51 protein-coding genes are annotated in these 53,592 nt (G+C 31.5%); 32 read left to right on the top strand and 19 right to left on the bottom strand.

All coding sequences use genetic code 11. The features are described from left to right. Positions 1–289: 289 nt before the first annotated feature. The 19 genes from gcvH (at position 290) to tsaB (ending at position 18,537) form a co-directional block, all read left to right on the top strand. The gene (gene gcvH / locus EM932_RS17935) at positions 290–670 is read left to right on the top strand and encodes a glycine cleavage system protein GcvH (RefSeq protein ID WP_135878585.1); all 381 of its coding nucleotides are present in this window, start codon (positions 290–292) and stop codon (positions 668–670) included. Continuing rightward, positions 663–1,040: a VanZ family protein gene (locus EM932_RS17930; protein ID WP_135878584.1), complete on the top strand. Its 378-nt coding sequence runs from the start codon at positions 663–665 to the stop codon at positions 1,038–1,040. The genes gcvH and EM932_RS17930 overlap by 8 nt, the downstream gene beginning before the upstream one ends. Positions 1,041–1,100: 60 nt before the next feature. Further along, complete coding sequence (locus EM932_RS17925) at positions 1,101–1,823, top strand: energy transducer TonB (protein WP_135878583.1); 723 nt, start codon at positions 1,101–1,103, stop codon at positions 1,821–1,823. 171 nt (positions 1,824–1,994) lie between these two features. Continuing rightward, the gene (locus tag EM932_RS17920) at positions 1,995–2,783 is read left to right on the top strand and encodes an energy transducer TonB (RefSeq protein ID WP_135878582.1); all 789 of its coding nucleotides are present in this window, start codon (positions 1,995–1,997) and stop codon (positions 2,781–2,783) included. 297 nt (positions 2,784–3,080) lie between these two features. Next, positions 3,081–5,180 (top strand): gliding motility protein RemB, encoded by a 2,100-nt coding sequence (locus EM932_RS17915; protein ID WP_135878581.1) that lies wholly within the window; start codon positions 3,081–3,083, stop codon positions 5,178–5,180. A 409-nt stretch (positions 5,181–5,589) separates the two neighbouring features. Continuing rightward, positions 5,590–6,483: a heme o synthase gene (gene cyoE / locus EM932_RS17910; protein ID WP_135878580.1), complete on the top strand. Its 894-nt coding sequence runs from the start codon at positions 5,590–5,592 to the stop codon at positions 6,481–6,483. A 2-nt stretch (positions 6,484–6,485) separates the two neighbouring features. Beyond that, positions 6,486–7,067, top strand: coding sequence for a cytochrome c oxidase subunit 3 (locus EM932_RS17905; protein ID WP_135878579.1), 582 nt, complete (start codon positions 6,486–6,488; stop codon positions 7,065–7,067). 137 nt (positions 7,068–7,204) lie between these two features. Continuing rightward, positions 7,205–8,188, top strand: a complete 984-nt coding sequence (locus EM932_RS17900; protein ID WP_135878578.1) for a cytochrome c oxidase subunit 3 — start codon at positions 7,205–7,207, stop codon at positions 8,186–8,188. A 58-nt stretch (positions 8,189–8,246) separates the two neighbouring features. Further along, complete coding sequence (locus EM932_RS17895; RefSeq protein ID WP_135878577.1) at positions 8,247–8,627, top strand: cytochrome C oxidase subunit IV family protein; 381 nt, start codon at positions 8,247–8,249, stop codon at positions 8,625–8,627. 109 nt (positions 8,628–8,736) lie between these two features. After that, positions 8,737–9,456, top strand: a complete 720-nt coding sequence (locus EM932_RS17890) for a hypothetical protein (RefSeq protein WP_135878576.1) — start codon at positions 8,737–8,739, stop codon at positions 9,454–9,456. A 76-nt stretch (positions 9,457–9,532) separates the two neighbouring features. Then, positions 9,533–10,288 carry an SCO family protein gene (locus EM932_RS17885; protein ID WP_135878575.1) on the top strand — a complete coding sequence of 252 codons (756 nt, stop codon included), beginning with the start codon at positions 9,533–9,535 and terminating at the stop codon, positions 10,286–10,288. A gap of 321 nt (positions 10,289–10,609) precedes the next feature. After that, entirely contained in the window at positions 10,610–11,143 is a 534-nt protein-coding gene (locus tag EM932_RS17880) for a DUF420 domain-containing protein (RefSeq protein WP_135878574.1), read from the top strand. Positions 11,144–11,655: 512 nt separating this feature from the next. Next, positions 11,656–11,874 carry a hypothetical protein gene (locus EM932_RS17875; RefSeq protein WP_135878573.1) on the top strand — a complete coding sequence of 73 codons (219 nt, stop codon included), beginning with the start codon at positions 11,656–11,658 and terminating at the stop codon, positions 11,872–11,874. Between the two features lie 89 nt (positions 11,875–11,963). Next, positions 11,964–12,665: an ABC transporter ATP-binding protein gene (locus EM932_RS17870; protein WP_135878572.1), complete on the top strand. Its 702-nt coding sequence runs from the start codon at positions 11,964–11,966 to the stop codon at positions 12,663–12,665. After that, entirely contained in the window at positions 12,658–13,887 is a 1,230-nt protein-coding gene (locus tag EM932_RS17865) for an ABC transporter permease (protein WP_135878571.1), read from the top strand. Before EM932_RS17870 ends, EM932_RS17865 begins: the two co-directional genes overlap by 8 nt. A 1-nt stretch (position 13,888) precedes the next feature. Further along, positions 13,889–15,133 (top strand): ABC transporter permease, encoded by a 1,245-nt coding sequence (locus EM932_RS17860; RefSeq protein WP_135878570.1) that lies wholly within the window; start codon positions 13,889–13,891, stop codon positions 15,131–15,133. A gap of 12 nt (positions 15,134–15,145) precedes the next feature. Further along, entirely contained in the window at positions 15,146–16,270 is a 1,125-nt protein-coding gene (locus EM932_RS17855; RefSeq protein ID WP_135878569.1) for an efflux RND transporter periplasmic adaptor subunit, read from the top strand. Next, positions 16,248–17,672 (top strand): TolC family protein, encoded by a 1,425-nt coding sequence (locus EM932_RS17850; RefSeq protein ID WP_246041138.1) that lies wholly within the window; start codon positions 16,248–16,250, stop codon positions 17,670–17,672. Before EM932_RS17855 ends, EM932_RS17850 begins: the two co-directional genes overlap by 23 nt. 190 nt (positions 17,673–17,862) lie before the next feature. After that, entirely contained in the window at positions 17,863–18,537 is a 675-nt protein-coding gene (gene tsaB / locus EM932_RS17845) for a tRNA (adenosine(37)-N6)-threonylcarbamoyltransferase complex dimerization subunit type 1 TsaB (RefSeq protein WP_135878568.1), read from the top strand. Positions 18,538–18,601: 64 nt separating this feature from the next. On the opposite strand, the gene EM932_RS17840 is transcribed toward tsaB, so the two are convergent. The 5 genes from EM932_RS17840 to EM932_RS17820 all read right to left on the bottom strand — a co-directional run bounded on the left by EM932_RS17840 (position 18,602) and on the right by EM932_RS17820 (position 23,191). Beyond that, positions 18,602–19,417 carry a mechanosensitive ion channel family protein gene (locus EM932_RS17840; RefSeq protein WP_135878567.1) on the bottom strand — a complete coding sequence of 272 codons (816 nt, stop codon included), beginning with the start codon at positions 19,415–19,417 and terminating at the stop codon, positions 18,602–18,604. Positions 19,418–19,471: 54 nt separating this feature from the next. Beyond that, positions 19,472–19,828: a DUF1304 domain-containing protein gene (locus tag EM932_RS17835; RefSeq protein ID WP_135878566.1), complete on the bottom strand. Its 357-nt coding sequence runs from the start codon at positions 19,826–19,828 to the stop codon at positions 19,472–19,474. Then, the gene (locus tag EM932_RS17830; RefSeq protein WP_407925222.1) at positions 19,825–21,930 is read right to left on the bottom strand and encodes a thioredoxin domain-containing protein; all 2,106 of its coding nucleotides are present in this window, start codon (positions 21,928–21,930) and stop codon (positions 19,825–19,827) included. Before EM932_RS17830 ends, EM932_RS17835 begins: the two co-directional genes overlap by 4 nt. 76 nt (positions 21,931–22,006) lie before the next feature. Beyond that, the gene (locus EM932_RS17825) at positions 22,007–22,207 is read right to left on the bottom strand and encodes a dodecin family protein (protein WP_135878565.1); all 201 of its coding nucleotides are present in this window, start codon (positions 22,205–22,207) and stop codon (positions 22,007–22,009) included. Between the two features lie 81 nt (positions 22,208–22,288). Continuing rightward, the gene (locus EM932_RS17820; protein ID WP_135878564.1) at positions 22,289–23,191 is read right to left on the bottom strand and encodes a NifU family protein; all 903 of its coding nucleotides are present in this window, start codon (positions 23,189–23,191) and stop codon (positions 22,289–22,291) included. A gap of 158 nt (positions 23,192–23,349) precedes the next feature. Between EM932_RS17820 and EM932_RS17815 the strand changes: the two genes are divergently transcribed. Beyond that, positions 23,350–24,354, top strand: coding sequence for a PorP/SprF family type IX secretion system membrane protein (locus EM932_RS17815; RefSeq protein ID WP_135878563.1), 1,005 nt, complete (start codon positions 23,350–23,352; stop codon positions 24,352–24,354). A gap of 41 nt (positions 24,355–24,395) precedes the next feature. On the opposite strand, the gene EM932_RS17810 is transcribed toward EM932_RS17815, so the two are convergent. Further along, the gene (locus EM932_RS17810; RefSeq protein WP_135878562.1) at positions 24,396–25,553 is read right to left on the bottom strand and encodes a vWA domain-containing protein; all 1,158 of its coding nucleotides are present in this window, start codon (positions 25,551–25,553) and stop codon (positions 24,396–24,398) included. A gap of 14 nt (positions 25,554–25,567) precedes the next feature. Then, on the bottom strand, positions 25,568–26,287 hold the full coding sequence (locus EM932_RS17805; protein ID WP_135878561.1) for an SIMPL domain-containing protein: 720 nt from the start codon (positions 26,285–26,287) through the stop codon (positions 25,568–25,570). A gap of 210 nt (positions 26,288–26,497) precedes the next feature. On the opposite strand from EM932_RS17805, the gene EM932_RS17800 reads away from it, so the two are divergent. From EM932_RS17800 to EM932_RS17780, 5 genes are all read left to right on the top strand, one after another. Continuing rightward, a complete protein-coding gene (locus EM932_RS17800; protein ID WP_135878560.1) occupies positions 26,498–28,672 on the top strand; it encodes a histidine kinase in 2,175 nt (724 codons plus the stop codon). 169 nt (positions 28,673–28,841) lie between these two features. Then, positions 28,842–29,576: a LytR/AlgR family response regulator transcription factor gene (locus EM932_RS17795; protein ID WP_135878559.1), complete on the top strand. Its 735-nt coding sequence runs from the start codon at positions 28,842–28,844 to the stop codon at positions 29,574–29,576. 100 nt (positions 29,577–29,676) lie between these two features. After that, on the top strand, positions 29,677–30,192 hold the full coding sequence (locus EM932_RS17790) for a gamma carbonic anhydrase family protein (RefSeq protein ID WP_135878558.1): 516 nt from the start codon (positions 29,677–29,679) through the stop codon (positions 30,190–30,192). Positions 30,193–30,792: 600 nt separating this feature from the next. After that, positions 30,793–31,278, top strand: a complete 486-nt coding sequence (locus EM932_RS17785) for a hypothetical protein (RefSeq protein WP_135878557.1) — start codon at positions 30,793–30,795, stop codon at positions 31,276–31,278. A 46-nt stretch (positions 31,279–31,324) separates the two neighbouring features. After that, on the top strand, positions 31,325–32,227 hold the full coding sequence (locus EM932_RS17780; protein ID WP_135878556.1) for a TlpA family protein disulfide reductase: 903 nt from the start codon (positions 31,325–31,327) through the stop codon (positions 32,225–32,227). A 51-nt stretch (positions 32,228–32,278) separates the two neighbouring features. Here the strand turns inward: EM932_RS17780 and murI are convergent, their stop codons facing one another. The 8 genes from murI to EM932_RS17740 all read right to left on the bottom strand — a co-directional run bounded on the left by murI (position 32,279) and on the right by EM932_RS17740 (position 40,694). Beyond that, a complete protein-coding gene (gene murI, locus EM932_RS17775) occupies positions 32,279–33,058 on the bottom strand; it encodes a glutamate racemase (RefSeq protein ID WP_135878555.1) in 780 nt (259 codons plus the stop codon). A 182-nt stretch (positions 33,059–33,240) separates the two neighbouring features. Further along, a complete protein-coding gene (locus tag EM932_RS17770; RefSeq protein ID WP_135878554.1) occupies positions 33,241–33,741 on the bottom strand; it encodes an OmpH family outer membrane protein in 501 nt (166 codons plus the stop codon). Positions 33,742–33,786: 45 nt separating this feature from the next. After that, positions 33,787–34,755 (bottom strand): OmpH family outer membrane protein, encoded by a 969-nt coding sequence (locus tag EM932_RS17765; RefSeq protein WP_135878553.1) that lies wholly within the window; start codon positions 34,753–34,755, stop codon positions 33,787–33,789. Positions 34,756–34,931: 176 nt separating this feature from the next. Beyond that, complete coding sequence (gene bamA / locus EM932_RS17760; protein ID WP_135878552.1) at positions 34,932–37,589, bottom strand: outer membrane protein assembly factor BamA; 2,658 nt, start codon at positions 37,587–37,589, stop codon at positions 34,932–34,934. After that, a complete protein-coding gene (locus EM932_RS17755) occupies positions 37,522–38,262 on the bottom strand; it encodes an isoprenyl transferase (protein ID WP_135878551.1) in 741 nt (246 codons plus the stop codon). Before EM932_RS17755 ends, bamA begins: the two co-directional genes overlap by 68 nt. A gap of 1 nt (position 38,263) precedes the next feature. Then, positions 38,264–38,956: a type IX secretion system protein PorG gene (gene porG, locus EM932_RS17750; RefSeq protein WP_135878550.1), complete on the bottom strand. Its 693-nt coding sequence runs from the start codon at positions 38,954–38,956 to the stop codon at positions 38,264–38,266. A gap of 99 nt (positions 38,957–39,055) precedes the next feature. Then, positions 39,056–39,940: an NAD kinase gene (locus tag EM932_RS17745; protein WP_135878549.1), complete on the bottom strand. Its 885-nt coding sequence runs from the start codon at positions 39,938–39,940 to the stop codon at positions 39,056–39,058. A 94-nt stretch (positions 39,941–40,034) separates the two neighbouring features. Then, positions 40,035–40,694, bottom strand: coding sequence for a CBS domain-containing protein (locus EM932_RS17740; protein ID WP_135878548.1), 660 nt, complete (start codon positions 40,692–40,694; stop codon positions 40,035–40,037). 87 nt (positions 40,695–40,781) lie between these two features. On the opposite strand from EM932_RS17740, the gene EM932_RS17735 reads away from it, so the two are divergent. The 6 genes from EM932_RS17735 (at position 40,782) to clpX (ending at position 46,448) form a co-directional block, all read left to right on the top strand. Continuing rightward, positions 40,782–41,498, top strand: coding sequence for a pyridoxine 5'-phosphate synthase (locus EM932_RS17735; protein WP_135878547.1), 717 nt, complete (start codon positions 40,782–40,784; stop codon positions 41,496–41,498). A gap of 119 nt (positions 41,499–41,617) precedes the next feature. Further along, positions 41,618–42,382 carry an alpha/beta fold hydrolase gene (locus EM932_RS17730; protein WP_135878546.1) on the top strand — a complete coding sequence of 255 codons (765 nt, stop codon included), beginning with the start codon at positions 41,618–41,620 and terminating at the stop codon, positions 42,380–42,382. A gap of 124 nt (positions 42,383–42,506) precedes the next feature. After that, a complete protein-coding gene (locus EM932_RS17725; RefSeq protein WP_135878545.1) occupies positions 42,507–42,854 on the top strand; it encodes a phage holin family protein in 348 nt (115 codons plus the stop codon). Between the two features lie 140 nt (positions 42,855–42,994). Further along, positions 42,995–44,323: a trigger factor gene (gene tig, locus EM932_RS17720; protein WP_135878544.1), complete on the top strand. Its 1,329-nt coding sequence runs from the start codon at positions 42,995–42,997 to the stop codon at positions 44,321–44,323. A 141-nt stretch (positions 44,324–44,464) separates the two neighbouring features. Next, positions 44,465–45,139, top strand: coding sequence for an ATP-dependent Clp endopeptidase proteolytic subunit ClpP (gene clpP / locus EM932_RS17715; protein WP_135878543.1), 675 nt, complete (start codon positions 44,465–44,467; stop codon positions 45,137–45,139). Between the two features lie 76 nt (positions 45,140–45,215). Then, positions 45,216–46,448 (top strand): ATP-dependent Clp protease ATP-binding subunit ClpX, encoded by a 1,233-nt coding sequence (gene clpX / locus EM932_RS17710; protein ID WP_135878542.1) that lies wholly within the window; start codon positions 45,216–45,218, stop codon positions 46,446–46,448. Between the two features lie 247 nt (positions 46,449–46,695). Here clpX and EM932_RS17705 read toward each other — a convergent pair whose 3' ends face one another. The 3 genes from EM932_RS17705 to EM932_RS17695 all read right to left on the bottom strand — a co-directional run bounded on the left by EM932_RS17705 (position 46,696) and on the right by EM932_RS17695 (position 51,846). Then, positions 46,696–48,297: an OmpA family protein gene (locus tag EM932_RS17705; protein ID WP_170179842.1), complete on the bottom strand. Its 1,602-nt coding sequence runs from the start codon at positions 48,295–48,297 to the stop codon at positions 46,696–46,698. A 355-nt stretch (positions 48,298–48,652) separates the two neighbouring features. Continuing rightward, positions 48,653–50,203, bottom strand: a complete 1,551-nt coding sequence (locus EM932_RS17700; RefSeq protein ID WP_135878540.1) for an OmpA family protein — start codon at positions 50,201–50,203, stop codon at positions 48,653–48,655. Between the two features lie 119 nt (positions 50,204–50,322). Beyond that, the gene (locus tag EM932_RS17695; protein ID WP_135878539.1) at positions 50,323–51,846 is read right to left on the bottom strand and encodes a GH3 auxin-responsive promoter family protein; all 1,524 of its coding nucleotides are present in this window, start codon (positions 51,844–51,846) and stop codon (positions 50,323–50,325) included. Positions 51,847–51,888: 42 nt separating this feature from the next. On the opposite strand from EM932_RS17695, the gene EM932_RS17690 reads away from it, so the two are divergent. Continuing rightward, a complete protein-coding gene (locus EM932_RS17690; RefSeq protein WP_135878538.1) occupies positions 51,889–52,683 on the top strand; it encodes a DUF2797 domain-containing protein in 795 nt (264 codons plus the stop codon). Positions 52,684–52,762: 79 nt separating this feature from the next. Here EM932_RS17690 and EM932_RS17685 read toward each other — a convergent pair whose 3' ends face one another. Continuing rightward, complete coding sequence (locus EM932_RS17685; RefSeq protein ID WP_135878537.1) at positions 52,763–53,386, bottom strand: LysE family transporter; 624 nt, start codon at positions 53,384–53,386, stop codon at positions 52,763–52,765. Positions 53,387–53,592: the final 206 nt, after the last annotated feature.

The raw sequence follows: 53,592 nt of genomic DNA, 5'->3' as shown, positions 1-53,592 counted from the left end.
GAAAGATTACAGGAGAAAATTACAGAAATGGTTAACCAACTGAACCCAAAACTCATAAAATCTATCGCAGCTAATTCTTTATTCTCTAAAATGTTTTTTGAGTATTTTTAAATCAGAAATGGTATTACTTAAAAACAGATCTATTAAACAAGTAATTTCTAACGAAAAATATTTATACGTCACTTTTCATTTAAATAAGTGAAATCACCATGTTTTTTATTAGATAATCTATTTGAATTTAAGATTTGAATAAATACATTTGTTGAATAAACGAATTTAAATTAATACTATGAATATTCCATCAGAATTAAAATACACCAAAGATCACGAATGGATCAAAATCGAAGGTGATGTTGCAACTATTGGTATTACAGATTTTGCACAAAGTGAATTAGGAGATATTGTATATGTAGAAGTAGAGACTGTTGATGAAACATTGGATGCAGAAGAAATTTTTGGAACAGTTGAAGCAGTTAAAACGGTATCAGACTTGTTTTTACCATTATCTGGTGAAATTATAGAATTTAATGAGTCTTTAGAAGATGAACCAGAAAAAGTAAATAGTGATCCTTACGGTGATGGTTGGATGATAAAAGTAAAATGTTCAGATATTTCCCAAGTAGAAGGACTTATGTCTGATGATGATTACAAAGCATTGATAGGTGCTTAAAAAGTTAACACCTATAATAACCATAATATATTCGTTAGCTTTAATTACAGTTAGTTTAATTAAGCTTAATAACGTTCCAGATATAGGTATTTCCTTTGGTGATAAGATATTTCACTTTTTTGCCTATTTTGTTTTAACGATTTTATGGTTTTATACGTTTTTGTACGCGTTTAAATTAAAAAGTAAAAAGGCCATAGTTTTTGCTGTTGTCCTTTCTGTTTTTTTTGGTATAATTATTGAGGTATTACAGGGAAGTATTACAGTTTCAAGAAGCTTGGATGTTTATGATGCTGTAGCGAATACCCTTGGTGCTTTATTAGCATCAGTTGTAATGTGGTTTAAAAGTAATTTGAGCGTTAAAAACGCATAAACACTTGCTTTTTTTATAAATAAATAGTTATTTTAGCAATCTTGATAAATGATATAAATTATGGAATCTAAAAAAAATCCCAAAGCTAATGTTGGACGTAATAGTTCACTTTACTTCGCTATTGGTTTAGCATTAATGTTATTTTTAACAAACTATGCTATTAATTATAAAACATATGATAAGTCTGATACAGATATAGGAATGGTCGATATGGATGAAGAATTGGAAGAAGAAATTCCAATTACTGAACAAATACAAACACCTCCTCCTCCTCCTCCTCCTCCAGCTGCACCAGAAGTAATTGAGATTGTTGAAGATGAAGTTGAAATAGAGGAAACAGTTATAGAATCTACAGAAGTTGATCAAGAAACTGAGATTGTTGAGGTAGAGGAAGTAGAAGTTGAAGAAGTAGAGGAAGATATAGATGTACCATTTTCAGTAATTGAAAATGTACCTGTTTTTCCAGGATGTGAGAAAGAGAAAAACAATACTAAGAAAAGAGATTGTATGTCTAAAAAAATAGCACAATTTGTTAATAGAAAATTCAACACAGAATTAGCTAGTGACTTAGGGTTATCAGGAAGACAGCGTATCAATGTAATTTTTAAAATAGATAAAACAGGTAATATTACTGGTATTCGTGCAAGAGCACCACACCCAGGTTTAGAGAAAGAAGCAACTCGTGTTATTGGTCTATTGCCAAAAATGAAACCAGGAAAACAACGTGGAAAACCTGTAAACGTTCCATATTCATTACCAATAATTTTCCAGGTACAAGATTAATTGGAAATAATTCCTTGATGATGTTTCATCAAGGTTTCCGTTGAAATTGTCATTCCCACGAAAGTGGGAAACCAAATATAAAATCCCGTTACAAAATTTGTAACGGGATTTCTTTTTTTGGTATGCTTATTGTGTTTTTATCATAATATTAACATTTATACTATAATTATTATGAGTAATCAAAAGAAAACTCACGAACTCATTCGGCAAAATGAGCAACTCGTGAAAAAATCACAAAAGCATGATGCAAATTTACAAAAAAACACAACCCTTTACTTTCAAATAGGGTTAATTGTATGTCTACTGGCAGTCTTTGGCTTGTTAGAGATGAAGTTTGAAACTACTATTCCAACTTATGGTGGAGATCCTCCGTTAGATGAGCCTTATAGTATCGATATTCCAATAGTAAAACCTGAACCTCCAACTATTAAAGAACCTATTGAGCAAAAACAGAAAAAGCAATCGAATACTTATGTAGAAGTACCAAACGATATTCCTATAGACCCTTTGATAGATAAACCATTAGATCCAATTGTAAACACAAATCCACCAATAGACCCAGACGACATAAATTTAGTAGATAAGCCGCCAGTAGAGGTATTTATACCTGTTAACCTAGTTCAAGTAGTACCAATCTATCCTGGTTGTGAAAAGAAAAAATCGAACGATGAAAGACGAAAGTGTATGTCGAAAAAAATAGACAAACTCATCCAAAGAAAATTTGATACAGATTTGGGAAGTGAATTTGGGCTTTCTGGAAGGCAAGTTATACGTACTTTATTTAAAATAGATAAAAACGGTAAGATTACCGATATTAGAATTAGAGCCCCACATCCTGGTTTAGAAAAAGAAGCTAAACGGATTATTAACATTATCCCAGAAATGACACCAGCGAAACAACAAAACAAAAATGTAGGGGTAACTTATACATTACCAATAGTATTTGATGTACATAACTAGTAATACATAATTTAATAGTCTTAGAACCGTTATCATTTTATAGATAGCGGTTTTTTCTTGACCTGAAATTGTTTCAGGGTCATTCTGGTTTACAGAAAAGAAAATTCGTTTGTATTTCTGTTTATCAGTTAATTATTTATCAAGTCTTTGTTCTCGTTTCTAATACTGAAGCGGTCTTAATGTCTTATTCGAACATTAATGATGTAAGTATTTAGAAATAGATTAGAACTTTTTTGTGAATTAGCAATCTAAAAAAATATAGTATCTTTCTGCACAAATAAATATTAACCTATTTTCATGAAGAGATTCATTCTACTGTTTCTACTTTTAGTTCAATATAACAGTTATTCACAAGATACCTTTTTAGCCGAAAAACCGCCTGTTTTTCCAAATTGTGAAAATGTTGCCATTGATTCTTTACAGCAATGTTTTGATAGAAATGTATTTGAACATATTTATAAGAATTTTAAGGAGCCTCAAAGAGTACATGACGAAAAATATAAAGGAGAAGTTGTTGTTCTTTTTGAAGTAGATACCACAGGACAATTTAGGGTTATTTACATTGATGCTATTTACAAGGAATTAAAGGAAGAAACCAAACGCGTATTTTCAACCTTACCAAAAATAAAACCAGCTACTTATAATAGTAGAAAAACGTATAAACAATATTCGTTGCCTATAAAGATTCCTATAGTTAATCAAGCAATTAAAACACAGGACTTAGCAAAAGAAAATGACATATCTAAACTAGAACAGCAATCGAAAGCAGAATTTGATAATGTTAATGCCGATTTAAAAGCTTTTGAAGATAAAGCCTATAACAGCCAATTAAACATCCAGTTTACACATAGCGACTATTCAAGATTTGATAGAAGTATTAATCTTGTGGGAACTAATAGTCATACGGCTTCAAAACCATTTATGTACGATGAAGTTTCTAAATACTACGATTTTAAGGCCGAAAAAGAAAAATTAAAAAAAGAAACAGATACTTGGGCAGGAAGAAAACTTTGGAATGAACATTTAGTACAATTACAAGGTAAAGATTATTGGTTTACAGTCGATCCAATATTCGATTTACAAGTGGGTAAAGATACCGATGCTGATTTTAGTTCCACATACAATAATACAAGAGGTATTCTAATTCAAGGAGGTTTAGGGAAAAAGTTTAATTTTTATACGTCAGTATTTGAAAGTCAAGGTAGATTTGCTCAATATGTAAATCAATATGCAGAAAGCTTAAAAGCCTTTGGTCCAGATCCAGCCATTATTCCAGGTCGTGGTATTGCCAAGCGCTTTAAAACAGATTCTTACGATTATCCAGTAGCAGAAGCTTATTTGTCCTATTCACCGGCAAAATTTATAAATGTTCAATTTGGACATGGTAAAAATTTTATAGGTGATGGGTATCGGTCATTGTTACTTAGCGATGTAACAAGTCCACATCCATTTTTAAAATTAAACACCAAGTTTTGGAAAATAAAATATACCAGCACTTGGATGTGGTTAAAAGATGTAAGACCCGAAGTTGTAGCCGATAAAGCATTTTTAACTAAGTATATTGCAAACCATTATTTAAGTTGGAATGTATCCAAACGATTAAATGTTGGATTATTTGAATCGGTACTTTGGACAAACTCTAATGATAGAGGTTTCGATATAAATTATATAAATCCTATTATCTTTTATAGAGCCATAGAGTTTGAAACAGGACAGGGAGCAGGGAACGCACTTCTTGGTGCATCGGCCAAATATAAATGGAATGATAACATAAATATATATGGTCAATTCATTTTAGATGAGTTTTCACTTAGTGATGTTAAAGCAGGTGAAAAAAGTTGGAAAAATAAGTTTGGTTACCAATTGGGGGTTAAATATTTTAATGCATTTAAGGTTGATAATTTATTATTACAATTTGAATACAACAGGATAAGACCCTATACGTATTCACATAACACCATAGTACTAAATTATGCTCATAATAATCAATCGATGGCGCATTTATGGGGTGCAAATTTCAGTGAAGCTATTTTAATTGGACGTTACCGTTACAAACGTTGGTTTGCCGATGCAAAACTTATTTATGGCATACGCGGATTAGATTTTAACGATGGAACAGATAATTTTAGTTACGGAGGGGATATCTATAGAGATTATAATGATAGACCTTTTGATACTGGTGTTGAAGTAGGGCAAGGTATAAAAACCAAAACTTTTAACGGTAATTTACAAGCAGGTTATCTTATTAATCCAGCATCCAACTTAAAGGTGTTTGCAGATATTAGTTTTAGAGATTTTAATCCAGAGGCAGAAACTACAGCAACCTTTAAAAGCAACACGGTTTGGTTTAATTTTGGAATCAGAACCGATCTGTTTAATTGGTATTTTGATTTCTAGTTCCTGCGAAGGCAGGAATCTTATAAATTAAACTTAAAAGTTTGGTATTACTTTGAGTTTGATGCTTCTTTATTTTAAACATTGCTTCATTGAATGTTTACCCCTTTCTTCTCTCCGAGCTGCTAATCCTTCTTAGGAAAGTTTTTATCCTTCTCGAATAAATTTTTCATGTACTTTTATATTGCTGATATATAGTTGTTCATGTAGATTTTGAAAATCTATATGCTATCTCAAATCACTTAATACAATCTTGAAAAAAATAATACCAATAATTTTAATAGCTACATAAAATTGAATTAAAAATGAGGTTGTTGGATAAAAGATATTAAAAATACGCTTACCATTGCTCAAAATGCTTTTATAGAGTATATTTGCACTCGCAATTAAAAACCATAGAGCAAATATAATATTGAGCAATTCAAAATCTTCATTAGCAGCACCTTCTGTCATTTCAGATTTTAAAGAGATCACTAAAATGCGGTTAGCATTAAGTGTGGTTTTTTCATCATTGGCAGGTTATTTATTAGGGGTTGATACTGTCGATTTTAAAACGTTAATACTATTAGCCTTTGGAGGCTATTTTATGGTAGGAGCATCGAATGCTTTTAATCAAATTATTGAAAAAGACCTGGACACCTTAATGAAGCGTACTCAGAATAGGCCTATTCCAGCTGGGAGGATGTCTGTAACCACGGCATTCATTATAGCTTCTCTTTTTACTTTATTAGGTGTTATTATTCTATACACCATCAACAAGCAAACGGCCATGTTTGGTGCTATTTCAATATTTTTATATACCTGTGTATACACCCCTTTAAAAACTAAAACACCGCTGGCTGTTTTCGTGGGCGCTATTCCGGGAGCCATTCCTTTTATGTTAGGATGGGTGGCCGCTACAGACGATTTTGGGATAGAACCAGGCACCTTATTCGCTTTACAGTTTTTTTGGCAATTCCCTCACTTTTGGGCAATTGGTTGGTTTTTGTTTGATGATTATAAAAAAGGAGGGTTCTTTATGCTGCCAACAGGAAAGCAAGATAAAGGAACGGCGGTACAAACTGTTATGTATACCATTTGGACATTACTAGTGTCTATTATACCAGTATTTGGATTTACAGGAAAATTACAGCTATCAATTGTTGCAGCCATATTAGTTTTTAGTTTAGGATTAGGCATGTTGTATTATGCCATTCGGTTATTTAAAGAAATGACTGAAAAAGCAGCAAAACAACTCATGCTTGCTAGTGTTTCCTATATAACACTTGTACAAATAGTGTATGTAATAGATAAATTTATAAGATAACCATGGATTTAACTCAAGGAACGCAAGAAGAGAAAAATAACAGAGCAAAAAAAATGATGCTTTGGTTTGGTATCATTTCACTAATTATGTCTTTTATGGGATGGACAAGTGCTTTTATTGTAAGTAGCTCCAGACCAGATTGGTTAAAAGATTTTGTATTGCCTAATGCTTTTTTAATAAGTACCGTGGTGATAGTTATTAGTAGTATATCTTTCATTTTAGCTAAAAAAGCTTTAAAAAGTGGAAATAGAAGTATGACGACACTTTGGTTATTTGTAACACTTATTTTAGGAGTTATTTTTATTTTTAATCAATTTTCAGGCTTTCAACAAATTATAGATTTAGGTTATAATTTTACTGGACCGACCAGTAACGTAACGATGTCTTACATTTATTTAATAGCCATTGTGCATATTTTGCACGTGGTTGTTGGGTTAATTTGTTTGTTGGTAGTAATTTATAATCATTTTAAACAAAAGTATGATGCAACGAAAATGCTTGGCTTAGAACTCGCAGCAACCTTTTGGCATTTTATAGATATACTATGGGTTTATCTCTTTTTGTTTTTATATTTCATTCGATGATTTTTATCGATTTCTAATGGTCTCATGTAACATCCAAAGTAGCTTTTTTTTGAAGTATGTATAATTTAGTGTTGGATGTTTTATTAGATGAATAAATTGATTATTTTTGTGCAACTTTTAAAAAACAACCATTATATATGAGTACTACAGTTGTAAATACTGGAACAGAAGGTAAAACTTGGGGAGGAGCAACAAAGCCTCTAAATGCAAGTTATGGTAAAATGATGATGTGGTTTTTCATCGTTTCGGATGCTTTAACATTCTCTGGGTTTTTAGCAGCCTATGGGTTTTCAAGATTTAAATTTATTGATTCATGGCCAATAGCCGATGAAGTGTTTACGCACTTCCCTTTTTTACATGGTGTAAATGCACCAATGTATTATGTGGCTTTTATGACGTTTATTCTTATTATGTCATCTGTAACGATGGTACTAGCGGTAGATGCTGGCCATCATTTAAATAAAGCAAAAGTTACTATTTATATGTTTTTAACCATTATTGGTGGTTTAATATTCGTAGGCTCTCAAGCTTGGGAATGGGGAACATTTATTAAAGGGGATTATGGAGCTGTACAAACTAAAGGAGGTAATATTTTACAGTTTGTAGATACAGAAGGACATAGAGTCGCATTAAGAGATTTTGTTGTAGCCGAACCACATGCAGACAGAACACAACATGAGCGTAAAAGTGGTTTATGGTTTGTTTCTGAAGGAACTTTGCCAACATATACTGTTGAGGAAGTTATGCATGGTTTAGAAGCTCACGATAATGTTTTAGTAAGAACGCAGATAATTAATGAAGCAGGTGAAAAAACTATTTTGTCTAGAGCCGAGTCGTTAAAACAGATAAAGAACAACGGAAAAGTTGTTGTTGAAGGTGCTAATTTACATGTTAATGAATACGGTTCACCTTTATTTGCAGACTTCTTTTTCTTTATAACTGGTTTTCACGGTTTCCACGTATTTTCTGGAGTTATTATAAACATCATTATTTTCTTTAATGTGATTTTAGGAACTTACGAGAGACGTAAAAACTATGAAATGGTAGAAAAAGTGGGGTTATACTGGCACTTTGTAGATTTAGTTTGGGTATTTGTATTTACATTCTTTTACCTGGTTTAATTATAGAAAATTATATTTTTCATTTCCTTGAAAAGGAAATCTAAAAAAGCATTAAAAAATGGCACACGAACATAAATTAGCAATATTTAGAGGTTTAGTTAAGTTTAAATCAAATACTCAGAAAATTTGGGGTGTTTTGATCTTTCTTACTATTGTAACAGCCGTAGAGGTTGTATTAGGTATTTTGAAACCAGAAAGTTTAATGGGACAAGTTTTAGGAATGAAAGCCCTAAACTGGATATTCATTATTTTAACGATTGTAAAAGCATATTATATTACTTGGGATTTCATGCATATGCGTGACGAATTAAAATCTTTAAGACGTATGGTTGTCTGGACTGCGATATTCTTAATTCTATATCTAATATTTATTTTATTACAAGAAGGCGGTTACGTGTTCGACGTATATAAGGATGGATTTATAAAAAGAGATTTTTAATTAATTTGTTTGAGCTTGTATTGAGCGCAGACCAAGTGTTAAAATAGAGATATAAAGACGGTTTTAAACCGTCTTTTTTTATTTTTGCAAACATTATATTTTTTATTTAATGGATTATAAAAAAGTAAGTCGGTATGTGGTTTTAGGGATTTTGTTTTTTCTTCCCGTAACATTTTTATTGTTCTTATATCCTGCGACTCATAACTATACACCATTAGATATAGTGAACGAATCGGTTTTAGATTTACAACAATTTTCTTCAGATTCAGAAGAACAAATACTTTTAAAAGATCACATTACAGTTTTAGGCTTTTTTGGCAATAACCCTTTAAATAAAGCCACGACTGCATCTAATTTAAAAGAGCTGGTCTATGACAAGTTTAAAGGTTTTAAACGATTTCAAATAGTCATAGTCATGCCAAAAGGAACAGAAGATGCTGTTCAAAAACTTAAAGCAGAGATTAGCGTGTATGAAGATTTAAGGTTTTGGCATTTTATCTTTGGAGAATCTAGTAACATTCAGAAGCTGTTTTTTAGTTTAAAAAGTAAAGTAGATCTTTCTGAAAGTTTAGACACAGATCATGTGTTTATTGTTGATAAAGATTTAAATCAACGTGGGCGCATTGACGATAGAACAGATAATGAACTAGAAAAGAAAAGGTCTGTTTATGGTTTAAATTCTTATGATTGTATTGAAGTAGCAGAAATAAAAAATAAAATGAGCGAGGACATGCGTATTTTATTTACTGAATATAGACAAAAAAGAAAAGGAGAGTTCAATTCTGATACAAGAAGGGCAAGCGATTTAAAAGAAACAGCTACTAATTAAATTAAAAAACTGTTAGGTTGAGCGTGCCACACTGAGCGCAGTCGAAGTGCAAAACCTAATCTGTAAAATATAAAAGATGAGTAAAAAAACGAATTATTCATATATAGGAATTGCATTTATCATCTTGGTTTTTGGTATTATTTTCATCCCCAAAATTGTAGACAGAATTTCTAATAAAGACATTATTAGAAATGAAAGCAGAAGTGATTTTGCAAATGATAAAAAGTCAAGCACATCAGATTTAGCTTTTATCGAAATAAATGGTGAACCCAAAAAAGTACCAGCTTTTTCTTTTACAAATCAATATGGAAAAACGATAACTAATAAAGATTATGAAGGCAAGGTTTATATTGTAGAATTCTTTTTTACAACATGCCCGACTATTTGTCCTAGAATGAATGAGAACCTAATTCAAATTCAAAATACCTTTAAAGATTTTAATGATTTTGGTGTCGCATCATTCACTATAAACCCAGACTATGATACACCAGAAATTCTTAAAGTCTATGCCGATAAATATGGTGTTACAAATCCTAATTGGCATTTAATGACAGGAGATAAAGAAACCATTTATGAACTATCAAATAAAGGATTCAATTTATACACTGCCGAAGAAGAAGATGTATTAGGTGGTTTTGAGCATTCAGGTAATTTCGCTTTAATTGATAAAAACGGATTCATTCGATCGAGGAAAGATAATTTTGGTAACCCTATTATTTATTATAGAGGTATTGTTTCCGAGGCTGAACAAGTTGATGATGAGGGTGTAAAAGAAGAAATTAGTGCATTAAAAGAAGATATCAAAAAGTTGCTTAATGAATTGAATAATTGATGTCATTCATTCAGAGCGCAGCGAAGAATCTTTCTGTTTCATGTTACTTAGATTCTTCAGTCGTGCCTCCTTCTGAATGACATAGCAGTTTCTTTTGTTTAAGGAGCAGTGTTATTTAAAATGGCTTGTAATGAGTACAGCGGAAACGTGAGAATCTTTTAAATTGAAACAAAAAGATATTGTTTAGTTTTTATTTAGCAGATTGTTACGTCCTTTCGTCCTCACAATGGCATATGTTTGAAAAACCATTATTCTGAATGGCTTGTGATGAGTGTAGTTGAAACAAGTCGAAGTGTCAGAATCATATAAATCAAAAATACAATGAGTAGAGAAAAAGAAATTATAGACGATAAAAAATATAATAAATTAATAGTAGTATTATCCGTATTAATACCAATTGTTGTAGCTATTTTATTTGGGGTGAAAATTCCAAATGTTGAACCACTAACATTTTTACCACCAATTTATGCATCAATAAATGGAGTAACGGCATTGGTTTTAATGTTTGCTGTATTTCAAATTAAAAAAGGAAATAGAGCCACACATGAAAAATTAATGAAGTTTGCCATCATGCTTTCAGTATCATTCTTAGCGATGTATGTAGCCTATCATATGACTAGTGATTCTACTAAGTTTGGAGGCGAAGGCGCTATTAAATATATCTACTATTTTATATTGCTAACACACATTTTATTGTCGATCATTGTTATTCCATTTGTACTAATTACCTATGTGAGAGCAATTACGAATAATATCGAGAAACATAAAAAAATAGCAAAAATAACATTTCCGTTATGGTTATACGTAGCCATAACTGGAGTGATAGTTTATATAATGATTTCACCGTATTATTAATGAAACCCTACTTCAAGAAGCAGGTACTGCGAACTTGAAGTAGCTAGTTGAATTAATCCCGCTTAAAGGCGGGATCTGTAAATCAATGAATTGAAACCCTACTTCAAGAAGCAGGTACTGCGAACTTGAAGTAGCTAGTTGAATTAATCCCGCTTAAAGGCGGGATCTGTAAATCAATGAATTGAAACCCTACTTCAAGAAGCAGGTACTGCGAACTTGAAGTAGCTGGTTGAATTAATCCCGCTTAAAGGCGGGATCTGTAAATCAATGAATTGAAACCCTACTTCAAGAAGCAGGTACTGCGAACTTGAAGTAGCTGGTTGAATTAATCCCGCTTAAAGGCGGGATCTGTAAATCAATGAATTGAAACCCTACTTCAAGAAGCAGGTACTGCGAACTTAAAGTAGCTGGTTGAATTAATCCCGCTTTTTAGTGGGATCTGTAAAACTTTACTTTAGTGTTGTCCTTAGCGACTTGTACTTAAGAGATGTAATAAGTTATAAATGTAAAATATGAAACAAAAAATTCTTTTTTTTCTTTTCTGGTTTCTCTTGTTTCTTGAAACAAATGCCCAATGTGCTATGTGTCGTGCTGTTTTAGAAAGTGAAGAAGGACAAACAGCAGCAGAAGGTATTAATGATGGTATCGTATATTTAATGGCAATTCCATACATCCTTATGGGAGGATTAGGGTACTTTATTTATAAGAAATACAATACGTTAAAAAAATAATAAAAACTTTTCGGAACAATTTTTGTAACATTTCTTTGTCTTTGAAGTCTAACTGTAAAGCTTAATAGCTTACTCTAATCAATCAAGAAATGTTAAAAATTAATCAGCTGCACAAATCCTATCCAATAGGAGATTCTAGTTTACATGTTTTAAAAGGTATAGACCTTCAAGTTGAAGAAGGAGAAATGGTAGCAATCATGGGGTCTTCGGGTTCAGGTAAATCTACATTACTTAATATTATAGGTATGTTAGACGAAGCCGATTCTGGCGATTATATTCTAGATGGTTTACCAATAAAAGATCTTACCGAAAAAAAAGCAGCTGTATATAGAAACAAATTTTTAGGATTCATTTTTCAGTCTTTCAATCTTATCAATTATAAGAATGCTCTGGAAAATGTAGCACTACCTCTATACTATCAAGGAATGAAACGTAAAGAACGTCAGGAAAGAGCCATGTTTCATTTAGAAAAGGTGGGCTTAGCCGATTGGGCAAATCATTTACCAAAAGAACTTTCTGGAGGTCAAAATCAGCGTGTAGCTATAGCCAGGGCCTTAGCAGCAAACCCCAAGTTGTTATTAGCAGATGAACCAACTGGAGCATTGGATACAAAAACATCTTATGAAATCATGGCGTTTATCCAAAAGTTAAACGACGAAGGTAAAACTATTTTAATGGTAACACACGAAGAGGACATAGCTAATATGTGTAAACGTATAGTTCGTTTGCGAGATGGTATTATAATGGAAGACAAAAAGATAGAACAGGTAAGGGCAGAACAGTATGTTTGATTTAGACCTTTGGCGGGAAATATTTCAAAGTATTAATATGAACAGAACCAGAAGTTTACTGTCTGGTTTTACGGTAACATTTGCGATATTATTGTTCGCCATTCTTTTTGGTATTTCAAATGGTCTACAAAATACATTTGCCGAGGCCTTTAAAGATGACGCTACAAATTCAATTTTTATAAACTCAGGTAGAACAACCAAAGCTCACAAAGGTTTACAAGCAGGTAGGGCTATTAAGTTTAGAAATAAAGATTTTGATTATGTAAAAGAGGAATTTGGAAATAAAGTAGAGTTTATTACTGCTCGTCTTTATAGAAATGCTCAAGCATCATATCGAAATGAACAAAATAACTATAATTTAAGAGCGGTCCATCCAGATCATCAGTTTTTGGAAAAAACTATGATAAAAGAAGGGAGGTACATCAATCAGAATGATTTAAAAAATAGAACCAAAGTTGTTGTTATAGGTAGATTAGTAGAAGAAGATCTATTCTTAAAAACAACAGCCTTAGGTAAGTATATTAACCTTAGTGGAATTCAATACAAGGTTGTTGGTGTTTTTACAGATGACGGTGGTGATAATGAAGAACGTTTAATTTATATGCCAATTTCTACAGCACAGCATATTTATGGTAATAACGATTATATAAACCAAATAAATCTAACCTATAACCCGGAAATGAATTATGATCAGGCATTGGCTTTTGGAAACCAGATTAAGAAAAAAATGAAGGAGCGTTTTTCGGTAGCGAAAAATGATCAGCGGGCAATAAGAGTTCGAAATATGGCTGAAGCTTCTAAAAATGTTCAACAATTCAGTTTTATTCTTGGGATTATTATTTTCATAATAGGTTCTGGAACACTTATAGCAGGTATTGTGGGAATCAGCAATATTATGATCTTTATCGTAAAAGAACGTACTAAGGAAATTGGGATTCGTAAGGCATTAGGAGCATCTCCGAGGTCTATTGTTTCGATTATTTTAATAGAATGCATTATCATAACTGCAATTGCAGGATACATAGGTCTATTGATTGGAATGGGTGTACTGGAATGGATTGGGCCTAGCCTAAAAACATATTTTATAAAAGACCCTTCAGTGAGTACTAGTTTAGTAGTTGGGGCAACTATTACCTTAATAATTGCAGGAGCCTTTGCAGGCTACTTTCCTGCGAAACGAGCATCAAGAATAAAACCCATTGTAGCATTAAGAAACGATTAATATGTTTAAGTTTTTATTTGATAGAGATACATGGCAAGAAGTTTTCGACAGCTTTAATAAAAACAAACTAAGGTCTGTTTTAACAATGGTAGGAGTTTGGTGGGGAATATTACTATTAATCGTTCTATTAGGTTCTGCAAGAGGTTTAGAAAATAGTTTTAATCGTTTGTTTGGTGATTTTGCAACCAATAGTGTTTTTGTTTGGGGGCAAAGTACAAGTAAACCATTTAAGGGATTTCAAGAAGGTCGAAAAGTTAGACTATCATTAACAGACGCAAAAAAAGTAGAGAAAAACGTTGAAGGAATCGAGTTTGTTGTACCAAGAAACCAGAATCAGGCAACAGTAGTTCGAAAATTTCTTTCAGGCAGTTTTCAAATGGCAGGCGATTATCCTTTGCTAGATCAAGTACAAAAGAAAAAACTGATTCACGGAAGGTTTATCAATCAAAATGATATTGATTTTGATAAAAAAGTGGTGCTATTATCTGAAGATACATACAAACAATTATTTGAAAAAGATGAAAATGCTATTGGAGAGTATGTGCAAATTAATGGCATGAGTTTTAAGGTTATTGGCATATTTAAGAATGGTAATGTAAATATGGGACCATCAACAGACATGCATATTCCATTTACTACGTTTCAACAAATATATAATCAAGGTGATGAGATAGGTTGGATGATGATAACAGGAAAGCCAGAATATGATATTAAACAAATAGAAGCCGATGCCAAATTATTACTCAAGAATTTGAATAGAATTCACCCTAAAGATAATCGTGCTTTTGGTAGTTTTAATTTAGGTAAGGAGTTTGCGAAAATAACGGGGTTTTTAACAGGGATGCAATTTTTAACTTGGTTTGTTGGTATCGCTACATTAATAGCAGGTGTATTTGCTATAGGTAATATTTTGCTTATAACTATTAAAGAACGAACTAAAGAAATTGGGGTAAGAAGAGCCTTAGGAGCAACACCTTTTGAAATTAAAAGACAAATAGTGGTTGAAGCGGTTTTCTTAACATTAATGGCAGGAGTTATAGGAATCATATCAGGAGGGTGGATTTTAATTTTAATAGATACACTTTATGGCCAGGGTGCAGAGGCGTCTCTTGTAAATGCATCCGTATCAATAGCTGTTGTATTTGTAGCATTAATAATATTAGTGATTTTAGGAACTTTAATCGGGTTAATTCCTGCATTTAAAGCAACTAGTATAAAACCAATAGAAGCATTAAGAGAAGAATAAACAATCAAAAAAATGAACAAGACAGTAAAAATTATTTTAATAATAGTAGCCATTATACTATTAGCATGGGTATTAAAATACTTTAAAGATGCGAACTCTAAAGATGTTGTGGACTATAAGGTTGAAGAACCATTTTATACATCTATTAATACAAAGGCAGTAGCAACAGGTAAATTAAATCCTGAAGAAGAGGTTGAATTAAAACCACAAATTTCAGGAATTGTAGATAAAATACTAGTTGAAGAGGGAGACATTGTAAAAAAAGGAGATTTAATAGCTAAAATTAGAGTCGTGCCTAATGAACAAAGTCTAGTAAGTGCAAAAAGTAGAATAGCATCTGCAAGATTATCTTTTGATAACACCAAAGTATTATACAATAGAAATAAAGCATTATTTGATAAAGGGGTTATTTCTACCCAGGATTTCGAAAACAGCGAACTATCATACAATCAAGCAAAGGAATCACTTGCGCAATCACAAAACGATTATCAAATTATTAAGAGAGGATCTATTTCTGGAGGTAATTCTGCCAATACAAATATTATAGCACAAATAGCAGGAACTATTTTAGAAATTCCTGTTCGAGAAGGCGATCAGGTTATCCAGAGTAATAATTTTAATGCGGGGACAACCATTGCAACCATTGCAGACATGAGTCTTATGATTTTTGAAGGTAAAGTTGATGAAGCAGAAGTAGGTAAGCTAGAAGAAGGTAAAGAAATAAAGGTGGTTCTTGGAGCCATTAATGATAAAGAATTTCCAGCAAAACTAACATTTGTAGCACCTAAAGGAAAGGAAGAAAATGGAGCTGTTCAATTTACAATTAAAGCAAATGTAACCATAGATTCAATTACAAATGTAAGAGCTGGCTATAGTGCAAATGCAGAAATAGATATTGAAAGCAAGGATAGTGTTTTAGCCATTAGAGAAGCATTACTTCAATATAACAGAATTACAGAGAAGCCTTTTGTCGAAATATTAAATGGCGATAATAAGTTTAAAAAAGAGAATGTTAAGCTTGGTCTTTCTGATGGTATTAATGTTGAAATTACCGAAGGTGTAAAAGAAGGAGACAAAGTTAAAGTATGGAACAAAGCGTCAAAAGATAACGAAGATGAAGAAGAAGATAATGATTAATTTTAAGAAAGCTAAAATGAAAAGTTATTTTTTAATTTCAGTATTCATGGTGATGTGCTTATCTATTTCAGCACAAGACAAAAAATGGTCACTACGAGAATGTGTGAATTATGCTATAGAGAATAATCTTTCCATTAAGCAAGCAAAATTTGATGCAGAAACGGCTGAGCAAGATATTATTGATGCAAGAGGAAATTTTCTTCCTACTGTTAGTGGATCTGCATCGCAAAGTTATAATTTCGGGTCTTTTATAGATCAAAATGGAGGACGTATCTCTAGGGACAGTAGAGGGAATAGTTTTAGTATGGGGACTGGTGTTACAATATTTAATGGGTTTAGAAATACGAATATATATAAACAGTCTAAACTCGGTTTAAAATCTAGTCAAATACAATTGTCTATATTAATTGATAATATCTCTCTTAATATTGCTAATGCTTATTTAAATATTTTACTAAACAAGGAGAATTTAAAGGTCGCTATAGAACAGATAGAGATTACGCAAAAACAGATAAATCAAGCAAGAGCTTTTGTTGATTCAGGAGTTAGAGCAAGGTCAACAATATTAGAAGTAGAGGCGCAATTGGCGACAGATAATGAACGATTAGTAAATGCTCAAAATAGTGTAAACTTATCTTTATTAAATTTAGCGCAGTTATTACAGATTGCGCATAAAGGGTTTGATGTTGAAGATATTATTTTAGAAGTGTCATCATTAGCTATAGCATACGATAATTCGGATGATATTTATAACATCGCGGAAACTAAACGTCCTGAAATAAAAAGGGCTAATTTAGATATAGATAATTCAGATTTGTCAATCGAAATTTCTAAAAGTGCTTTTTTACCATCTTTAAGTTTTAGTGCAGGGTTGGGAACTTCTTATCAGCATAGTCAAGGACAAGAAGATGTAAGACCTGAAGTTCAAATAAACGATCCTAATGATCCTAATGATGATGCTTTAATATTTGTTCCAAACGGATTTGGTCAACAGTTGGAAGATAATTTAGGTTATAATTTTGGGTTTAGTCTCAGTGTTCCAATTTTTAGTGGATTTAAAAATAAATCAAATGTTAGTAAAGCCAGAATAAATAAAGAGAAGAGTCAACTTAGATTAGAGGAAGAAAAGCAAACACTTAGGTCTAATATTGAACAAGCTTTTGCAGATGCTAAGGCGGCTTTAAATCAGTATTTAGCTTCAGAATCATCGGTTAAACTACAACAAGATGCTTTATTAAATGCACAAGAGCGATATAGTTTAGGAGTTATAAATTCTTTCGATTTTGAACAAATTAGAAACCGGTTAATAAATGCTCAAGCATCTTTAATTAATGCTAAGTATAATTTTGTTTTTAAGACAAAAGTTTTAGACTTTTACACAGGAAAATCTTTAACTGATTAGTTGAAAATAGTTGAGGTATAAAAAGTTCACTTGGATGTCATTGCGAAGGAGGAACGACTGTGGCAATCTGTTAAACTTAATTGAAATAAAATACAAACAGATTCTCACGTCGCACTCGGGTGCTCCTCAGAATGACATCCAAGTGAACTTTTTAGAAGCCCTAAGTAACTTTTTGACCTAAAAAATAAAAATGAGCACATATATTCTCAATATAGAAACAGCAACAACCAACTGTTCGGTATCACTTTCAAAAGAAGGAAAAACAGTCGTTTTAAAAGAAGATTACGATAAAAATTATTCGCATGCCGAAAGACTTCATATTTATATTGATGAGGTATTAAAGGAAGCCAAAGTTCCATCAGAAGATGTAGAAGCTATTGCGGTAAGCAAAGGTCCAGGATCTTATACTGGGTTAAGAATTGGAGTTTCGGCAGCAAAAGGGCTTTGTTTTGCTTTAGATAAGCCTTTAATTTCTGTTTCAACTTTAGAGGCTTTAGCACATCAGGTTAAATGCGATGATGGTGTTATTGTTGCTATGCTAGATGCTAGAAGAATGGAAGTATATTCTGCTGTCTTTGATGCTGATTATAATCAAATAAGAGAAACAGAAGCGCAAATTTTGGATGAAAGTTCTTTTGAAGATTATTTAGACAAAGGAAACGTTTCCTTTATTGGAAATGGTGTTGAAAAAGCAAAAACATTAATCAAGCACCCAAACGCTGTTTTTATTGATGGTAAATTACCATCAGCAAATGAAATGAGTCATTTAGCTTATAATAAATACAAAATAAGTGACATAGAAGATGTCGCTTATTTTGAACCTTATTATTTAAAAGATTTTGTGGCTTTAAAATCACAGAAATAAGAAAGACCTGTCAGGTTTTTAAAACCTGACAGGTCTAGTCTGTGTTTTCGCATAATCAGGTTTATTATCCTTTTTTCTGTATTTCAACTTGATGAGGGTATGGAATTTCTATACCAGCTGCATCAAGAGCTTCTTTAACTTGTTCTGTAATGTCAAAATAAACATCCCAATAATATTCAGTTTTACACCAAGGTCTTACAGCAAAATTTACCGAACTATCAGCTAATTCAAGTACTGTTACAGCAGGTGCTGGATCTTTTAAGACTTTTGAATGAGCAGTCAAAACTCCCATTAAAACATCTTTAGTTTTCTTGATATCGGAGTCATAACCCACACCAAAAACCAAATCAACACGACGGGTTCCTTCAGTCGTGTAGTTTATAATATTTCCATTAGATAGGGAGCCGTTAGGAATTATAATTTCTCTATTAGATAGTCCTGTTAATTTAGTTGTAAAAATTTCAATTTCTTTAACTACTCCTAATTCACCCTGAGCTTCAATTAAGTCACCAATTTTAAAAGGTTTAAAAATCATAATTAAAACACCACCAGCAAAATTACCCAAAGAACCTTGTAGTGCCATACCTATTGCCAAACCAGCAGCAGCTAAAATAGCTGCAAATGATGTGGTTTCTACACCAACAGTCCCGAGAACAACAATAATCAAAATGATTTTTAAAATCCAACCTAATAGATTTAATAAAAACTTTTGAAGGCTTTCCTCATAATTTTGTTTTAACATGACTTTTTTAGTGCCTTTCATAAGTTTTTTGATTACCCATGAGCCAACAATCCATATAACAATAGCACCTAAAATATTAAGCCCATATTCTAAAGCCAGGTCAAGCCATTTTTCTACTTCAATATTTTCTAAATTCATAATTTTTTAAAAAGTTAGTCATTATTTAAAATTATAAAATTCTTTTATAAACTCCTATTGAAAAAATAAACTCACTAAGGCAAGTAAAGCTGGAATAGCCTGGATATAAAATAGTTTTATTTTCTTTGTTGAGTAAGACCCATAGATGCCTGCTATAGTCACACAAATAAGAAAAAAAACAGCAAGTGATATGTCTTTCTGAACGATGGAAAAAATGAGTCCAGCTGCCAAAAAACCATTATACAAACCTTGATTTGCAGCTAAAACTCTGGTTTCTTCAGCGAATTCTTTAGATTTTAATCCAAAAGCTTTTATGCCTTTTGGTTTCGTCCACAAAAACATTTCTAAAACAAGAAAATAAACATGCTCAAAAACAACTATCGCAATTAATAAGATGGTTAAAAATGTCATTCTTTTAATAGTGTTACGGCTTTATCAACTTCAGAAACAGGGAGTTTGCAAGCCTTATTTACACAAACGTAGATTAGCGTGTTATTTGGACTATATCTATTTTCTAATAAAGGTAAATTATTATCAGAAGTGCTCCCAGCAATAAGTTTATTAGGAATATACGTTTCGTTTAATTCAGCAATTTTCTTTTTTGCGTCTTTTCCAACGATGGCAACCTCATAGTACGGATTTGTATAGTTTAACATTAAATCCAACCAGTTTGAATAACCCGATGGGTATGCTTGCATTTCAGGTTTTACATTGTTTAACATACTTATAGCTGTTTTACTATAATGTGTGTTGTCAAAATAATGAGATAGTTTAAAAAGGTTTTTGGCCATAATAGAATTACTCGCAGGAATAACATTATCTCGATATTCAATGCTTCTGGAAACTAAAGATGCATCTTCATCAGACGTGAAATAAAACATTATACTTTCATTATTAAAAAAATGATCGAAAGTATAATTAGCTAAATCTCTTGCAGTAGTAAGCCATGTTTCATTTAGTGTGTTTTCATAAAGTGCTAAAAAGGCATCAATAGTTGTGGCATAATCTTCTAAATAACCATTAATATTACTTTTTCCATTTTTGTAATTATGGTCTAAACCACCATCTTCTCGCAATTGGTTGTTAATTATAAAATCGGCGTTTTTTTCAGCGGAAGCTAAATAAGAAGCATCACCAAAAACTCTGTAAGCATCAATATATCCTTTAAGCATCAAAGCATTCCAGGAGGTGAGTGTTTTATCATCTAAACGTGGTTTAGAACGTTTATCACGAATAGTTGTTAAAATTTGTTTCCAATGTTTTTTCTTTTCGGCTAAAAGCTCTTTTGTTAAATTATGTTTCTTAATAATTTTTTCATCATCATCCTTTCTAATTAAAACATAATTATAGTGTTCCCAAAGACCATAACTATTAACATTATAATAATCTGAAAACAGTTCATAATCATTTTTTAAAATAGTTTTTAAACTGTCTTTTTGCCAAACATAAAAAGCACCTTCTTCTAATTCGCCTTCTGGAGTATTACTATCTGCATCAAGTGATGAGTAAAACGCCCCATTTTCGGTAGTCATCTCCTGTTTTATATAATCTAAAGTTTCTGTGACAATATCTTTATACAATTCATTTTTAGTAATGAGGTAAGCATCAGAATATAAGCTGACTAATTGCCCATTATCATAAAGCATTTTTTCGAAATGAGGGACATGCCATTTTGCATCTACGGAATACCTTGAGAAACCGCCACCAATTTGATCAAAAACACCGCCATAGGCCATCTTTTTGAGTGTTAAATTAACATAGTCTTGTAGTTTTTTATCTTCAGTTTGATAAGCATACCTTAATAAAAAATGATAATTATTAGGCATCATGAATTTTGGAGCTCTATTCATACCACCTTGGCTATTGTCAAACTGTTCAGACCATGTTTTAATAGCATTAGTTATATAATCGTTCTCAAAAACGGGTTCGTCTGTATTTAAAGTGACGATATCCAAAGTTTTTAATCCCTGCTCAAGTTTATCTGCATATTCGTAAAGCTTTTCGGGTTTTTCAACATATAATTTCGAGATTTGTTCCAAGGCACTCATCCATTGCTTTTTAGGAACATAAGTTTCTCCCCAAATAGGTCTGCCATCTGGTAATGCTATAGCATTTAAAGGCCAACCACCTCTTCCAGTCATAAGCTGAACAGCATTCATATATACTTGATCGACATCTGGACGTTCTTCTCTATCAACTTTAACATTAATAAAGTTTTTATTCATTACCTGAGCGACTAAACTATCTTCAAAACTTTCATGCTCCATAACATGGCACCAATGGCAGGCAGCATAACCAACACTAATTAATAATAATTTATTTTCAGCTTTAGCTTTGGCTAATGTATTTTCATTCCAAGCATTCCAATTTACAGGATTGTGAGCATGTTGTAATAGGTATGGACTTGTTTCATGTATCAGGTCGTTGGTATATTTGTGTTCCATAGATTTTGTGTTCTGACCTTTGCAGCTTATTATTAAAATAATGAATAAGAATAATTGTAAATGCTTCATTCATCAAAGTTAGCGAAATTTAAGCATAAAAAAAGCGCTCCTTCCAGAACGCTTATGTTTTAAAATAAAAGGAAACTTAATTTACTTCAAATGTGATTTTAAGATTCACTCTAAACTCTGTAACTTCACCATCTTTTACACTGGCGCTTTGGTCTTGAATATATACAGAACGAATATTTTTCACACTTTTAGATGCGTGTTTTACGGCTTTTTTTGTGGCATCTTCCCAGCTTTTATCTGAGTTTGATAAAACTTCAATGACTTTTAATACTGACATGTTTTAATTTTTAAGTTAAAATAACACTCTTTAAGAGTTTCTGTTTATTTTGACACATGTCGATTAAAAAAGTCACCTAATTTACCCATTTATAGCTTCTACCATTTCAACTTTACCTGGTAGCATTTCTTTTAGCATATTTTCGATCCCACTTTTTAAGGTATATGTAGATGACGGACAACCGCTACAAGCACCTTGTAGCATGACGCTTACGTTTTTAGTGTTTTGATCGTAAGATATAAATTGGATATTACCACCATCACTGGCTACAGCAGGTTTTACATACTCTTCAAGAATATTTATTATTTCTTTTGAAGTATCATCTAATGTTTCAAAATGATCATCTATTTGTGTTGTCGTTTTTTTTAGAGTTTCTGCAGCATTTGGTAATACGACTTCTTTACCGTTTTCTATATAGTTTTTTATAAACTCGCGAACTTGTATTGTAATATCTTGCCATTCAGCAATGTCATACTTAGTAATCGACACATAATTCTCATCTATAAAGACACTTTTCACAAAAGGAAAATGAAATAACTCGGTTGCCAACGGTGATAACTTTGCTTCATCAATAGATGTGAATTCAAAAAGAGCTGTTACTATTTTTTTGTTAGTAACAAACTTCATAACGGCAGGGTTTGGCGTGCTTTCGGCATAGACAGTTACTGGTACTTTTTTTGTAACTGCAGAATCCTCTATAACGATACCTCCATCATTTAAATACCCTTCAATTTGTTCAGCAACTTCATCCTGAACATCATTCCATTCAACTATGTTATAACGTTCTACAGCAACAAAATTTCCAGAAATGTAAACCTTTTTTACAAATGGCAAATAAAACAACTGTTGTGCTAAAGGAGAAGCTTTTGCTTCATCTATATTATTAAATTCAAAGCTTTGATGCTTTGTTATAAATTGATTTAATTCAAATTTAATGATAGTATTATTGGATGTTTCTTGCACAGAAACCTTGAAAGTATTCATTTTAGCTAATTTTTTACAAAAATACTAAAAGAAAACGTAGTTATCTATATATTTGAGTTATGTGATTTATAGTTTAAGGCAAAAGGTGAAATTTTAACTTTAAATTTTAGAGAATAAAAATATTAATTTAAACCAAAAACCTACTTGGGGTGAAATTTATGAAATTGAAAAATGTTTTAGCAGTGGTCCTAGGAGTATTTTTTACTCATATTGCGATTTCTCAAGAAGGGCTGCCAATATATACCGATTACCTTACAGATAATTATTACTTGATTCATCCGTCTATGGCTGGTGCTGCTAATTGTGCTAAAATTAGATTAACAGGAAGGCAACAATGGTTTGGGCAAGATGATGCACCAAAGCTGCTAACATTAAGTTTAAATGGAAGAATAGGGGATTCGCAATCTGCAGTTGGAGGTATTCTATATACCGATAAGAACGGATACCATTCTCAAACAGGTGCTTATGTGACGTATGCACATCATTTAATGTTTTCTAGGAGTGAGGTTGATTTAAACATGTTGTCTTTTGGTTTAAGTGCAGGTGTTATTCAATATAAATTAGATGAAACGTCATTTTTGTTTGATGGTCCAGACCCCATAATTAATGGGACAGTACGAAATGAAGGCAACTTTAATATGGATTTTGGATTTTCTTACCATTATCTGGATTTTTATGCACATGGTACTGTGAAGAATATGTTGAAAAATTCTGGTATTAATAATGATATTGAGATAACAAGTAATTTAAGACGATATTTGATTTCTGCAGGCTATGTTTATAACAGATACGGAAGCGAATGGAGTTTTGAGCCTTCAATAATGTTTCAACATAAAGATGGAACAAAAGAGTCTTCGATTGATGCTAATGCGAAAGCTTATAAAGACATGGAGTTTGGCAAAATTTGGGGAGGCTTATCATATAGAACAAGTTTAGATGGCGCTGAATTTTTAACAAGTTCTGGAAGTGTAAGAAGCCAAAAACTACAACAAATTACACCTATAATAGGTGTTAATTATAACCAGTTTATGTTTGCGTATACTTATACGTATCAAACAAACTCAGTGGTGTTTACTAATGGTGGTTTTCATCAATTTACATTAGGATATAACTTTAATTGTAAACGGAAACGTTATGAGTGTAATTGCCCTGCGGTAAATTAATAAAAAAAGAAGCGGCTCGTTTTTACGAGCCGCTTCTTTTTTTAGTTCCAACTATATTTTTTCCTTTTTGCTTGTTCTTTTATGGCTTTAGTCATGGCGTTTTCTAACCCATTATCAGTTCCTTTTTTCTGCTTCGCAATGTATGCTTTACGTTTTGCATTAAGCTCTTGAATCTTTTTTTGAATAGCATCTCGTTCTTTGCTTTTCTGTGCGACATAAGTTTTAATTTCGTCTTTAGTTTTTCCTTTTAATTCCTTAGGTAAAGCATCATCTTTTAATTCTTCAACTGAGACTTCTTCTAATTCAACAGCATCAACCAAATCCCAAGTTTTGTTTTTATATAAATGAGAACTTTTACTTACGGTTCTACTTACTGCATTCGCTTTACTATAATTCCCTGCATTAGAATCTTGTTGCATTTGAATTTCCTTTTTTTGCCTTCCTTTTTGTCCATAAACTACATACGTTTTGTTTAGCTTCTGGTTTAATATTAAAATGGCATCATCATAAGGCGATGCAATATGTACGGTCGTTTTATTTTGGTTTATAGCCATATAATCACCATTAGTTAATTGAGCCCCATCTTTCCAGGAAGAAGAAATCCCTTGATTATAATCACCACAAAAGATGGTATTTATGGTAATATCTTTTTCTTTAGCATTGGTCGATGCATCTTTATAATTTATTTTTCCTTGAGTAAATGGCTCGTTGCCTGCAATAAAAATAAGTTTTAAATCGTCTGGATTTTTACCCCAGCTTAATTGATTTAATGAGGTTTGTATAACTTGTCCACAATATTCTTCACCACCATTAGTAGTTAAGGAGAATAACTCTTTAGAAATTTCATCTAAATCGTCACTAAAAGCTAATACTTGTCTTATATAACCTTCGTTTCCATTTAATCTATCGTTTCCATATTCATATAAAGCAATTTCTAAATTAGGTTTATGAGTGCCACATTTAGCATAAGATAATTCGTTTACAATATCCCAAAGTTGTGCTTTGGCTTGATCTATAAGACCGTCCATACTATTGCTGGTATCTAACAAAAGAGCGACTTTGATAAATTGTTTACTAGGATCGTGATGTACTTCTTTTGTTGAAGTATATACTAAGTCTTGTTTTTTATTGTTTGCGTTGCATGCTGTAAATCCAATTAAGGCCATACAGAACAAGAATGTTTTAAATTGTGTTTTCATGATATTTACGTTTTTTAATTTAAGATGAATTTTACTAATACAGTTTCAGAAACTGTTATCGTTTTAAGGTTTAGGTCTTGAATTTTATTAAATTTAGATTCAGCTAGATAGTTTGAATTAAGGCCTCTTATGCTTATTCCGTTTGCGTTTCCAATCATACCATTTAAAGCACCGAAGCTTTGTTCTTTAATAAATAAAGCCTTTCCAATATTTTGATTAATAACTTCGGCGTAAGCATTAGCCTTTTCTTTAGCGACTTTTAAAGCTTTTAATTTGGTGTCTCTTCTTATTTTTTCGATATCCGAATGACTGGTTTTTATAATTGAAATATTTGAAACATCTATTCGATCTAAAGCTTGATATACTTTTCCTAGTGTTTCACCGTCATTAATAATAAGCTGATAGCGTTTTGTTTTAGTGACTTTGTCATCTGCTAAAAACTTTCTTTTGTAGTAGCCATTAAAATCAAGAATTGAAAAGTTTTTCTCTAAATCAATAGAAAGCGATTTCAAGGTTGAGATCATTTGATTTTCTTGCTTTTCAATACTTACTTTACCCTTTTTATCATTTTCGTTGAGTATAATATTGAGATAAATTTCATTAGGAATGATTTCGGTTTCAACTTGTCCAGTAACTTCAATATAAGGTTGATCAATAAAATTTTTTTCTCCATTTTGAGCAAATGTGATGGTAGAAAAAAGGATAATAAATAAGAGGCATTTTGTGATTTTCATATGATTATTGTTTTTTGATTAACACTGTAAATCTATGTGCAACTTATTTCTTAAAAAAAGTAGAATGAGTGAAGATGAGGTTTGATTGAGTAAACGACCCTTTTGAATATGTAACAATATCTTTTTGGTATTGAAAAAACGTGAATTTGTAAAATCATCATTTTATTATACCAAGGAAAGTGCGTAAGTTTATCTATTCTAAGACAGAACATGCGAGTAGTTATTAAATATATATGGTTTATAGGGATTATGCTAAGCACAACATTTATGTGTGCTCAAGTGAATAGTGCTTCTATAGATCAGGAACGAAGATTTACTGTAAGAGGTTCTGTGATTGAAAGTGATACACGAGATCCTATACCAAATGTAAATGTTGAAGTTAATGGTGGCGCTTATACGACCACCGATTTTTCAGGTGAGTTTAGAATTCAAGCTAAAAAAGGAGATGAGCTGATTGTAAGGCATAAAGATTTTGAAACGGTTTATTATACCATTCTAAGCAATGAACGTATAACAGTTAAGGTAGAACCTAATGAAGAAGAAGCTAAATATAAACAGAAAAAATTTTCGAGATCAAATCCCAATGAATTTAAATCTTTAATAGACTCTGCAGAAACCTATTTAAAAAAGGACGCAAAACGTAGTATTCAGTTTATTGAATCGGCTCTTGTTAAAAGTAATTCTGCAAAAGAGAATGCTGAAAGTTATGAGGTTTTAGGAGATATTTATATGTTTTGGAAACAATATGATTTAGCTGTTTCTAATTATAGAATCAGTAATCAAAACATGGAGACCAATAGTGTTAAATTAAAACTTGCAGCTGCCTATAAACAAAATAATAACTATCAGGAAAGTATAGAAACATATAAAGGAATTAATAAAAGAAAATTATCTAATTGGCAATTGGTTCAACTATATGAAGGTCTTGGAGACGTTTATCTTTTAACCCAAAATCATCAACTATCAATCGATAATTATCAAAAAGGACTAGCTCATGCTCAAAAACATTTAATAACTCCTAAAATCACGGATTTAAATTCGAAAATAGCACAGGTTTATAACGCAAAAGGGGAGTCCCAAAAAGCGGAAGGATATTTTAACAAATCCATGAAGCTTGCGAATACACAAAATAAAAAACGAGCTATTGAAGAGAAAATTAAGGTGGCTGATTTTCAAAGTGCCAATAATAATTATTCTAGTGAGATTGCATTAAGAAAAGAAGCTTTAGAAGAAATAAGTGATTTTGAGAACGATTCTATTATAGGTAACGAAAGCCCTTTAACACCTCAAAAACAAAACTATAAAATTGGTAATGCTTATGCGCAACAACGTGATTTTGGCAATGCCATTACATTTTTAGAAGAAAGTATTGAGGAAGCTAATGATAAAGCCGATTTAATAGTTCAAAAAGATGCTACCAGAAAATTATACGAAGTTTACAAAACAACTGGGGACTATACAAAATCCCTTTCGGCATTTGAAAATTATGTAAGTGTTATAGATGAGCTCTATCGTAAAAAAGAACAGGAGATATCACAAGCTACAAGGTTTAGTAAAGATTTGGTAACTAAACAAAATAGAATTTTAAGTTTAGAGGGCGACAGAGCGTTATCCGAAAGTAAATATCAACTAACCATCGAGCAAGCTAAACGACAAAAATTAATTATTTATTCGCTTATAGGTGGTGTTTTATTGTTATTAGTTGGAACGCTTTTAATGTTTAAGTATATCAAGCAACAACGGTTAGCTAATAATTTATTAGCACTGAAAAGTTTGCGAAGTCAAATGAATCCACATTTTATATTCAATGCATTAAATTCTGTAAATAGTTTTATTGCTTCAAATGATGAGCGTACTGCTAATAAATACCTCACCGATTTCTCATTATTGATGCGTGCTGTTTTAGAAAATAGTGAAGAAGATTTTATTCCACTGGAAAAAGAAATAGAACTATTAGAATTATATACCAAATTAGAACATTTTAGATTTCAGGATAAATTTAATTATAGTATCAATATTGATGAAAATATTAATGTTCAAGATTTTATAATTCCTCCTATGTTATTACAGCCCTATATTGAAAATGCTGTCTGGCATGGGTTACGTTATAAAAAATCAAAAGGGCATTTAGAGATTGAAATTACTCAAACGAAATTGGATGAAATAAATATTACCATTACAGATGACGGTATTGGAAGACAAAAATCAAAAGCTTTAAAAACAGAGCATCAACAAAAACAAAAATCAAAAGGGATGGGTAATATTAAAAAGCGTGTTTCTATTTTAAACGAGATGTATAAAGATAAGGTAGATGTATTTGTTGATGATTTTAAAGATGAAGAAGACACTGGAACTAAAGTTGTTGTAACACTAAAAAAAGATTAACGATATACGATTGTAGATTTTTGATTTACGAATTTGAATAAATAAAAACGAAAAAATAATTTATAAATGTTCTGTCATGCTGAGCTTGTCGAAGCATCTATTAAATAATTAATTAAAAAGATTCCTGTAGTAGTTTATCTTGAGCGTAGACGAAAGGCAGGAAATAGTTATGAAATTAAATTCTATTATAGTCGAAGACGAAGAAACAAGCAGGGAAATTTTAAAGAATTACCTCGAAAAATATTGTCCTAATGTAACGATTCTAGGAGAAGCTGCTAATGTAGAAGAAGCCTTGGTGCTCATTCGTAATAATGATTTAGATTTAGTGTTTTTAGACGTAGAAATGCCTTATGGCAATGCGTTCGATCTATTAGACAAGGTTGGTGATATTAATTTTGAAACTGTTTTTGTAACTGCTTATAACCACTATGCTATAGATGCTTTAAATGCGCATGCGTCTTATTACTTGATGAAACCTATTTCTATCGATGCCCTTATAAAAGCAGTTGATTATGTTACTGAAATTAAAACGAAAGAAGAAGCGCTTCAAGATCAGGTACTCATTCCTAAAACAAATGGAGTGGATGGGAAAATTACCATTCCTCAGTTAGATGGTTTTGAGGTTATAAATATGTCTGATATTTTATACTGTAAAGCAGATGACAATTACACTGAAATCTATCTCAACACGAATAAAAAGAAGTTAGTAAGTAAAACACTCAAGTACTTTGAAGAAGCTTTAAACAATGCTAGTTTTGCAAGAGTACACAAGTCGTATTTAGTTAATGTCAATGAAGTTGTAAAATATGTAAAGGGAAAAGGAGGTCGTGTTGTTTTAAGCAATGGAAAAGAAATTATGGTGTCGGCGTCTAAAAAATCGGATTTATTGTCGTATTTCAAGTAACCTTTTTTGCCATTCCCGTGAAGACGGGAATCTCATTGTTCAATTCAGAATTTTAAACGAAAGATTTCTGCCTTCGCGGAAATGAAAAACAAATACAGTTATGCCAGTTATATTACCAGTAAAAGGAAAATCACCACAAATACCAGACGATTGTTTTATTGCAGAAAATGCCACGGTTGTTGGCGAAGTCACCATGGGTAATCAATGTAGCGTTTGGTTTAGTGCTGTTGTTAGGGGTGATGTAAATTACATTAAAATGGGTAATAAAGTAAACGTGCAAGACGGGGCTGTCATACACGGTACCTATAAAACGGCGCCAACAACCATTGGCAATAATGTGTCTATTGGTCATAATGCACTAGTACATGGTTGCACTATTCAGGATAATGTTTTGGTTGGCATGGGAGCCATTATTATGGATGGTTGTATAGTAGAAAGTAATAGTATTATAGCTGCAGGAGCTGTAGTTACTAAAAACACTCGGGTAGAGACCGGTAGCATTTATGCAGGAGTTCCTGCGAAAAAAGTAAAAGATGTTAGCGAAGAACTCATTTCTGGCGAAATAAATAGAATTGCCAATAATTATATAGAATATTCAAGCTGGTTTAAAGAGTAGCTTTTTGTCGTTCTGAACTCCTGTACAGATCGTAGTCGAGGTGTATTTTAGAATCTGATCTCATTTTTAACTATATTTTTAAAAGATCGTTGCAAAGCTTAAAGGGGAGACAAATAGAATATGTTTACGTTTATTTGGTGTAACTATTTGATTATACTTAGGTTGTAATCGTTACTTTCTATAACTTAAATAACATCAAAAAAACAAATGCATTTGGCATGGTACCTTTTTTAAATAAGTTTGAATCCTTTTGATAAATTTTAAACATATTTAAAGTCGTATAGCTTTATTATTAATTGAGTTAGGGAGTATTATTCTTCATAAAACCTGATGTCATTACTAGCGCATCATCTACATTTTACACTATTTCTTGTAGTTTTTTTGAAATTATTGATTCTAATAGTTGATGTGTAATATTGCTACTATGGTTTGATGTAAATTCGTGCAAAATTACTTTTTATAAAATAGTTATCTTTAATAAAAACTTCACATATGATCTGTTTTAAAATACTAAAAATAGAGTTACTAATCTTTATTGTATCTATATGTGTTCTTTTTACTGGTTGTAGGCAGAAACAAGATCTAAATCAAGATTCATTGGTGACAAAGAATAAAGAGGAAATAAATTCTTTTAAGAGAGTTGTAATAAATGGAGTAACTGATGACCCCAAGGCTTTTAAGTATTTTAACTGGTTAGATGAATCATCGTTGTTTGGAGGTGCACATAGAGGAGAAACTAAAAAGATAAGTAGAGATAGTCTTTACATGTCTTTAGATTCGTTAAGTCAGCCTAATGTTATGGAGGTTATTGCTTTTGGGGATTCTTTAAATTATGTGCATAGGGTTTTTGTTACTCCAGGAGATAGTATTTTATTTAAAATAGAAAATAAGAAGGTCAGATTCATCGGAAAGAATGCTTCGCACTATAATTTTTTTATTGAAATGGATTCGTTAGGTTTTAAGGATCCTTATTATAACGGAGATATAAATGACTATAAAAAAGAATGTAAAACTATTTTTATTAAGCAAAAAGAATTTTATGATCAATATTTAAAAAAGCATTCAAAATGTTTCGAAGGATTTTAAGGCTAAGGTGGAAGCTGAAATAAAATTCAGATATTTTTCTAGTTTAATGTTTTTAAAACAAAAGAAAAATAATAGACCAAAATCTATTTTAGAGATCTTGAAAAATAGAGAATATAATGATAAAGAGGGGCTTATTGATTTTAATAACTATTTTGATGGAATTATTATAAATGACTTTAAAAGACCAGATCTAATAAATAACAATTTTTTTAAAACATGCCTAGAAAATTATATTCGTTATTATTTTGTTGATAATAATCTAGATGATTTTTCAAGTGATAAATTTATAGCTGAAAAAGAATTTATAATTAAAAATTTTAATGGAGAATTAGAACATTTAGCCATAGCAAGACTCATTGCTAGCTATAATGTTTTTGCAAGAGAAGAAAATGTTTATAATTTAAAAACATTGATCAAAGAATATCGACATAATTTTACTAGATCATCTTATATAGAAAAAATTAAGGAAGTAGAAGAAGATCTCAAATTTGTAAATGGCATAATGAGTGACGCCGTACTAAATTCAAAGCTGATCAATTTAAAAGGTGATACTATACAGGTTAAAGATTTGGTTATAAAAGATAATAACAAAATTAAAGTTATTGACTTTTGGGCTAGTTGGTGTAATCCTTGTATTAACGAAGTTATGATAGGGATGGAATCAAGAATTGAATTGAATAAAAATTATGATATAGAATGGCTTTATTTTTCAATAGATAAAGTTGAAAATAAGTGGAAAAAAAAATCTAATGAACTTAGGGAGTATGGTCTTACAAAAAACCAATATTTGGTATTAACACCCGAAACGTCAGAATTAATTAGTTTTTTAAATGTCAAGACCATTCCAAGATATGTTATTATAGGTAAAAATGGATTAATTGCAACAGGAGATGCAGTTCGACCATCTTACAAAGAATTATTTGAAAAAATGCTTAATAATATAAACTAAAAACAGTCTAAGGCTTAATTGAAAAAAAACTTCCCATAATACAAGGATTGATTAAAAGTCCAAATACTCAACTAGAAATTTAGAATTCAAAAGTGATTGCATAATTCTTGGATCCCCATTCGTATAAAAGTGGTTTTTGCTATTTGAAGTTTCAGTATTTAGTAAATCGTTTTTTTCCAAGATAGCTTTTGTTTGCCTCGCAACAGCCTCACCAGAGTCTATAATTTTAACATGACTAGGAAGTAATTTAGTTAATAAAGATATTAAATAGGGATAGTGTGTACAGCCTAAAACTAAATAATCTATATGGGCATCAATCATCGATTTTAGGTAAGTTTTTAAAAGGGTTTTCATTTCCTCAGATTGTAATTTACCATTTTCTATAAGCTCTACAATACCCTCTCCAACCTGTTCAATAACATTTATATTACTGGCAAACATTCCAGATGTTTTAGAAAATAATGCGCTGCTTAAAGTACCTTTTGTTGCCAAAATACCAATAGCATTGCTTTTAGTTTGCAATGCAGCAGGTTTTATAGCGGGTTCTATGCCAATAAATGGAACGTTATAAGTATTTCTAAGGAGATCTATAGCATTAGTGGTTGCTGTATTACAGGCTACAACGATTAGCTTACAACCTTTGTTAATTAAGTACTCCGTGTTTTTAATACTTAAATTAATAATAGTTTCCTTTCCTTTTTGCCCGTAAGGAGCATTAAAACTATCTGCTAAATAGATGGTGTTCTCATTGGGTAAAAGTGTATGGATCTCTTTCCATATAGAGGTGCCACCAACACCCGAATCAAAAATACCAATAGGTTGTTTGCTCATATAATTATAATTGTCATAAAAGTAAATAATTCAATTGAAATAATTTATCAGATTCTTTTTTTTAGCTAGGTTAACTCAACTAGTACGCAAAATATTTTAGCGAATTTTAATGTAAGTTCCGCTAATAAAAAAAGCTGCCTTATAAAGGACAGCTTTTAATAAATTTAGTCAGAGTATATTTTTTATATACCTAATTCTTTTTTTACATCAGCTAAAATATCTTTACCATCAGCTACAATTAACGTTGTTCTTTCTAAAACATATTCATATCCTAGAGCTTTAGAAACTTTGTTTATTGCTGCAAATGCTTTTTCTTGAATAGGTTTAAACAATTCAGCTTCTTTTTTTGCTAAATCTTGTTGTGCATCGACTCTAAATTGTTGAATACGTTGTTGTTTTTCTTGTAATTCTAAGCCTCTCTTTTGATTTTCTTCATCAGTTTTTGTGCTAACTTCTGCTTCGTATTGCTTAGCTGTATTTTGGTACTCAGTAGCCATAGCTTGCATATCTGTTTGATATGTTTTTCCTAAGGCTTCAAGTTCAGCCTTTGCAGCTTTAGCTGCTGGCATAGCATCAATTAATTCTTGAGTACTTATATGGGCAACTTTGCTTTGGGCTTGGGTGAAACTTATAGTTCCAATGCATAATGCAGTTGCTAATAAAAGAGTTTTTAATTGTTTCATTTGTTAATAGTATTTATAGTGTTATAGATTATTAATTATTGTAGTTTATATACTGTCTTTTGCTTTTTGACGGTCTTCTAAGGCTTTTTTTCTATCGGCCCTTTCCTTTAGTTTTTTTTGTCTATTTTCTTCAATAAGCTGTGCTTTGGTTTTTGTTTCTCCCTCAGTAGTTTTAGTATCTGATTTTATTGATGTTTCAGTTTCTTTAGCATCATTAGTATTAGCTGATTTACTTCTAGCATCTAACTTTGCTTGTTTTGCTTTTTCGCGCTCTTCCAATATTTTTTGACGCTTGGCTTCTGCCTCTTTTTTCTTTGCTTCACGAGCGGCCAAAATTTCTTGTCTTCTTTTTTCAACAGCACTTTCTCGTTGTGCTTTTTTCTCTTCTAAAGCTTTTTGACGTTCTTCCAATTCGTAATTAATCTCTGGGACTAATTCCTCTTCTTTGGCGGCTCTACGCTCTGCTTTAGATTTTGCTTGTTTACGTTTTGATGTTCTAGTTATACTTCTTAGTATTTGATCACTTAAATCGAATCGGTTTGCAGAGAATAACATGACAGCATCAGATGATTTGTCAAAAATAAAATCATATTTTCTGCTTTGAGCTATATCTTGAACTGCTGCGAAAATTTGATCCTGAATAGGCTGCATCAATTGTTTCTTTTGAATGAACAAATCACCATTGGGACCAAAACGCTTTTGTTGGTAATCAAGAATTTCTTTCTCTTCAAAAGCAATATCTTCTTCTCTCTCGTCAATAAGTTCTTTTGTTAGAAGTGCTTTTTCGTTACTTAAGTTTTTTCGCTTTTGTTCAATAGCGCCTAATTTAGCACCAATTTCGTTTTTCCATTTGTCTGCTTTTTGATTTAATTGAGCAGTGGCTTCTTGGTATTCTGGAACATTCTCTAAAATATATTCAGTATCTATATAAGCAATTCTTACACCACGTTGCGCGTGTATTGATAGACTTATCATAAAAACCAATGTCAGTAAAAAAAGAACTTTATTTTTCATCTGTATATACTTTAATTTATTGTCTTATAAATTCTAAAAACGACAAATGAATTTTTGTTTCTGCCCTTTTCGAATCGTATCTTCAAAATTAACGAATTTTAATCTTAAAAATTTTAATTCTCATGCAAATCATTGTAGTGTTATTAGAAAATATCGTGCCAAAATAAATTTTATACTTAAAACTGTTGTCCAATTATGAAGTGAGTTTCCCATCCATGTTTAGTAGTTTGTCCTGGAAGAGCGTCAAATCCATGACCAAAATCAATTCCTAATAATCCAAACGCAGGCATGAAAATACGAACCCCTACACCCGCAGATCTATTAATGTTAAATGGGTTAAAATCTCTAAAACTATTATGGGAGGACCCTCCTTCTAAAAAACCTAAAGCGTAGATTTTTGCAGATGCTTTTAACGTTATAGGATAGCGTAGCTCTAAAGAAAATTTATTGTAGATACTTGCTCCGTCTTGGCTTGATAATGATTGGTCTGGATAACCACGTAATTGTATCGTCTCTCTTCCATCCAAACTCTGATTTCCTAATCCATTACCACCAACAAAATAACGTTCAAAAGGAATAACCCCTCTGTTATTATTATAAGCTCCTAGAAAGCCAAATTCAACACTTGGTTTTAAGACTAAATCTAAATTATTAAAAACTCTAGTATACCAATCACCTTTGAAACTTACTTTGTAAAATTCTAGCCAATCAAATTTTTCCTGATCTATTTCTGCAATTCTATTTTGTGCATCTGTTATCTCTGAAGGGGTACTATTAATATCACTTCTTATGGCATTATTAGTGTCTCGCTCTTCTTGAAGCGCTTCGTAATCTACGCCATCAAATAAAGAATAAGGGAGTGAAAATTTAGTAGTTACACTAAATTTTGAGCCTCCTGTTGGGAAAATAGGATCTACATTAGTATTATTTCTACTTAAACCAATAGTGTATGATAAATTGTTTGAATAACCATTTCCGAAAGTAAATAAGCCAGTGTTATAGTTATTTAAGTCATAACGTTGATAACTAATAGCTTGCGATAAGGTGAAATAATCATCTGGAACGGATAAACGTTTTGCTAAACCAAGTGTAATTCCGGTGATATTAAAACTTCTGCTCTTATCTGGACTTCCAGTTTGTGGATTAAATAAAAACTGCTTGGTGTGCGATAATGAAGCTGAAAACTGAACAGGTCTTTTGCCTCCTAACCATGGCTCTGAAAACGAAAAGCTATAAGTTTGAAAAAAACGACTCGCTTGTAAGCGTAAAGATAGCCTTTGTCCATCACCCATAGGTATGGGTTTGTATGCGTCTTTTTTTAAGAGGTCTTTTATTGAAAAGTTATTAAAAGACAACCCAAGTGTCCCTATAAAGCCACCACCGCCATAACCACCTTGTAATTCGATTTGACTGGAACCGGTTTCTTTAACAGAATATTCCATGTCTATAGTCCCCTCGTTTGGATTGGGGTTATTAAAGTTAGGTGTGATTTCTTGAGCATCAAAAAAGCCTAGTTGACCAAGTTCTCTAACCGTACGAACAACATTGGATTTACTATATAATTGTCCTGGACGCGTTCGAATTTCGCGATAAATAACGTGGTCATTTGTTTTATCATTACCTACAACAGAGACACTATTGAAATAAGCTGGTTTTCCTTCGATTATTCTTATTTCCATGTCAATGACATTATTATCAGCACTTACCTCAACAGGGTTAATAGTAGAAAATAAATAACCATGGTTTTGATATTCATTGGTTATATCGCGAGCGTCTGGACTGGAGTTATCAGCAATTCGCTCTTGTAATAAAACACCATTATATGTGTCTCCTTTCTTTATACGGAGTAGTCTAGATAAATATTCATTACTATATACTGTGTTACCAATAAAGGTGATGTCTCCAAAAGTGTATAATTCCCCTTCGTTGATATCTATTTTAAGCGAGATGGTTTTATCGTCATTAATTATTAAACTATCAGATAGGATTCGAGCATCTCTATAACCATTTTCCTTATACTTGTCTATAACACTTGATAAATCCGCTTGATATGCAGAATCGATAAACTTGGAACGTTTAAAAATTCTTAAACGATTTATTTTTTTAGTGCTTTTCATGCTTTTTCTAAGCTTTTTATCGCTTAAAACTTCATTGCCACTAAAGACGATGTCTTTTATTTTAACTTTTTCGCCCTTATCAATATTAAGCACCATATTAACACGAGCTACTTTAATAGAGTCTTTTACATCTATGGTGTTAATATGTATTTTAGAGTTTAAATAACCTTCTTTTTTATACTTGTTCTCTAGATGGTTTATTGTTGTAGTTCTTAAGTTCTCAGTTACCTTGGTGCCTTTTTTTAGTTTATTCTCTTCAATTATTTTTTCTTTTTTAGATTTTTTTACGCCATTTATTTTTATCTCATTAAGTTGAGGTAAATCAGATAGTCTTATCTCTAAAAAAGCGACGTTCCCTTCTATTTTGGTAACATAAACTTCAATATCACTAAATAGCTTATATCCCCAAAGTTTTTTAATAGCTTTACTAATATCCTCTCCAGGAATCGTTATTTCCTTTCCTTTTCTTAATCCAGATGTAGTTATGATGTTTTGTTCGCTAAACGAACTGTTTCCCGAAACAGAAACACCTCCTAAAGTATATTTGTTGTCGTCGCTATATGTTACTTCTTGTCCTTGAATATGAAAGCTACTTGTAAAAAGTAGTATGGCTATAACGTGCTTTATATGTGTTTCTAAAAATGAAATGTTAGCTAAGTTGTTCACTTGTTTTCCCAAATCTTCGTTCTCTTTTTTGATATTCAATAATAGCTTCATACAAATGTTGCTTTGTGAAATCTGGCCACAATACATTTGTAAAATATAACTCTGCGTATGCTATTTGCCAAAGTAAAAAGTTACTTATACGTTGCTCCCCACTTGTCCTAATTAGTAAATCTACATCTGGCAAATCATGCGTGTAAAGATGCTCATTTATAATTGATTCATCAATATTTTCGGGCGAAATTATATTATTTTTAACTTTAATACTAATTTCTTTAACAGTGTTTTGTATTTCTTCCCTAGAACCGTAGCTTAATGCTAGGGTTAAAGTCATTCTTTCGTTTTGTTTTGTGCTGTCAATTACATCATGAAGTTCTTTGTGAACTTTTTTAGGAAGTGTGCTTAAATTCCCTATAGCAGAAAGCCTTATATTATTATCTTGGAGTGTTGTTATTTCTTTTTTTAAAGAAGACACCAAAAGCTTCATTAAAGTTTGTACTTCTAATTTTGGTCTGTTCCAGTTTTCAGTAGAAAATGCATAAAGAGTCAGGTTTTTTACGCCAAGTTCTGCACAAGCTTCAACAGTTAGTCGTACAGATTTTGTGCCATTTTCATGACCAAAAGCACGTATCATTCCTTTTTGTTTTGCCCAACGACCATTACCATCCATGATAATGGCAATGTGTTTTGGCAGTTTGTTGTTTTGTATGCTTTCTTTTAAATTCATTTTAATTGCCTGGACAGTAACAAGGATTTTCGCCGAATGTATATGTTAAGGTTAATCCTGAAAACATATACCAATCGTTATTATTTATATTGCCAAATTTGTATTGTTGTTGTCTAGATGGGACGTCAGGAAGGCTTCCGTCAAGTCCATCAGAAAATGTATAGCGAGCACCAACTTCTATACCTAAAATAATATTATCTATAAAAGACGCTTTAAAACCAACTACCATAGGAATACCAAATGCCCAACTTGAGGTGTTTTCTTGAGTTTGTACACCATTTAGAAAATAATGATTGTCATGCTTGGCTGTGCTTATGCCGGTATATAAGTATGGTGTAGCTACTTTATCTCCAGAATGTAAATCAAAATCTAAAAATGTAAATTCTATTCCTAATGAGATTTCTATAATCTTGCTTGAAAATTCATAACCTCTTTGAATACGTCTTGGATCATCCGATTTTGTATCAATGCCCTTTAATTCACTAAAAATCACAGAAGCTCTATAAGAGTGTCGCTTACTTCTATTCCATTTATAAATACCACCAATAGCTAATTGATTTGGCGAAATATAATCGGTAGCACCTACATCTCCAATAAAATTACTTCCTCCTGCAAAAATACCTATTTCGTTAATTTGAGAGTAACTAAAATGAATGCTTAAAATACTTAAAATCAATACTGTTAAATGCCTCATAAATATTCAAAAGTTTGCAAATATAATAAATAAGATTAGCCTAAAATAATTTGAGCTAAATTGTATTAGTGTAAAACTGCATTTCTTAAGAATTATTGTTTAATTACGCTTGTCTTCTCCCCAAAGAAGCTTTTTTCTAAGTGTATCTAAAAAACTTTCGTTTAAAAGATCAATCATTTTAATTTTAAAGTCTGCTTTTTTTATTTTGATTATAGTGCCATTATCTAGGGTTGCAATCCTAGAGTCTAAAGACACTAAATGATTTTCTTCTCGTCCGTCAACTTTAAGCTGTATTTCTATTGAATCTGGAATTATTAAAGGGCGTGCACTCAGGTTGTGTGGTGCTATGGGAGTTATTACAAAACTATTGGTACTTGGCGTAATTACTGGTCCGCCGCAGCTTAATGAATAGCCTGTAGAACCTGTAGGAGTTGAGATTATTAAACCGTCACTCCAATAAGATGTAAGGTATTCACCATCTAAATGTGTTTCGACAGTAATCATAGATGTTGTATTTTTTCTACTTACTGCTATTTCATTTAGCGCAAAATTTAACGACGTTATATTTTTATTTTCTGGAGTAGTTTCTATAGCAAGTAAACTACGTTCTGATATTTTATAATGTCCATCAATAATATTTTGAATAGCCTGCTCAATAGCATCTACTTGTATGGTTGCTAAAAAACCTAAACGCCCCGTATTAATACCAATCACAGGGATATCAATGTCTTTTACAAAAGTAATAGCTCTTAAAATGGTACCATCACCACCAACACTTACCAGGAAATCAAAAGAAGTATCTAAAGTGTCAAATGTTTTAAATGAAGCAAAGTCTTTTATATTGGGAGATTCATTAAGAATAATATTGAAAAACTCTGTTTCAATATAAGCATCAATGTCTTTTTTTAATAAGTAATTAAATAACGTTTCTACTGAAGCTGTAGTAGTTTTATTGTAGAATCGTCCAAAAATAGCAACTTTCATGTGTTTATATTTATTGTTTTTGGTGGTCACATGTCGCATCCATAACTATTAGTTTCGTTATAAACTAAACTAATAGTTATGGATGGTTCATTATTTACATATTTAAGTATTTATTCAAATAGTCCGATCGGTCCTTAAGGCTTTCTATATAACTATCTTCTTCATGACCGGATACTATATTATAACTATATCTACGAAAGGTTTGAATGATTTCGTTAAGTCCGGTGCTACCTATTTTGATAGTAACTTGAACAACATCATTTTTTATTTTAGAAACAAAAGCACCTAAAAGTTTACCACCATTAGATTCTACGATTTGACTTATCTCGCTAAATGAGTAATCATTAATTCCTTTTTCGACTACTAAAACACCTCCAGCTTCAAAAAAGAAAGGAGATTCATTAAAGAGACCAATAATGTCATTAAGTTCATAATACCCTAAATAATTGTTTTTTTTGTCTAAGACAGGCATAATATTAGCCGAATTTTGTGCAAAAGCTTCCAATACATCTAACCAAAGCGTATGATCTCTCACAAAAAAGTCTTCAATTGAATAAAGGTACTCACTAATAGGTTTGTCACTTTCAAAACAATGCGCATCAGTTTCAAAAAAAGTACCCAGAAAAGCACCATTTTCATCTTTGATGGGGATATGAGAATAGGTTAACTGATTAAATAGCAATTGTAACTCACTTATTTTACTATTGCTATTTAATGGTTTTATATCATTTATAATATATTCTGAAAGTTTCATTGTTCAGCTTTAAGAGTATGCAAATTAATTAAAAAAATAGTATATAAGCCTGTTCTACTTTGTATTTTTGCTTTTTAAAATTCATACATGACCAAGTTAAGTGTAAATATTAACAAGATTGCTACATTAAGGAATTCCAGAGGAGGTGATGTGCCAAATGTAGTTCAATTTGCAAAAGATGTGCAACGTTTTGGAGCAGAAGGTGTAACAATTCACCCAAGGCCAGATGAACGGCATATCCGTTACCAGGATGCCCGCGATTTAAAATTTGAAGTATATACTGAGTATAATATTGAAGGAAACCCCGTAAGTTCTTTTGTTGAATTAGTATTAAATGTAAAACCAACGCAGGTTACATTAGTGCCGGATGCTGTTGATGCCATTACTAGTAATGCTGGTTGGGATACCATAAAGCATAAAGATTTTCTAGTTGATATTATTAAGGAGTTTCAACAAAACGGAATAAGAACTTCTATTTTTGTAGATCCTGTTTTAGAGCAAATTGAAGGTGCTAAAGCTACAGGAACAGATAGAATTGAATTATATACTGAAGCTTTTGCACATCAATATAGCTTGGGTAATAAAGATGCTGTAACGCCCTATGTTAAAAGTGCTGAATTGGCTAACAATTTGGGACTAGGTATAAATGCAGGGCACGATTTGTCTTTAGAGAATATTGAATTCTTTAAAAAGAATATTCCGGATTTATTAGAAGTCTCTATTGGACATGCTTTAATAGCCGAGAGTCTGTATTTAGGAGTAGAGAATGTTATTCAAATGTATTTAGGCAAATTAAAGTCCTAATCTTAATCTTTCCCAAAGGGAAAGAAACTCTGCTGAAACATAAGGAATTAAATAGGGCATTAAAACAAGTGAATAATCACGCAATAATTTCCCTCCTTTGGAGGGATTAAGGAAGGATTATGGTATTACATTCAAATATAATAGGGGAAGGGCAGCCATTTGTTATCCTTCATGGCTTTTTGGGAATGAGTGATAATTGGAAAACACTTGGTCGTCAATTTAGTGAACAAGGTTTTCAAGTTCATTTAGTAGACCAACGTAATCACGGACGTAGTTTTTGGGATAATAATTTTAATTATGAAGTACTTGCTGAAGATTTAAAACATTATTGTGATACTCATAATCTTACCGATATCATATTATTGGGACACTCTATGGGAGGAAAGACGGCTATGTTATTTGCAACTCAATACCCGGAAATCGTTTCGAAGTTAATTGTGGCAGATATTTCTCCGCGTTTTTATCCAGTTCATCACGATACCATTTTAGAAGGGTTGGCTGCATTAGACTTTGATACTATTAAGAGTCGAGGAGAGGCAGATAAGATGTTAAGTGATTATGTGTCTGATTTTGGAACACGTCAATTCTTACTAAAAAATCTATATTGGATTGAAAAAGGTAAATTAGCATTACGTGTAAATTTAGAAGTTTTAAAAGAAGAAGTAGGTGAAGTGGGTGAAGCATTGCCAAGTCATGCTAAATTTGAAAAAGATACTTTGTTTTTACGCGGAGACAGATCAGAATATATTGGTGTAGAGGATGAAAGGATTATTTCTAATCATTTTACCAAAGTTGAAATTGCTACTATTTCTAATTCGGGGCACTGGTTGCATGCCGAAAACCCCAAAGATTTTTTTGAGGCTGTTGTGCAGTTTATCGAGTGATTTTTTTGTATATTTAGTTTAATTCTAGAACAATGAATTTAGAATAATTAAAAAAAATTAATCACCAGTGAAACATTTACTATGCGAATGATGTCTGATAGATATAAATAATAAATATAAGTAGATGAAACTCATAACAAAACTTCTCTTAAACGCTATAGCTGTATTTGTAATAGCGCATTTTTTAAATGGGGTACATGTAGATGGTTATATAACAGCCATTATAGTAGCTGTTGTATTGTCCGTGTTAAACCTGTTTGTCAAACCTGTTTTGGTGATTCTAACTTTGCCAATAACTATAGTCACATTAGGTCTGTTTTTATTAATAATTAATGCATTAATTATTTTATTAGCCGATAAATTAATAGACGGTTTTTCTGTAAATAGTATTTGGATTGCTGTGTTGTTTAGTATACTACTTTCTGTTTTGCAATCCATACTTCATTCGCTTTTAAAAGACGATAAAAAATAGCTTTGAATCAAGCGGTTAAAAACTTTGCTGGGATGTAAAAATGTTATATTTTTGCATCCCAATTTTGGTTACATAAATTTTAGTTTTTAAAAGAAGACTTTATTGTTAAATGCCTGATATAAGGCTTTATATGATTTAAAATGAATATTACAAGAGAAAACGTTGATGCATTAAATGCTGTTGTGAAAGTAGATATCGCTAAAGAAGATTATAGCGATAAAGTTGAAAAAATATTAACAGACTATCGTAAAACAGCAAATATTCCTGGTTTTAGAAAAGGGCATGTGCCAATGGGGATGGTTAAAAAACAATACGGAAAAGCTGTCTTAGTAGATGAAGTTAATAAGTTATTGCAAGATGCTTTAAACAAATACCTTACAGAAGAAAAGCTAGATGTATTAGGTCAGCCGTTACCAAAACCACAAGATGATATAAACTGGGATGCTGATGGATTTTCTTTTGAATTTGAATTGGGTTTAGCACCAGAATTTGAAGTGAAATTAAAAGGCAAAAAAGCAATCACACAATATAATATTGTTGCTGATGATAAAATGATAGATGAGCAAATTGAACGTATTCAAAAGCAATACGGAAAATTAGTTTCTCAAGATGTTGTTGTAAAAGACAGTGAAATTACTGGAATTTATAAAAATGAAGAAAAAGAAATTGAAAATACTGTTACTTTAACTTTAGATAAATTTAAAGGAAAAGCAACTGAAAAACAATTTATAGGTGCTAAAGTAAATGATGTTATTACGCTAAAAACCAAAGGCCTTTATGATGATGAGCATGAATTAATGCATGCTTTAAAATTAGGACATGATGAAGTACATGGTTTAGATATTGAAGTGAATTTCACAATTACAGAGATTAATGAACGTGAGTTAGCAGATTTAGATCAAGAGTTGTTTGACAAGCTTTTTGGAAAAGATACTGTGACCACTGTTACCGAATTAAAAGCGAAGATAAAAGAAGATGCTGAAAAGCAATTTGTGCAACAAGCAGATCAGAAGCTTTTAAATGATGTTACAGAATATTTAGTTGAAAATACTAAGTTCGATTTACCTGCCGAGTTTTTAACAAAGTGGATGCAAACCGCCGGAGAAAAGGAAATGGATGAGGTACAGGCAAGGGAAGAGTACGAAAAATCAGAAAAGAGTTTGCGCTACCAATTAATTGAAGGAAAACTTATTGCTGATAATGATGTTCAAGTAACTATGGATGATATAAAAAATCATGCAAGAGAAATGATTAAAGGGCAAATGGCCCAATTTGGTCAAATGAATCCTTCAGATAAAGAATTAGATGATATCGCTGCGCGAGTATTATCAAATCAAGATGAAGCACGCAGAATTTCAGAGCAATTAATTAGTCAAAAATTATTAGCAGTTTACAAAGAAAAAGCTAATATTAAGGTTAAAGAATTAAGCTACGAAAAGTTTGTTAAAGAAGTTTACGGCGATAAGTAAATAAATATAATTCCTTATATTTAAGCGCTTAAATCTATAGGTTTAAGCGTTTTTTATTCAAAAAAAAGAATTTTTTTTAAAAGATTTTTTGCCATTTAAATGTAAATCAGGCAATTAATCGAATTAAATATTGAAAAGACTATGGATTACACAAAAGAATTTGAAAAATTCGCGATAAAAGATCAAGGTGTTAGTAGTACATATTACAATAAAATTGTTAGTAGTATGTATCCAACAGGGTTAACCCCAAACATTATAGAAGAACGCCAAATGAATGCTGTTGCAATGGATGTGTTTTCTCGTTTAATGATGGATCGTATTATTTTTATGGGTACTGGCATTAATGATCAAGTCGCGAATATTATACAAGCACAATTACTGTTTTTAGAAAGTGTAGATGCTTCAAAGGATATTCAAATTTATATTAACTCTCCTGGGGGAAGTGTTTATGCAGGTTTAGGAATTTATGATACGATGCAGTTTATAAAGCCAGATGTTGCAACTATTTGTACTGGTATGGCAGCCTCTATGGGAGCTGTTTTATTATGTGCTGGAGAGAAAGGTAAACGCAGTGGCTTAACACATTCACGAGTTATGATACATCAACCATTAGGAGGTGCGCAAGGACAAGCAAGTGATATTGAAATTACAGCTAGAGAGATATTAATTTTAAAAGAAGAACTTTATAAAATTATAAGTAAGCATTCAGGGCAAGATTACGACAAAGTATATGAAGACAGTGATCGAGATTATTGGATGAAAGCCGATAAAGCCAAGGAATATGGTATGATTGATGAGATTTTATCTCGTAATTAAATAAAAAATTTGTAATTTTAGTTAATTGTTATTGAGGGATTTATAGTGATTTACACAAAAAAACAGATATAGATTAATGGCAAAAGAAGAATTGGAATGTTCGTTTTGCGGTAGAAAAAAACCAGAAACGAATTTGTTAATAGCAGGTTTAGATGCTCATATATGTGATAGATGTATAGAGCAGGCACATGGTATTGTGATTGAAGAATCTAAGCAAAGTGATAGTAGTGATTTATCTGCTGAGTTAAAACTCCGTAAACCCCAACAAATTAAGGGATTTCTTGATGAGTATATCATTGGGCAAGGCATGACTAAAAAAGTGATGTCTGTGGCTGTGTATAACCATTATAAACGTTTATTACAACCACCTACTAAAGATGATATAGAAATTCAGAAGAGTAATATTATCATGGTAGGGCAAACGGGTACAGGAAAAACCTTAATGGCAAAAACAATTGCCAGAATGTTAAATGTACCATTAGCTATCGTAGATGCAACTGTTTTAACAGAGGCTGGTTACGTTGGTGAAGATGTAGAGAGTATTTTAACGCGTTTATTACAAGCGGCAGACTATAATTTAGAAAAGGCGGAAAAAGGTATTGTTTTTATTGACGAGATAGATAAGATTGCTCGTAAAAGTGATAACCCGTCTATTACTCGTGATGTTTCTGGGGAAGGTGTACAACAAGCCTTATTAAAACTTCTAGAAGGGACTGTTGTTAATGTACCGCCAAAAGGCGGACGCAAACACCCAGATCAAAAATTTATAGAGGTAAACACTGAAAATATTTTATTCATTGCAGGTGGTGCTTTTGATGGTATTGAACGTGTTATATCAAAACGCTTGAATATGCAAGCAGTAGGTTATAGTGCTTCGATGTCTGATGAGGTTGTGGATCAAGATCATTTACTGCAATATATTATTCCAAAAGACTTAAAAGATTTTGGATTAATTCCAGAGATTATTGGTCGTTTGCCAGTACTTACATATATGGATCCGTTAGATGCTAAAACTTTAAGAGCGATTTTGACAGAGCCTAAGAATGCCATCATCAAGCAATACAAGAAATTGTTTACTATGGACGAAATTGATTTTGCTATAACTGATGGTGCTTTAGATTTTATTGTGAATAAAGCTATTGAGTACAAATTAGGAGCAAGAGGGTTACGTTCACTTTGTGAAGAAATATTAACAGACGCTATGTTTGAGTTACCTAGTAGTAATGAGAAGAAATTAAACGTAACTAAAGTATACGCCGAAGATAAATTAGCGAAAACAACTTTAAAGAAACTAAAAGCAGTTTCATAAAAGTAAAGTAACAACACTATAAAAAAACCACGCTATTTAGCGTGGTTTTTTATTTTTATGGATGTTAATTAATAAAAGACATTATGGATAAATTTTCACAGTGTTTCTAAAAACTTTTTAAAAATATACTTAATTAAATCATGCACAAAGGTTTTTTATGCCTTTTAGATGATTAGGCAAAATACTCGTTTAAAAACTTTTGGGGTTGTATTTAATCGGAATTAAAAGCGTATTGAGAAAGCTTTCGTTATTCTAAAATTACAAACTCTACACGTCTATTAGCTTGTAGATTTTCTTTGGTACAATCATTTTTACAATCAATTTTTGGTTTAGCTTCACCATAACCTTTAGATTGTAATCTATTTTTACTAATACCATTATTTATTAAATAAGTTACTGCAGATGCGGCACGCTTTTTAGATAGGCTTAAGTTATAAGAATCCCTACCTTTGTTATCAGTGTGCGCATTAATAACTAATTTCATTTTAGGATGCTCCTTTAGCACTTTAACAACTTTGTTTAAAGAGATAAAAGATTCTTCTTTAACTCCCCATTTATTAAAATCGAAATATATGTTTTCTAAAACAATTCTCATCTCGTTTTCAACTTTTGCTATTACAGGTTCGGTAGTGAGTAACTCTAAATCCCTAGTATAAGAAGTATTGTAACCTCTCGTAGCTTCAAATTTAAAATCACCATCTTTAAATCCGTCCTTTAGTGTTGTAATGCTATATGATTCAAAAGGAATAACATTAAAGCTATAAGTCGCATTAGCTTTAGTTAGTTGCCTTGAAATTTCATTACCTTCTTCATCTTTTAAAATAACTAAGACATTAGGAAGTTTTATTTTGGTTTCTAAGTCTAATACTTTACCCTTTATGGTTTGAATTATTTCATCATTAGTCGCTGTGTAAATATCAAAACCTCCTTTTCCATTTGGTCTGTTTGAAGATACATACCCCTTGTTTTTTGCAGCTAAGAAATAAGCAACCTCATCATACTTCGAATTAATGGTATTACCCATATTTCTAGGAGCCTTATAGCCACTACTTAAAATTTTACTCGTAAAAAGATCATAACCGCCCATATTGTTATGTCCTTTTGAAGAGAAGTATAAATATTTAGAATCTATAGAAAGAGAGGGATATTTTTCATCTGAAGGTGTATTAATAGAGCTTCCTAAATTTTCAGGAGTACTTAAAGTACCATCCGTATTTATATTTGAAACATATAGATCGTAACCACCAATAGATTCCGGCATATTTGATGAGAAGTATAATTTATCTCCTCTAGGACTCATAAAAGGGTTTTCTATTGAAACATTTGCTTTGTTAATGCTCAACAGTTCTTCATTAATCCAATTACCATGTGAGTCTTCCTCTAAAACAGCTTTGTATAGCTTATACTCCATAGAATTTTCTTTAGAACTTCTAGTATAGTATACTGTTTTTTGATCTGGAGAGAATGTTAATTGGTCTTCGCTATCTCTTGTGTTTAGTATTCTAGAAAACAAAAGCGGTAGGCTTAATGCTCCATTTTTATCAATATTTAAGCAAAATAAATCTTTATATGCCTCATTAGTATTAGGGTCTATTTTTGCTAAACCACCAAGTTTTTTTGAAGATACCATGATAAGTTTGTTTCTAAAAAAACCAGAACCAATTTCGGAATATTTAGTGTTAACACCAGCGTCTAAAAGTTCAAACTCAAATCCATTAGTATCAATGGTGTTTGATAATAAACGTGAATTGTTAAAAGAAAAATTATTTGATGCTATTAAATTAGAAGGTCCTTGACTAAGTAAAATATTAGAAACAAGGAAAATGAAAAAACATAATTTAGTTTTCATCTTTAGAGGGATTAGAGAGATTAAAATTAGTTGGGTGTTAAATGTAATCCTGAACCTCATTTTTTGAAAATTTCTTAGATGAATAGCTATTTAATTCGTTTACCAATTACTTTATCGAAGATTTTATCCAAAAAAAAATTTAAATTTAATGCTATGCTTAAGTGATTTTAAATATTATAGATCGTAACTATTTGTGATTGAATTTGTTATAAATGAAATTGGAATATTCGAAATTCATATCCTTTTAGAAAAGGGTAGAAGTTAACCTGATTTTTTGTGTACTAATGAAACCTTCTGATTTTAAATGTTTAATTACTCTAACATAGTTTTTCAATACAGACTGTATTTAAGGTATTTATAGAGCAGTATTTAAAATAACAAATTCAACACGCCTATTAGTTTGTAAATCTTTTTTGGAACAAGAGTTTTTGCAATCAATTAATGGTTTCCTTTCTCCACAGCCTTTAGATGATAGTCTATTTTTTGAAATGCCATTTTTAATTAAATAATTTAAAGTTGATTTGGCTCGTTTCTCGGATAAGTTTAAGTTAAAAGCATCAGAACCTTTATTATCGGTATGGGCGTTAATTGCTATTTTTATTTTAGGGTGATCGTTAAGTACTTTTATTATTTTATTTAAGATAATATGTGACTCTTTTTTTATATCATGTTTCGCAAAGTCAAAATATATATTTTCAGATATAATTCTTAGTTCATTATTTACTTCTGTTATAACAGGGTCTGTGGCGGCTATTTCTAAATCCTTATTATAAGTTGTGGTTTCACTTCTATACGATGCAAAATCAAATAAGCCATCTTTAAAGTTACTTTTTTTAGTTGTAATTGTGTAAGATTCCAATGGAGCAACATCAAACCTATAGGTGCCATCTTTACCTGTTATTAATTGATCTATCTCTATTTGATTCCTATCTTTTAGAATAACAATGGCATTTGGTAATACCTCTTTAGTGTTAAAATCTAAAATTTTACCTTCAACGGTTTGTTTGATATGATTAGTAGTAAAATAATAAATGTCGAAACCGCCTTTTCCGTTTGGCCTATTTGATGAAAAATATCCCGTACTTTTGTTTACATTGAAATAAGCAACCTCATCATACCTCGAATTAATGGTGTTACCCATATTTATAGGAGTCTTATAACCATCTTTTGAAATTTCACTAGCAAAAAAATCAAACCCTCCCATACCCTCATGACCTTTTGAGGAAAAGAATAAATAAGCATTATCCATAAAAACATATGGGTGCTTATCGTCGAAAGATGTATTTATTTTTTTACCTAAATTTTTAGGAGTGCTTAATGTGCCATCAGGATTAATATCTGAAACATAGATGTCATAACCACCAATAGCATTAGGCATGTTGGCAGAGAAATATAACTTATCGCATTTAGCGTTAACAAAAGGGTTTTCTATTGATACGTTTTCTCTGTTAATACTTAATAGCTCTTCGTTAACCCAATTGCCGTGCGAACCTTCTTCTAAAATAGCTTTGTAAAGTTTAAACTCTAAAGAGTTTGTTTTGCTACTTCTAGAGTAGTAGATAGTTTTTTGATTTGGCGAGAAAGAAATTTGACCTTCACTATCGTTTGTATTTAAAATTCTTGAGAATAACAACGGATTGGCTAGAATTCCGTTACCCAAAGTGTCTAGACAATATAATTCTTTGTAGGCTTCATTTGTATTGGGATCTATTTTGGCTAAGGCACCAATTTTTTTAGAAGATACCATGATAAGTTTTTCTTTAAAAAACCCAGATCCAATTTCTGAGAATTTAGTATTAATACCCGTGTCGGAAATTTCAAATTGAAAACCATTGGTTCCTATACTAGGTTGGGTAAATAAAAAAATAGATTGTAGGCATAAAATAATTAAAAAATAAGTTTTCATCTGAGGGGCTGTTGTAGGTTTGTGATGCTATTAAACTTGTTTTAAACACTTTAAAAATATAATTTTTAAAGATGATAAACAATATTAATCGTTCAAGTGCTTTTGCGTTAGTAAAAAACCTACAAAATATGTTCGTTTAAACTTAGAAGTTCATCTATATAATCCCGAGTGTTAGAAAGTCGAGGTATTTTATGTTGCCCACCCAGTTTATTATTTTGTTTTAACCAATCATAAAACAAATGTTCTCTGGCTATATTAATTTTGGGTTTGTTAAGTGTTAAATTGTTATAGCGTTTCGCTTCGTAGTCAGAATTTAATGCCTTTAAAGCATTGTCAAATAACTCATTAAAATAATGGATGTCTTTTGGAGGTGTTTTAAATTCAATAAGCCATTCATGAGCTCCTTTTTCTTTGCCTTTCATAAATATCGGGGCTGCAGTAAAATCTACAATTTCGGCTTTAGTACGTTTACATACCTTTTTTAATGCACTTTCGGCATTTTCAATAATAAGTTCTTCACCAAATACATTAATATGATGTTTGGTTCTGCCAGACACTTTTATTCTGTAGGGGTTTAGTGAGGTAAACCGAATAGTGTCACCAATTTTATAACGCCATAACCCAGCATTTGTAGTAATTATTACAGCGTAATTTTTATTAAGCTGAACGTCACTTAAAGGTATCGCCCTTTCCTCAGAAGTAGCATAAATATTCATAGGAATAAATTCATAGAAAATCCCATAATCAAGCATCAATAATAGTTCATCAGAGTTGTTTTGATCTTGAATAGCGAAAAAACCTTCTGAAGCATTATAAATCTCATAATATTTAAAATCGGTTTCAGGAATAATTTTTTTGTACTGATCTTTATAAGGTGTAAAGCTAACACCACCATGAAAATAGACTTCTAAATTCGGCCATATATCACGAAGACTTTGTTTTCTGGTAGTATCTAAAACGTTATTAAGTAATACGAGCATCCATGAGGGAACACCAGCAAGGCTTGTTACATTTTCATCTATAGTTTCATCTACAATGGCTTGCATTTTATGCTCCCAATCACTCATTAAAGAGACCCTGTTACTTGGTGTGCTACTAAATTCTGCCCAAAAAGGCATATTGTCAATTAAAATAGCCGATAAATCACCAAACACAGTACCGTTTTCTTTGTATAATTCTTTACTGCCTCCCAAGCGTAAGCTCTTACCAGTAAATAATTGTGAGTCTTCATTATTATTAAGGTACATGCATAATAAATCTTTTCCAGCAGCGTAATGACAATCTTCAAGCGATTCTGTACTTACTGGGATAAACTTACTTTTTGCTCTGGTAGTGCCACTGGATTTTGCAAACCACTTTATAGGACTGGGCCAAAAAATATTGGATTCACCTTTTCGGGAACGCTCAATAACATCTTGCCAGCCTTCGTAGTTTTTAATAGGAACACGTTCTGAAAATGTTCTGTAGTTTTTTATAGAAGCAAAATCATATTTCCTGCCAATTTCGGTGTCTTTAGCTATATCTATAAGACTTAATAGTAATTCGTTTTGCACTTCATTAGGATATTTTAAAAACAATTCTATTTGATGAAATCGTTTTTTTAAGAACCAAGAAGCAATCGAATTTACTATAGGTATTGGCATAATTATTTTATCTTTAAGATTTTAAAAATAATACTTTTTTTTATGACTTACCAAGGTGTTTTAACAAAAATGGAAACGGAGTTTGCTAACCCAATTCAATACTATCTGGTGTTTGAAAATGATTTTTTAAACATGAACCAGTTATTGAATAAAAGCATAACGATTCAATTTGTAAAATATCAATGTTTAAACTGCGGTTTAGATAAACCTATTTACAGACAAGGATTTGATAAACAGTGTTTTTATGAGGTGCCCCAAGCAGCCGATTGGATTATGCGTCCTGAGTTAAGTACCGCACATTTAGGCAAAGAAGACCGAGATTTAGAGTTTGAAAAACGTGCTCAATTGCAACCACATATTGTGTATTTAGCAAACTCTAGTAATGTGAAAGTAGGGGTTACAAGAAAAAGCCAGGTACCAACACGTTGGATAGACCAGGGAGCCCACGAAGCTATTGAGATTATAGAAGTGCCTAATCGTTATTTAGCAGGTATTACTGAAGTTGCATTAAAAGATTATGTAGCAGATAAAACAAATTGGAGAAAGATGCTTAAAAATGATATTGAAGACGAAAATTTAATAGAGTGGCGTGAACGCTTAAAGCAGTATATTCCTGATGAGGCAAAAGCGTATTTTATTGAAACGAACACTGAGACGAATTTAGAATTCCCTGTGAATAAGTACCCTGAAAAACCTAAAAGTTTAAATATAGTTAAACAACAAGAGTATTCAGGTAAATTGGTTGGTGTAAAAGGGCAATATCTTATTTTTGAAGACGACATTGTTTTTAATATTCGTGCTAATGAGGGACTGGTAGTTAGAATCTCGATTGATTAAATTGAGTTGGATTACATGTGAGTTTATATTAATATGATGGGTTTGTCATTCCTGCGAAGGCAGGAGACAAAGGAATGGATTAAACCACATATAACTTTACTGCTTGCACAAAAGCAATAACAATCAATAAAATACCAGTTACTTTATTGAAGATAAGTGATATATCTCGAACCTTATTTTTAATCAATAGGCTAAACCTGCTATAAGAATATAGAGTGAGTAACTTCCCTAAGTAGACTCCACAAAAGAATAAAAATAATACAGAGAATGATGACTGTAATGATAACATGATATCATTATTGTTTATGATGCCAAATGCAATGACCCAATAAACTAAAACAGGTGGATTTAATATGCCAAGAAAAAAACCAGTCGCATATTTAGATTCTGTTATCTTTCTTTTTTTTGTTTTACTTTCAGACTGTTTTTTAAAGAATAGATATATACCTGCAACAAATAAAAGTAAAGCCACAATTATTTGTACCCATAAATTATTAATAAAAAAATCTTTTACCACTACATTACAATGTAAGGCGTAATATGATAGCATAACTTCGGCAATTCCAGCCGCTATCGCAATTTTAAAAGCTTTTTTTGCATTTTGTTTTAAGGTTGTATTAATAACAGCAATGTTAGAAGCTCCCAAAGGAAGCGCTCCAAGAATAGCAGCCAAGATGCCAATTAATAAATAAACTAAAACCATAAAGCTTTTGTAGCGATTAGACTTGAAAGCTTACATAAGTTTTAATAAATAACGTGAGTTCGATTTGATAGTCATTGACTTTCAATTAGTTACATTAAAAACACCCCTAAAGTCCCCTCAAGGGGCGATTTCCTAGAATATGGCAAAAATTGGTTATATTATGATTATGGAACAACAATCAATACTTTCAATCACGCAACGTTTCG

The organism is Flavivirga rizhaonensis (genome assembly GCF_004791695.1).
Taxonomy (GTDB): Bacteria; Bacteroidota; Bacteroidia; order Flavobacteriales; family Flavobacteriaceae; genus Flavivirga; species Flavivirga rizhaonensis.
Note: the sequence above shows the minus strand (reverse complement) of the source record. Positions and strands in the feature narration are given on the sequence as shown.

Excerpts from the sequence above, each read along its gene's own strand:
- gcvH (WP_135878585.1), top strand. The coding sequence starts at position 290 with ATGAATATTCCATCAGAATTAAAATACACCAAAGATCACGAATGGATC.
- EM932_RS17925 (WP_135878583.1), top strand. The coding sequence starts at position 1,101 with ATGGAATCTAAAAAAAATCCCAAAGCTAATGTTGGACGTAATAGTTCA.
- EM932_RS17920 (WP_135878582.1), top strand. The coding sequence starts at position 1,995 with ATGAGTAATCAAAAGAAAACTCACGAACTCATTCGGCAAAATGAGCAA.
- EM932_RS17915 (WP_135878581.1), top strand. The coding sequence starts at position 3,081 with ATGAAGAGATTCATTCTACTGTTTCTACTTTTAGTTCAATATAACAGT.
- EM932_RS17905 (WP_135878579.1), top strand. The coding sequence starts at position 6,486 with ATGGATTTAACTCAAGGAACGCAAGAAGAGAAAAATAACAGAGCAAAA.
- EM932_RS17900 (WP_135878578.1), top strand. The coding sequence starts at position 7,205 with ATGAGTACTACAGTTGTAAATACTGGAACAGAAGGTAAAACTTGGGGA.
- EM932_RS17895 (WP_135878577.1), top strand. The coding sequence starts at position 8,247 with ATGGCACACGAACATAAATTAGCAATATTTAGAGGTTTAGTTAAGTTT.
- EM932_RS17890 (WP_135878576.1), top strand. The coding sequence starts at position 8,737 with ATGGATTATAAAAAAGTAAGTCGGTATGTGGTTTTAGGGATTTTGTTT.
- EM932_RS17885 (WP_135878575.1), top strand. The coding sequence starts at position 9,533 with ATGAGTAAAAAAACGAATTATTCATATATAGGAATTGCATTTATCATC.
- EM932_RS17880 (WP_135878574.1), top strand. The coding sequence starts at position 10,610 with ATGAGTAGAGAAAAAGAAATTATAGACGATAAAAAATATAATAAATTA.
- EM932_RS17875 (WP_135878573.1), top strand. The coding sequence starts at position 11,656 with ATGAAACAAAAAATTCTTTTTTTTCTTTTCTGGTTTCTCTTGTTTCTT.
- EM932_RS17870 (WP_135878572.1), top strand. The coding sequence starts at position 11,964 with ATGTTAAAAATTAATCAGCTGCACAAATCCTATCCAATAGGAGATTCT.
- EM932_RS17865 (WP_135878571.1), top strand. The coding sequence starts at position 12,658 with ATGTTTGATTTAGACCTTTGGCGGGAAATATTTCAAAGTATTAATATG.
- EM932_RS17860 (WP_135878570.1), top strand. The coding sequence starts at position 13,889 with ATGTTTAAGTTTTTATTTGATAGAGATACATGGCAAGAAGTTTTCGAC.
- EM932_RS17855 (WP_135878569.1), top strand. The coding sequence starts at position 15,146 with ATGAACAAGACAGTAAAAATTATTTTAATAATAGTAGCCATTATACTA.
- EM932_RS17850 (WP_246041138.1), top strand. The coding sequence starts at position 16,248 with ATGAAGAAGAAGATAATGATTAATTTTAAGAAAGCTAAAATGAAAAGT.
- tsaB (WP_135878568.1), top strand. The coding sequence starts at position 17,863 with ATGAGCACATATATTCTCAATATAGAAACAGCAACAACCAACTGTTCG.
- EM932_RS17840 (WP_135878567.1), bottom strand. The coding sequence starts at position 19,417 with ATGAATTTAGAAAATATTGAAGTAGAAAAATGGCTTGACCTGGCTTTA.
- EM932_RS17835 (WP_135878566.1), bottom strand. The coding sequence starts at position 19,828 with ATGACATTTTTAACCATCTTATTAATTGCGATAGTTGTTTTTGAGCAT.
- EM932_RS17830 (WP_407925222.1), bottom strand. The coding sequence starts at position 21,930 with ATGAAGCATTTACAATTATTCTTATTCATTATTTTAATAATAAGCTGC.
- EM932_RS17825 (WP_135878565.1), bottom strand. The coding sequence starts at position 22,207 with ATGTCAGTATTAAAAGTCATTGAAGTTTTATCAAACTCAGATAAAAGC.
- EM932_RS17820 (WP_135878564.1), bottom strand. The coding sequence starts at position 23,191 with ATGAATACTTTCAAGGTTTCTGTGCAAGAAACATCCAATAATACTATC.
- EM932_RS17815 (WP_135878563.1), top strand. The coding sequence starts at position 23,350 with ATGAAATTGAAAAATGTTTTAGCAGTGGTCCTAGGAGTATTTTTTACT.
- EM932_RS17810 (WP_135878562.1), bottom strand. The coding sequence starts at position 25,553 with ATGAAAACACAATTTAAAACATTCTTGTTCTGTATGGCCTTAATTGGA.
- EM932_RS17805 (WP_135878561.1), bottom strand. The coding sequence starts at position 26,287 with ATGAAAATCACAAAATGCCTCTTATTTATTATCCTTTTTTCTACCATC.
- EM932_RS17800 (WP_135878560.1), top strand. The coding sequence starts at position 26,498 with ATGCGAGTAGTTATTAAATATATATGGTTTATAGGGATTATGCTAAGC.
- EM932_RS17795 (WP_135878559.1), top strand. The coding sequence starts at position 28,842 with ATGAAATTAAATTCTATTATAGTCGAAGACGAAGAAACAAGCAGGGAA.
- EM932_RS17790 (WP_135878558.1), top strand. The coding sequence starts at position 29,677 with ATGCCAGTTATATTACCAGTAAAAGGAAAATCACCACAAATACCAGAC.
- EM932_RS17780 (WP_135878556.1), top strand. The coding sequence starts at position 31,325 with ATGTTTTTAAAACAAAAGAAAAATAATAGACCAAAATCTATTTTAGAG.
- murI (WP_135878555.1), bottom strand. The coding sequence starts at position 33,058 with ATGAGCAAACAACCTATTGGTATTTTTGATTCGGGTGTTGGTGGCACC.
- EM932_RS17770 (WP_135878554.1), bottom strand. The coding sequence starts at position 33,741 with ATGAAACAATTAAAAACTCTTTTATTAGCAACTGCATTATGCATTGGA.
- EM932_RS17765 (WP_135878553.1), bottom strand. The coding sequence starts at position 34,755 with ATGAAAAATAAAGTTCTTTTTTTACTGACATTGGTTTTTATGATAAGT.
- bamA (WP_135878552.1), bottom strand. The coding sequence starts at position 37,589 with ATGAAGCTATTATTGAATATCAAAAAAGAGAACGAAGATTTGGGAAAA.
- EM932_RS17755 (WP_135878551.1), bottom strand. The coding sequence starts at position 38,262 with ATGAATTTAAAAGAAAGCATACAAAACAACAAACTGCCAAAACACATT.
- porG (WP_135878550.1), bottom strand. The coding sequence starts at position 38,956 with ATGAGGCATTTAACAGTATTGATTTTAAGTATTTTAAGCATTCATTTT.
- EM932_RS17745 (WP_135878549.1), bottom strand. The coding sequence starts at position 39,940 with ATGAAAGTTGCTATTTTTGGACGATTCTACAATAAAACTACTACAGCT.
- EM932_RS17740 (WP_135878548.1), bottom strand. The coding sequence starts at position 40,694 with ATGAAACTTTCAGAATATATTATAAATGATATAAAACCATTAAATAGC.
- EM932_RS17735 (WP_135878547.1), top strand. The coding sequence starts at position 40,782 with ATGACCAAGTTAAGTGTAAATATTAACAAGATTGCTACATTAAGGAAT.
- EM932_RS17730 (WP_135878546.1), top strand. The coding sequence starts at position 41,618 with ATGGTATTACATTCAAATATAATAGGGGAAGGGCAGCCATTTGTTATC.
- EM932_RS17725 (WP_135878545.1), top strand. The coding sequence starts at position 42,507 with ATGAAACTCATAACAAAACTTCTCTTAAACGCTATAGCTGTATTTGTA.
- tig (WP_135878544.1), top strand. The coding sequence starts at position 42,995 with ATGAATATTACAAGAGAAAACGTTGATGCATTAAATGCTGTTGTGAAA.
- clpP (WP_135878543.1), top strand. The coding sequence starts at position 44,465 with ATGGATTACACAAAAGAATTTGAAAAATTCGCGATAAAAGATCAAGGT.
- clpX (WP_135878542.1), top strand. The coding sequence starts at position 45,216 with ATGGCAAAAGAAGAATTGGAATGTTCGTTTTGCGGTAGAAAAAAACCA.
- EM932_RS17705 (WP_170179842.1), bottom strand. The coding sequence starts at position 48,297 with ATGAAAACTAAATTATGTTTTTTCATTTTCCTTGTTTCTAATATTTTA.
- EM932_RS17700 (WP_135878540.1), bottom strand. The coding sequence starts at position 50,203 with ATGAAAACTTATTTTTTAATTATTTTATGCCTACAATCTATTTTTTTA.
- EM932_RS17695 (WP_135878539.1), bottom strand. The coding sequence starts at position 51,846 with ATGCCAATACCTATAGTAAATTCGATTGCTTCTTGGTTCTTAAAAAAA.
- EM932_RS17690 (WP_135878538.1), top strand. The coding sequence starts at position 51,889 with ATGACTTACCAAGGTGTTTTAACAAAAATGGAAACGGAGTTTGCTAAC.
- EM932_RS17685 (WP_135878537.1), bottom strand. The coding sequence starts at position 53,386 with ATGGTTTTAGTTTATTTATTAATTGGCATCTTGGCTGCTATTCTTGGA.